The sequence below is a fragment of the Campylobacter sp. RKI_CA19_01121 genome, assembly GCF_025771295.1.
Classification (GTDB): domain Bacteria; phylum Campylobacterota; class Campylobacteria; order Campylobacterales; family Campylobacteraceae; genus Campylobacter_D.
Genome location: NZ_JAKMQA010000002.1, coordinates 57,672 through 115,342 on the forward strand (window position 1 = coordinate 57,672; position 57,671 = coordinate 115,342).

62 protein-coding genes, 1 tRNA gene and 1 pseudogene (2 of these 64 cut by a window edge) are annotated in these 57,671 nt (G+C 29.8%); 40 read left to right on the forward strand and 24 right to left on the reverse strand.

Annotation, left to right across the window (positions count from 1 at the left end):
- From L8T90_RS01265 to L8T90_RS01385, 25 genes are all read left to right on the forward strand, one after another.
- Window positions 1-1,367: the 3' end of a formate dehydrogenase subunit alpha gene (locus L8T90_RS01265; RefSeq protein ID WP_263678542.1), read on the forward strand. Its footprint begins 1,456 nt before the window's first position; 1,367 of the gene's 2,823 nt are visible here — the last part of the coding sequence; its start codon lies off the left edge, out of view; it ends in the stop codon at window positions 1,365-1,367.
- A 10-nt stretch (window positions 1,368-1,377) separates the two neighbouring features.
- Entirely contained in the window at window positions 1,378-1,947 is a 570-nt protein-coding gene (fdh3B, locus tag L8T90_RS01270; protein ID WP_039662920.1) for a formate dehydrogenase FDH3 subunit beta, read from the forward strand.
- A 55-nt stretch (window positions 1,948-2,002) separates the two neighbouring features.
- Window positions 2,003-2,731: a winged helix-turn-helix domain-containing protein gene (locus tag L8T90_RS01275; protein ID WP_263678544.1), complete on the forward strand. Its 729-nt coding sequence runs from the start codon at window positions 2,003-2,005 to the stop codon at window positions 2,729-2,731.
- Window positions 2,732-2,779: 48 nt separating this feature from the next.
- On the forward strand, window positions 2,780-3,358 hold the full coding sequence (gene yedF, locus L8T90_RS01280; protein ID WP_263682718.1) for a sulfurtransferase-like selenium metabolism protein YedF: 579 nt from the start codon (window positions 2,780-2,782) through the stop codon (window positions 3,356-3,358).
- Window positions 3,355-4,386, forward strand: a complete 1,032-nt coding sequence (gene selD / locus L8T90_RS01285; RefSeq protein WP_263736491.1) for a selenide, water dikinase SelD — start codon at window positions 3,355-3,357, stop codon at window positions 4,384-4,386. The genes yedF and selD overlap by 4 nt, the downstream gene beginning before the upstream one ends.
- A gap of 140 nt (window positions 4,387-4,526) precedes the next feature.
- The gene (locus L8T90_RS01290) at window positions 4,527-8,024 is read left to right on the forward strand and encodes a bifunctional proline dehydrogenase/L-glutamate gamma-semialdehyde dehydrogenase (protein ID WP_263736492.1); all 3,498 of its coding nucleotides are present in this window, start codon (window positions 4,527-4,529) and stop codon (window positions 8,022-8,024) included.
- 17 nt (window positions 8,025-8,041) lie between these two features.
- Window positions 8,042-9,523, forward strand: coding sequence for a sodium/proline symporter PutP (gene putP / locus L8T90_RS01295; protein ID WP_263678549.1), 1,482 nt, complete (start codon window positions 8,042-8,044; stop codon window positions 9,521-9,523).
- A 133-nt stretch (window positions 9,524-9,656) separates the two neighbouring features.
- The gene (locus L8T90_RS01300) at window positions 9,657-10,550 is read left to right on the forward strand and encodes a PhzF family phenazine biosynthesis isomerase (protein ID WP_263736493.1); all 894 of its coding nucleotides are present in this window, start codon (window positions 9,657-9,659) and stop codon (window positions 10,548-10,550) included.
- A 41-nt stretch (window positions 10,551-10,591) separates the two neighbouring features.
- Window positions 10,592-10,689: transfer RNA gene (locus L8T90_RS01305), tRNA-Sec, on the forward strand.
- Between the two features lie 24 nt (window positions 10,690-10,713).
- The gene (locus L8T90_RS01310; RefSeq protein ID WP_012661109.1) at window positions 10,714-11,964 is read left to right on the forward strand and encodes an adenylosuccinate synthase; all 1,251 of its coding nucleotides are present in this window, start codon (window positions 10,714-10,716) and stop codon (window positions 11,962-11,964) included.
- Window positions 11,961-12,380, forward strand: coding sequence for a flagellar FliJ family protein (locus tag L8T90_RS01315; protein WP_263736494.1), 420 nt, complete (start codon window positions 11,961-11,963; stop codon window positions 12,378-12,380). Before L8T90_RS01310 ends, L8T90_RS01315 begins: the two co-directional genes overlap by 4 nt.
- On the forward strand, window positions 12,380-12,895 hold the full coding sequence (locus L8T90_RS01320; protein WP_412174992.1) for a MotE family protein: 516 nt from the start codon (window positions 12,380-12,382) through the stop codon (window positions 12,893-12,895). Before L8T90_RS01315 ends, L8T90_RS01320 begins: the two co-directional genes overlap by 1 nt.
- A gap of 61 nt (window positions 12,896-12,956) precedes the next feature.
- Window positions 12,957-13,508, forward strand: coding sequence for a DUF507 family protein (locus L8T90_RS01325; RefSeq protein ID WP_039617626.1), 552 nt, complete (start codon window positions 12,957-12,959; stop codon window positions 13,506-13,508).
- On the forward strand, window positions 13,505-14,623 hold the full coding sequence (carA, locus tag L8T90_RS01330) for a glutamine-hydrolyzing carbamoyl-phosphate synthase small subunit (RefSeq protein ID WP_263736495.1): 1,119 nt from the start codon (window positions 13,505-13,507) through the stop codon (window positions 14,621-14,623). Before L8T90_RS01325 ends, carA begins: the two co-directional genes overlap by 4 nt.
- Window positions 14,620-15,282, forward strand: coding sequence for a sulfite exporter TauE/SafE family protein (locus L8T90_RS01335; protein WP_263736496.1), 663 nt, complete (start codon window positions 14,620-14,622; stop codon window positions 15,280-15,282). Before carA ends, L8T90_RS01335 begins: the two co-directional genes overlap by 4 nt.
- Before the next feature lie 123 nt (window positions 15,283-15,405).
- A complete protein-coding gene (gene ccoN / locus L8T90_RS01340; protein ID WP_263663810.1) occupies window positions 15,406-16,872 on the forward strand; it encodes a cytochrome-c oxidase, cbb3-type subunit I in 1,467 nt (488 codons plus the stop codon).
- Window positions 16,873-16,883: 11 nt separating this feature from the next.
- Entirely contained in the window at window positions 16,884-17,549 is a 666-nt protein-coding gene (gene ccoO / locus L8T90_RS01345) for a cytochrome-c oxidase, cbb3-type subunit II (protein WP_263736497.1), read from the forward strand.
- Window positions 17,550-17,557: 8 nt separating this feature from the next.
- The gene (locus L8T90_RS01350) at window positions 17,558-17,761 is read left to right on the forward strand and encodes a cytochrome c oxidase, cbb3-type, CcoQ subunit (RefSeq protein WP_039617636.1); all 204 of its coding nucleotides are present in this window, start codon (window positions 17,558-17,560) and stop codon (window positions 17,759-17,761) included.
- Complete coding sequence (gene ccoP / locus L8T90_RS01355) at window positions 17,761-18,639, forward strand: cytochrome-c oxidase, cbb3-type subunit III (protein ID WP_220516176.1); 879 nt, start codon at window positions 17,761-17,763, stop codon at window positions 18,637-18,639. Before L8T90_RS01350 ends, ccoP begins: the two co-directional genes overlap by 1 nt.
- Window positions 18,639-18,851, forward strand: a complete 213-nt coding sequence (locus L8T90_RS01360; RefSeq protein ID WP_039617641.1) for a DUF4006 family protein — start codon at window positions 18,639-18,641, stop codon at window positions 18,849-18,851. The genes ccoP and L8T90_RS01360 overlap by 1 nt, the downstream gene beginning before the upstream one ends.
- Window positions 18,852-18,853: 2 nt before the next feature.
- Window positions 18,854-18,955, forward strand: coding sequence for a hypothetical protein (locus tag L8T90_RS01365; protein WP_149062088.1), 102 nt, complete (start codon window positions 18,854-18,856; stop codon window positions 18,953-18,955).
- Entirely contained in the window at window positions 18,952-19,527 is a 576-nt protein-coding gene (locus L8T90_RS01370) for a hypothetical protein (protein WP_149062089.1), read from the forward strand. Before L8T90_RS01365 ends, L8T90_RS01370 begins: the two co-directional genes overlap by 4 nt.
- Entirely contained in the window at window positions 19,528-20,040 is a 513-nt protein-coding gene (locus L8T90_RS01375; protein WP_263736498.1) for a FixH family protein, read from the forward strand. It begins immediately after the preceding gene.
- Complete coding sequence (locus L8T90_RS01380; RefSeq protein ID WP_263736499.1) at window positions 20,040-22,430, forward strand: PD-(D/E)XK nuclease family protein; 2,391 nt, start codon at window positions 20,040-20,042, stop codon at window positions 22,428-22,430. Before L8T90_RS01375 ends, L8T90_RS01380 begins: the two co-directional genes overlap by 1 nt.
- The gene (locus L8T90_RS01385) at window positions 22,427-25,174 is read left to right on the forward strand and encodes a RecB-like helicase (RefSeq protein WP_263736500.1); all 2,748 of its coding nucleotides are present in this window, start codon (window positions 22,427-22,429) and stop codon (window positions 25,172-25,174) included. The genes L8T90_RS01380 and L8T90_RS01385 overlap by 4 nt, the downstream gene beginning before the upstream one ends.
- A gap of 19 nt (window positions 25,175-25,193) precedes the next feature.
- On the opposite strand, the gene L8T90_RS01390 is transcribed toward L8T90_RS01385, so the two are convergent.
- Genes L8T90_RS01390 through L8T90_RS01405 form a run of 4 tightly spaced genes read right to left on the reverse strand, consistent with a single transcriptional unit; the run spans window position 25,194 to window position 27,596 of the window.
- A complete protein-coding gene (locus tag L8T90_RS01390) occupies window positions 25,194-25,715 on the reverse strand; it encodes a WG repeat-containing protein (protein ID WP_263736501.1) in 522 nt (173 codons plus the stop codon).
- Between the two features lie 32 nt (window positions 25,716-25,747).
- Window positions 25,748-26,218, reverse strand: coding sequence for a WG repeat-containing protein (locus L8T90_RS01395; protein WP_263736502.1), 471 nt, complete (start codon window positions 26,216-26,218; stop codon window positions 25,748-25,750).
- Window positions 26,188-26,793, reverse strand: a complete 606-nt coding sequence (locus tag L8T90_RS01400; protein ID WP_263736503.1) for a WG repeat-containing protein — start codon at window positions 26,791-26,793, stop codon at window positions 26,188-26,190. Before L8T90_RS01400 ends, L8T90_RS01395 begins: the two co-directional genes overlap by 31 nt.
- Window positions 26,793-27,596, reverse strand: a complete 804-nt coding sequence (locus L8T90_RS01405; RefSeq protein WP_263736504.1) for a DnaJ domain-containing protein — start codon at window positions 27,594-27,596, stop codon at window positions 26,793-26,795. The genes L8T90_RS01400 and L8T90_RS01405 overlap by 1 nt, the downstream gene beginning before the upstream one ends.
- Before the next feature lie 187 nt (window positions 27,597-27,783).
- On the opposite strand from L8T90_RS01405, the gene rplM reads away from it, so the two are divergent.
- The 10 genes from rplM to L8T90_RS01455 all read left to right on the forward strand — a co-directional run bounded on the left by rplM (window position 27,784) and on the right by L8T90_RS01455 (window position 38,823).
- Window positions 27,784-28,209 (forward strand): 50S ribosomal protein L13, encoded by a 426-nt coding sequence (gene rplM / locus L8T90_RS01410; RefSeq protein WP_039617653.1) that lies wholly within the window; start codon window positions 27,784-27,786, stop codon window positions 28,207-28,209.
- A 2-nt stretch (window positions 28,210-28,211) separates the two neighbouring features.
- Window positions 28,212-28,601 (forward strand): 30S ribosomal protein S9, encoded by a 390-nt coding sequence (gene rpsI / locus L8T90_RS01415; RefSeq protein WP_039617655.1) that lies wholly within the window; start codon window positions 28,212-28,214, stop codon window positions 28,599-28,601.
- 251 nt (window positions 28,602-28,852) lie between these two features.
- Entirely contained in the window at window positions 28,853-29,839 is a 987-nt protein-coding gene (locus L8T90_RS01420; protein ID WP_263736505.1) for an OmpA family protein, read from the forward strand.
- 3 nt (window positions 29,840-29,842) lie between these two features.
- Entirely contained in the window at window positions 29,843-30,487 is a 645-nt protein-coding gene (locus L8T90_RS01425; RefSeq protein WP_263736506.1) for an HAD family hydrolase, read from the forward strand.
- A gap of 117 nt (window positions 30,488-30,604) precedes the next feature.
- Window positions 30,605-34,159, forward strand: coding sequence for a pyruvate:ferredoxin (flavodoxin) oxidoreductase (gene nifJ, locus L8T90_RS01430; RefSeq protein WP_263736507.1), 3,555 nt, complete (start codon window positions 30,605-30,607; stop codon window positions 34,157-34,159).
- A 3-nt stretch (window positions 34,160-34,162) separates the two neighbouring features.
- The gene (locus L8T90_RS01435; RefSeq protein WP_263678564.1) at window positions 34,163-34,486 is read left to right on the forward strand and encodes a hypothetical protein; all 324 of its coding nucleotides are present in this window, start codon (window positions 34,163-34,165) and stop codon (window positions 34,484-34,486) included.
- Complete coding sequence (gene mshL, locus L8T90_RS01440) at window positions 34,458-35,849, forward strand: pilus (MSHA type) biogenesis protein MshL (protein ID WP_263706625.1); 1,392 nt, start codon at window positions 34,458-34,460, stop codon at window positions 35,847-35,849. Before L8T90_RS01435 ends, mshL begins: the two co-directional genes overlap by 29 nt.
- The gene (locus L8T90_RS01445) at window positions 35,830-36,159 is read left to right on the forward strand and encodes a hypothetical protein (RefSeq protein ID WP_263682753.1); all 330 of its coding nucleotides are present in this window, start codon (window positions 35,830-35,832) and stop codon (window positions 36,157-36,159) included. Before mshL ends, L8T90_RS01445 begins: the two co-directional genes overlap by 20 nt.
- On the forward strand, window positions 36,152-37,666 hold the full coding sequence (locus L8T90_RS01450) for a GspE/PulE family protein (protein WP_263736508.1): 1,515 nt from the start codon (window positions 36,152-36,154) through the stop codon (window positions 37,664-37,666). The genes L8T90_RS01445 and L8T90_RS01450 overlap by 8 nt, the downstream gene beginning before the upstream one ends.
- A complete protein-coding gene (locus L8T90_RS01455) occupies window positions 37,663-38,823 on the forward strand; it encodes a type II secretion system F family protein (protein ID WP_263736509.1) in 1,161 nt (386 codons plus the stop codon). The genes L8T90_RS01450 and L8T90_RS01455 overlap by 4 nt, the downstream gene beginning before the upstream one ends.
- Here the strand turns inward: L8T90_RS01455 and L8T90_RS01460 are convergent.
- Genes L8T90_RS01460 through L8T90_RS01510 form a run of 11 tightly spaced genes read right to left on the reverse strand, consistent with a single transcriptional unit; the run spans window position 38,820 to window position 46,740 of the window.
- Window positions 38,820-39,572: a TSUP family transporter gene (locus tag L8T90_RS01460; RefSeq protein ID WP_263736510.1), complete on the reverse strand. Its 753-nt coding sequence runs from the start codon at window positions 39,570-39,572 to the stop codon at window positions 38,820-38,822. The two genes, L8T90_RS01455 and L8T90_RS01460, sit on opposite strands and share 4 nt — an antisense overlap.
- Window positions 39,557-40,306, reverse strand: a complete 750-nt coding sequence (locus L8T90_RS01465) for a TIGR02757 family protein (RefSeq protein WP_263736511.1) — start codon at window positions 40,304-40,306, stop codon at window positions 39,557-39,559. Before L8T90_RS01465 ends, L8T90_RS01460 begins: the two co-directional genes overlap by 16 nt.
- On the reverse strand, window positions 40,306-42,135 hold the full coding sequence (gene flgK, locus L8T90_RS01470; protein ID WP_263678571.1) for a flagellar hook-associated protein FlgK: 1,830 nt from the start codon (window positions 42,133-42,135) through the stop codon (window positions 40,306-40,308). The genes L8T90_RS01465 and flgK overlap by 1 nt, the downstream gene beginning before the upstream one ends.
- 10 nt (window positions 42,136-42,145) lie before the next feature.
- Window positions 42,146-42,580 carry a flagellar protein FlgN gene (locus L8T90_RS01475; protein ID WP_263663826.1) on the reverse strand — a complete coding sequence of 145 codons (435 nt, stop codon included), beginning with the start codon at window positions 42,578-42,580 and terminating at the stop codon, window positions 42,146-42,148.
- Window positions 42,581-42,622: 42 nt separating this feature from the next.
- Window positions 42,623-42,829, reverse strand: a complete 207-nt coding sequence (locus L8T90_RS01480; protein WP_012661139.1) for a hypothetical protein — start codon at window positions 42,827-42,829, stop codon at window positions 42,623-42,625.
- Window positions 42,830-42,889: 60 nt separating this feature from the next.
- Window positions 42,890-43,255, reverse strand: coding sequence for a rod-binding protein (locus tag L8T90_RS01485; protein WP_039617679.1), 366 nt, complete (start codon window positions 43,253-43,255; stop codon window positions 42,890-42,892).
- Window positions 43,255-44,301, reverse strand: coding sequence for a flagellar basal body P-ring protein FlgI (locus L8T90_RS01490; protein WP_039617681.1), 1,047 nt, complete (start codon window positions 44,299-44,301; stop codon window positions 43,255-43,257). The genes L8T90_RS01485 and L8T90_RS01490 overlap by 1 nt, the downstream gene beginning before the upstream one ends.
- A gap of 57 nt (window positions 44,302-44,358) precedes the next feature.
- On the reverse strand, window positions 44,359-45,015 hold the full coding sequence (locus L8T90_RS01495) for an RsmD family RNA methyltransferase (protein WP_263724589.1): 657 nt from the start codon (window positions 45,013-45,015) through the stop codon (window positions 44,359-44,361).
- Complete coding sequence (locus L8T90_RS01500; RefSeq protein WP_263663828.1) at window positions 45,008-45,403, reverse strand: hypothetical protein; 396 nt, start codon at window positions 45,401-45,403, stop codon at window positions 45,008-45,010. The genes L8T90_RS01495 and L8T90_RS01500 overlap by 8 nt, the downstream gene beginning before the upstream one ends.
- A complete protein-coding gene (locus L8T90_RS01505) occupies window positions 45,387-46,091 on the reverse strand; it encodes a hypothetical protein (protein ID WP_263736512.1) in 705 nt (234 codons plus the stop codon). Before L8T90_RS01505 ends, L8T90_RS01500 begins: the two co-directional genes overlap by 17 nt.
- Before the next feature lie 10 nt (window positions 46,092-46,101).
- Entirely contained in the window at window positions 46,102-46,740 is a 639-nt protein-coding gene (locus L8T90_RS01510; protein ID WP_257396275.1) for a DUF5644 domain-containing protein, read from the reverse strand.
- A 97-nt stretch (window positions 46,741-46,837) separates the two neighbouring features.
- Between L8T90_RS01510 and L8T90_RS01515 the strand changes: the two genes are divergently transcribed.
- The 5 genes from L8T90_RS01515 (at window position 46,838) to fldA (ending at window position 50,354) form a co-directional block, all read left to right on the forward strand.
- The gene (locus tag L8T90_RS01515; protein ID WP_263736513.1) at window positions 46,838-47,659 is read left to right on the forward strand and encodes a thiamine-phosphate kinase; all 822 of its coding nucleotides are present in this window, start codon (window positions 46,838-46,840) and stop codon (window positions 47,657-47,659) included.
- Window positions 47,628-48,761, forward strand: a complete 1,134-nt coding sequence (gene truD / locus L8T90_RS01520) for a tRNA pseudouridine(13) synthase TruD (RefSeq protein ID WP_263736536.1) — start codon at window positions 47,628-47,630, stop codon at window positions 48,759-48,761. The genes L8T90_RS01515 and truD overlap by 32 nt, the downstream gene beginning before the upstream one ends.
- 87 nt (window positions 48,762-48,848) lie before the next feature.
- Window positions 48,849-49,166, forward strand: coding sequence for a DUF2325 domain-containing protein (locus L8T90_RS01525; protein WP_012661148.1), 318 nt, complete (start codon window positions 48,849-48,851; stop codon window positions 49,164-49,166).
- Between the two features lie 3 nt (window positions 49,167-49,169).
- Window positions 49,170-49,862 (forward strand): hypothetical protein, encoded by a 693-nt coding sequence (locus L8T90_RS01530; protein WP_263736514.1) that lies wholly within the window; start codon window positions 49,170-49,172, stop codon window positions 49,860-49,862.
- On the forward strand, window positions 49,863-50,354 hold the full coding sequence (fldA, locus tag L8T90_RS01535; protein WP_240388293.1) for a flavodoxin FldA: 492 nt from the start codon (window positions 49,863-49,865) through the stop codon (window positions 50,352-50,354).
- Window positions 50,355-50,384: 30 nt separating this feature from the next.
- Here fldA and L8T90_RS07910 read toward each other — a convergent pair whose 3' ends face one another.
- From L8T90_RS07910 to L8T90_RS01575, 9 genes and pseudogenes are all read right to left on the reverse strand, one after another.
- Window positions 50,385-51,500 (reverse strand): methyl-accepting chemotaxis protein, encoded by a 1,116-nt coding sequence (locus L8T90_RS07910; RefSeq protein ID WP_412174993.1) that lies wholly within the window; start codon window positions 51,498-51,500, stop codon window positions 50,385-50,387.
- Window positions 51,501-51,731: 231 nt separating this feature from the next.
- Window positions 51,732-52,382: pseudogene (locus L8T90_RS07915) on the reverse strand (cache domain-containing protein); the annotation flags it as partial.
- Window positions 52,383-52,515: 133 nt separating this feature from the next.
- A complete protein-coding gene (locus L8T90_RS01545) occupies window positions 52,516-52,923 on the reverse strand; it encodes a pyridoxamine 5'-phosphate oxidase family protein (RefSeq protein WP_263663833.1) in 408 nt (135 codons plus the stop codon).
- A complete protein-coding gene (locus L8T90_RS01550) occupies window positions 52,916-53,626 on the reverse strand; it encodes an EI24 domain-containing protein (protein ID WP_263663834.1) in 711 nt (236 codons plus the stop codon). The genes L8T90_RS01545 and L8T90_RS01550 overlap by 8 nt, the downstream gene beginning before the upstream one ends.
- Window positions 53,623-54,315: a dUTP diphosphatase gene (locus L8T90_RS01555; RefSeq protein ID WP_263736516.1), complete on the reverse strand. Its 693-nt coding sequence runs from the start codon at window positions 54,313-54,315 to the stop codon at window positions 53,623-53,625. Before L8T90_RS01555 ends, L8T90_RS01550 begins: the two co-directional genes overlap by 4 nt.
- Before the next feature lie 13 nt (window positions 54,316-54,328).
- On the reverse strand, window positions 54,329-54,874 hold the full coding sequence (locus L8T90_RS01560) for an ATP-binding protein (protein ID WP_263708581.1): 546 nt from the start codon (window positions 54,872-54,874) through the stop codon (window positions 54,329-54,331).
- A 127-nt stretch (window positions 54,875-55,001) separates the two neighbouring features.
- The gene (locus L8T90_RS01565) at window positions 55,002-56,636 is read right to left on the reverse strand and encodes a hydrogenase small subunit (RefSeq protein WP_263736517.1); all 1,635 of its coding nucleotides are present in this window, start codon (window positions 56,634-56,636) and stop codon (window positions 55,002-55,004) included.
- Between the two features lie 3 nt (window positions 56,637-56,639).
- Complete coding sequence (locus L8T90_RS01570) at window positions 56,640-57,320, reverse strand: triose-phosphate isomerase (protein WP_263736518.1); 681 nt, start codon at window positions 57,318-57,320, stop codon at window positions 56,640-56,642.
- A protein-coding gene (locus L8T90_RS01575) for a phosphoglycerate kinase (RefSeq protein WP_263736519.1) crosses the window boundary here: on the reverse strand, window positions 57,317-57,671 show its end. 848 nt of this gene lie beyond the right edge of the window; the window shows 355 of its 1,203 coding nt (coding positions 849-1,203); the start codon falls outside the window, past its right edge; the stop codon is at window positions 57,317-57,319. Before L8T90_RS01575 ends, L8T90_RS01570 begins: the two co-directional genes overlap by 4 nt.

Genomic DNA, 57,671 nt, shown 5'->3' on the forward strand with positions numbered 1-57,671 from the left:
TAAATGAAGTAGCAGTTTTAGCAGATCGTCCAGATGGTATTTATATCATCCCAGCTTGTACTCAATTTGAAACAGAAGGTTATGTAACAGCGACTAATCGTGCTATGCAATGGCGTTCTCAAGTAGTAAAACCAATTTATGAAAGTAAAGAAGACCAAGAGATTATGTTTGCTTTTGCTAAAAAATTTGGTTTTTATAAAGAATACACTCGTGGTATGAAAATGGAATTAAAAGATCATAAACTTGTACAAACAAGAGATGATAGTGATGATAATTTCATATGGCCTGATGATGCTACAAGAGAAATGAGTAATGGTCTTTTAAGTATAGGCTTAAGAGGTATTTCAGCTGAACGTCTAAGAAAACACCAACAAAATTGGGAACATTTTGATCCTGATACTCAAAGAGGTATTGGTGGTGAAGTTAAAGGTGAATATTATGGCTTACCTTGGCCTTGTTGGGATAAACAACACCCAGGTACTTCTATCATGTGGAACACGGATATTCCTTATGAAGAAGGTGGTATGGGCTTTAGAAATCGCTTTGGTTTAGAGCATGATGGGCATTCTCAATTAGCAGATGAGGCCTTTACTCCAAAAGGATGTAAAGTTAAAGGTGGCTACCCGCAAATCACTAAAGAAAATATCGAAAAAGTGTTTAATATCAAACTAAGTGATAAAGAAAAAGAATTAATGGGTGCTAGCTGGAGCACAGATATTTCAGGTATAATCTTAGAAAAATGTAGAGAAAAAAGTGCTTGTTGTTTAGGTAATGCAAGAGCGAGAATGAAAGTTTGGGAATTTGCTGATCCTATTCCACTACATAGAGAGCCTATTCACTCACCTCGCTGGGATTTGGTTAAAAAATATCCTACTTGGGGTGATCAAGAGAAAAACTTCAGAGTTGAGAGTAAATTTATTAGCGAGCAACAAAAAACAGATTGGAGTAAAGAGTTTCCAACTATTATTTCAAGTATGCGCTTAGTAAATTTAAGTGGCGCGGGTATGCTTGAGAGAACTAGTAAATATCTTGCTGCAATCACACCTGAGATGTTTGCTAATGTACACCCTGAACTTGCTTTAAAATATGGTATAAATGATGGTGATATGATGTGGATTCACTCGCCACAAGGTACTAAGATTAAAGTAAAATGTGTACATAATCATTCAGTTACACCAGATAGAATTTGCTTGCCTTATAATTTTGCAGGTATTATGCAAGGAGTGGATTTAAGTTATAATTATCCTGAAGGTACTAAACCTTATACTATAGGGGAAAGTTCTAACACGGTTACTAACTATGGTTTTGATATAAATACGCAAATTTCTGAGTTTAACGCAGGACTTTGCAGACTTGAAAAGGCTTAAGGGGTAAGTTATGGCTAGAATGAAATTTTATGTAGATAATAATCGCTGTATTTCTTGCTTTGCTTGTCAAGTAGCTTGTTCAAGTGCGCATGAAGTACCAGTGGGAATTAATAGAAGAAAAGTAATCACTCTAAATGAAGGTATAGAAGGCAAAGAGTTTTCAACAACTCTTGCTTGCCAACACTGTACAGATGCTCCGTGTGAGCAAGTTTGTCCTGTAAAATGCTTTTATATTAGAGCTGATGGTATTGTTTTACATGATAAAAAAACTTGTATAGGTTGTGGATATTGTCTTTATGCATGTCCTTTTGGCGCTCCACAATTTCCAAGAGATGGTGCTTTTGGTATTAAGGGTGAAATGGATAAATGTACTATGTGTGCAGGTGGTCCTGAGCCTACTAACTCTCATGAAGAAAGAGAGCTTTATGGACAAAATCGTATTGCAGAAGGTAAAGTACCTATGTGCGCTGCGGTTTGTTCTACAAATGCACTTTTGGTTGGTGATGCAGCTGAAGTTAGTGCAATGTATAGAAAAAGAGTTTTACTCAAGGGTCAAAACTTAGGACTTGATGCAAAATAACTCAAAGGGTGTTTACAAGCACCCTTTTTTACTACTTATAATCCAAGGTTAATTCATGGAAGAGCTAATTTTACAAATTCAAAAAAATCTTGATGAAAATAATAAACTTACTTGTAAAAAAGCACTAGAACTTTTAAAACAATACTCTAAAGAAGATTTTCAAGCCATTATAAAAGAATTAGGCGTAAAAATTTCAGATTGTGAGCTAGGTCAATTTGGCAAGTTAAATAAAAATATAGCAAAAAGTGAAATTTTGGAAAAATTAGAAACAAAATTAGATTCTAAGCGTCGCATATCATGTAAAGATGCTTTAGAATGTGCTAAAGACTTTAACATGGCTGATATGAGAGCTACGCTTAAAACTTATAAAATTGATGTTAAATACTGTGAACTTGGTTGTTTTGAAGAAAAAAAGGGTAAAAAATTTCATGTAAAAAGTAAAATTTGGGTAGAAAATTCTGATGGTGAGTTACTTTTTGGTAAAGGTAAAACAGATATTTTAGAATTAGTAGGAGAATGTGGAAGTATTTCTCAAGCAGCTAAACAACTAGGGATTAATTATAAAAAAGCATGGCTTTATATACAAGATTTAGAAAAAAATATGAAAGAAGAATTACTTATTGCTAAAAAAGGAAGAGGAAGTGAGTCAGGTAGCAAACTTACTCCAAGAGCTTATGAGTTAATTCAAAATTTTAAAATTTTACAACAAGATGTAGAAGAATACACCAATAAACGCTTTAAAGAATTATTTTTCAAGAAAAATCAAGAAAAAGATAAAACTTAATTTGAATACAAGTTATAACAATATATCATTAAATAAAAAAGGTAAAAGATGAAAATTGATTGTAGAGATTTAGCTTGTCCACGTCCTGTGATAGAAACAAAAAAAGCTTTAGAAGAGTTAAAAGAAAATGAAAATTTAGAAATTCTTTTAAATTCTCAAGCTTCTAAAGAAAATGTAATGAGATTTTTAAAATCTTTAAATTTGGAATTTAATGTTAAAGATTTAGATGATGAGAGTATTATTAGCATTGTAAAAGATGGCAATATAGCTCATAATCAAGAACAAAATTTACAAGAATACAATGTGTTATTTTTAAAAAGCGATAGGGTAGGCGAGGGAGAACTTGGAAAAAATTTAATGCTAGGCTTTTTAAAAACTTTAAAAGATTTACCTAATAAACCTGCAAAAATCCTTTGTGTTAATGATAGTGTTTTGATGAATACTGATTGCTCTCATATGGCATTTGAAGCCATGAAAGAACTTGAAAATTTAGGAGTTGAAATTTATAGTTGCGGGGCGTGTTTGGAATTTTTTGGCAAAAGCAAAGAGCTTAAAATAGGTAAAATAGGTAATGCTTATGAAATTTTAAATGAACTTTTTGGAAAGGCAAAGATTATCTCTTTATGATATATAAAGATCAAAAACTAACCCAATATGTAAAAGCTGCGGGTTGAGCTGCCAAATTAGACTCGGTGGGTCTTGACAAAATTCTTGGCATTTTAAAACCGCATGAAAACATTTTAAGTGGTATTGATAATAATGAAGATGCAAGTGTTTATAAGCTAAATGAAGATTTAGCTTTAGTGCAAACTCTTGATTTTATCACACCTGTGGTTGATAGCGCGTATCATTTTGGCGCTATAGCTGCTGCAAATGCCTTAAGTGATGTATTTGCTATGGGTGCTGAGGTGATTAATGCTTTAAATATTGTAGGCTTTGATACTTGTCATTTTAATAATGAAATTTTACTTGAAGTGTTAGAAGGTGCTAAAGTTAAGGTTGAAGAAGCTGGCGCTGTGCTAGTAGGTGGGCATACTATAGAAAATGATGAATTTATTTTTGGGCTTAGTGTAACAGGCGTAGTTCATCCTAAGAAATTTATAGCTAATAATAGCGCAAAAGATGGTGATGTGATTTTACTTACCAAGCCTATAGGTAGTGGTATTATTAGTACTGCTATCAAGGCTGGTTTGCTAGAAAAAGCAAAGATTTTAAAAGCAGTAGAACAAATGAGTTTTTTAAATCTTTATGCAAGTCGTATTTTGAGGGAATTTAAAAGTCTTAGTGCTTTAAGCGATGTTACCGGTTTTGGCCTTTTGGGGCATTTAAAAGAAATGTTAAATAAAGAGCTTATGATAGAAGTATATAAAAATGAAATTCCTTTAATGGATGGAGTTTTGTCAATGGCTAATATAGGGATTATCCCAGCCGGAGCTTATAAAAATAAAGATAGTCTAAAAATTTGGGTTGATAATTTAAATGAAAAAGATGAGGATATAGTGTATTTTGATCCTCAAACTTCAGGTGGGCTTTTAGCTAGTATGAGTGAAAATGAAGCAATTGAAGCTTTAAAAATCTTAAAGGATCATAATATTGAAGCAAAGATTATTGCTAGATGTGTAAGAAATACTCATAATTATTTATTATTGCGCTAATATTTTATTTACAATCAAAAATATATGTTTATATTTGTTACTTTTTTACATAAAAAAATAAATTACAAATAAATATATGTTGATTTTCGTTGCAATTTTTGTATCATAAATACATATTAACTATTAAAGTGGAGGAAAAAATGATACAAAAAGCTTTGCAATTAGCTGAAGAATTACAAAGAAAGATAGAAAGTAATATCTCTCAAAGCGAAAAAGAATTTCATGCCAAAATGCAAAAACTTTTAAACAATCCTAAAAATAAAGTAATGCTAATTGAGCTTTTAGATCGCTCTTTTAGATGTAAAGATAAAAGTGCGAGTTTTGAGCTTATAGAACATACTTTAAACAAATATGGTATAGCTGATTTTTTTAGTGCTTTTGAAAAATTTTTACTTTTTTCATTTTTAAATTTTGGAAAATTTGCACCAACTCTTAGTGTGCCATTTTTCATTAAGCATTTAAGAGAAGATACTAAAGCTATGGTTTTAGATGCAAATCCTAGTGTTTTAGAGCCTCATATGCGTAAAAGAAAAGATGAAGATAAAATCACTTTAAATGTAAATTTAATTGGTGAAGAGGTTTTGGGTGAAGCTGAGAGTGCTTATAGGATGAAAAAATACGAAGAAGCATTAAAAACAAGCTATATTACTTATATTTCTATTAAAATTACTACCATTTTTTCCCAAATCAATATCATTGATTTTGAATACTCTAAAGATGAGGTGGTAAAAAGATTGGATAAATTATATGCTCTTGCTTTAGAGGAAGAAAAAAAGCAAGGTGTGTCTAAATTTATCAATCTTGACATGGAAGAATTTAGAGATTTAGAATTAACCGTTGAAGCTTTTATGGAGAGTGTTGCAAAATACGATATTAAAGCAGGTATTGTTTTGCAAGCTTATTTGCCTGATTCTTATGAGTATTTGAAAAAACTTTTTGCCTTTTCTAAAGAAAGAGTTTTAAAAGGTATGAAGCCTATAAAAATTCGTTTTGTTAAAGGAGCGAATATGGAAAGTGAAGAAACTATAGCTTCACAAAGAGGTTGGGCTCTGCCTACTTTTTATAAAAAAATTGACACCGATAGTAATTATAAAAAAATGCTTGATTTTGTCTTAGATGGAGATAATCATAAATATATTAATGTAGGTATTGCAAGTCATAATTTATTTGAAATTGCTTATGCTTATACTAGAATTTCACAAGCTGGAGCTTTATCGTCTTTTACTTTTGAAATGCTTGAGGGTATGAGTTTACAATGCTCTTATGAGCTTTCTAAAATGCATGATCTTATACTTTATGCACCAGTTTGTGATGAAGCACATTTTAACAATGCTATTGCATACTTAGTAAGAAGACTTGATGAAAATACTAGTGAAGATAATTTCATGAGATATTTTTTCAATCTTAAAATTAATGATAAAAATTGGCAAATACAAAAAGAATTATTTCTAAAATCTTTAGAAGGTGTTGCTAGTTTGGATAATTCTACTCATAGAACTCAAGATAGAAATAATGAAACAAAGGCTATTAGTTCTTATGAGAGTAAAGAATTTAAAAACGAACCTGACACAGATTTTATCTTAAAAGCAAATAGAGAATGGGCTAAGGGTATAAGAGCTAAGTATGAAAATTTAGAAAATTATGATGTCTATCCGGTTGCAAAAGAAGAAATTAAAAACGAAAATTTACAAGTAGTAGAAGTTAAAGATAAAATCAAAAATCGTACTATAGGTAAAGCACATTTAGCAGGCCAAGCAGAGATCAAATACGCTTTAGATGTAGCTAAGAGCTCAAATTTTAGTGATTTAAGTCATGATGAAATTTATAAAATTTTAGCAAAAACTGCTCAACTTGTTAGAGAGCGTAGAGGAGATTTAATAGGTATAGCAGCTTTAGAAGTAGGAAAAACTTTCTTAGAAATTGATCCTGAAGTTAGTGAGGCTATAGACTTTTTAGAATTTTACCCACATTCTTTGGAAAAACTAAAAGAGCAAAATCCAAATACTACTTTTAAAGCAAAAGGCATAGGCGTGGTGATTGCACCATGGAATTTCCCAGTAGGCATTTCAGTAGGAACCATAGCAGCACCTTTGGCCGCAGGAAATAAAGTGATATATAAACCATCATCTTTATCGATGTTAACAGGTTATATGCTTTGTAAATGCTTTTGGGATGCAGGAATTCCTAAGGATGCTTTGATTTTCTTACCTGCTAAAGGTAGTGATATATCAAAATACTTACTTGTTGATCAAAGTGTGAAATTTTCAGTATTAACCGGTGGAGAAGAAACTGCTTATGCAATGCTCAAAGCTAATCCAACCTTGCTTTTAAGTGCCGAAACAGGCGGTAAAAATGCAACTATTGTTTCTAAATTTGCCGATTGTGATAGTGCGATTAAAAATATCATTCATTCAGCTTTTTCAAATTCAGGTCAAAAATGCTCTGCTACTTCTTTACTAGTTTTAGAAGAAGAAGTTTATAATGATGAAGAGTTCAAAAAGACTTTGGTAGATGCTGCTAGTTCTATGGCGGTTGGAAATCCATTTGCGTTTAAAAATAAACTTGGAGCTTTAGCAGATAAACCAGATGTGAAATTACAAAAAGCTTTAGATGAATTAGCTCCGTATGAAAGTTGGGCTTTAAAACCTAAATTTATAGATGATAATCCTTATCTTTTAACTCCAGGGATTAAATATGGTACTAAAAAAGGTGATTTTACACACATGAATGAGCTTTTTGCACCAATTTTAACTGTAATGAAAGCAAAAGATTTAAAAGAAGCTATTGATATAGTAAATTCTACAGGTTATGGACTTACAGCAGGATTTGAAAGTTTAGATGAGAGAGAATGGGAGTATTTTCATACTCACATAGAGGCAGGAAATATTTATATTAATAAACCAACAACGGGAGCTATAGTTCTAAGACAACCTTTTGGTGGTATTAAAAAATCAGCCATTGGTTTTGGTAGAAAAGTTGGAATTTATAATTACATTACCCAATTTTTAGACATAGAGCAAAGTCAAGCTGATCAAAATGTTTTAGACAATGAATTAGTATCAAATTTAAACGCTTTAAGCTTGGATTTAAATGAAAAAGATAAAGCTGATTTTGAAGTCATTAAAGCTATGGCAAGAAGCTATGCTTATCATGCAAAACATGAATTTGCAAGTGCGAAAGATTATGTCAATATAAGAGGTGAGGATAATCTTTTCTCTTATACAAAGGTTAAAAATATCGCCTATAGAGTGCATAAAGATGATAGCTTAAAAGATATTTTAGGAGTTATTTTAGCAGCTAGTGTGCTAAATATTGATCTTATTTTAAGTTATGATGAACATGAAAAAATAGATCTTGTGCAAAAGATTAATCAAAAAATTAGTTCAAAAACTTTATTCCTTAAAGAAAGTAAGGAAAATTTCATTAGCAAAATAGCTGATTATGAAAGAATTCGTTATTTTGCTCCATTAGATGTTAATGATGAAATTTTCATAAAGGCAGCAAGTTGCGCAAAAATCATCGCTAATGCTAAGCCTTTAATGAATGGACGTTTTGAGTTGCTTTTATATCACAATGAAAAAGCTTTAAGTATATCCTTCCATCGTTATGGAAATCTAGGCATTCGTGCTTTAAAATAATATAAAAAGGAGATAAAATGGAGGTTGTTCAAATTAATACTCAAATTGCGATAATGTTTGTCGCATATTCAGCATTAATGCTTTTTATCGGATTTTATTTTTATAAACAAAATAAAAATTCAGAGGACTATTTTTTAGGTGGTCGTTCTATGGGGCCGGTAGTTTCAGCACTTAGTGCAGGAGCTTCTGATATGAGCGGTTGGCTTTTGATGGGTTTGCCAGGAGCTTTATATGTAAGTGGTTTAGCTGAAAGTTATATTGCAATAGGTCTTAGTATAGGAGCGTTTTTAAACTGGGCTTTTATAGCAAAAAGACTTAGAATTTACACTAGCGTGATTGCAAATTCTATTACCATTCCAGATTATTTTGAAACAAGGTTTGATGATGATAAGCATATATTAAGAGTGGTTTGTGCTATTGTTATTTTAATTTTCTTTACTTTTTATGTTTCTTCAGGACTTGTAGGTGGAGCAAAACTTTTTGAAGCAACTTTTGGAATTCAATATGATTATGCTTTAACCACAGGAACTGTGATTATAGTTGCTTATACATTTTTGGGTGGATATAAGGCAGTTTGTTGGACGGATTTGATTCAGGGTTTATTAATGATGAGTGCCTTGATTATCGTGCCTATAGTGATGATTTATCATTTGGGTGGCTTTAGTGAAGCTGTTAATATAGTCAAAGAAATTAAGCCAAATACTTTTTCTATGGGAGAAGGATTAAGCTTTTTAGGTATAGTTTCAGCTCTTTCTTGGGGGCTTGGGTATTTTGGTCAGCCACATATTTTGGTGCGTTTTATGTCTATACGCTCAACTAAAGACATCCCAACTGCTACTTTTGTAGGAATTTCTTGGATGGTTATATCTTTAATTGGTGCTTGTTTGATAGGTGTTTTAGGTATAGCTTATGTGAGTAAATTTGAACTTAGTTTACAAGATCCTGAAAAGATTTTTATCGTAATGTCACAATTACTTTTCAATCCTTGGATAGCAGGTATTTTATTAAGCGCTATTTTGGCAGCTATTATGAGTACAGCAAGTTCACAATTGCTTGTTTCAAGTTCAACTATAGCAGAAGATTTTTATAAAAGAATTTTCAATAAAGAAGCGTCTAATAAAATGGTAATGACTTTAGGTAGATTTGGTGTTTTAGCAGTGGCCGTGATAGCTTTTGTTATTTCTACTGATAAAAACTCAAGCGTATTAAGCATAGTAGCTTATGCTTGGGCAGGGTTTGGAGCAAGTTTTGGTTCTGTAATGCTCTTTTCATTATTTTGGTCAAAAATGACTAGATATGCTGCCATTGCAGGTATGATTACAGGTGCAGTTGTAGTTGTAGCATATAAAAATTTCTTGGCTGAGTGGCTTAATTTTCCTATTTATGAAATCATTCCAGGATTTTTAGCTGCATCTATTGTGATTGTTTTAGTGAGCTTGGTAACTAAAGTTCGCCCAGGAACTAAAGCAGCTTATGAAACAATGTTAAAACATCTTTAAGTTTTTATGCTTCTTTAAAATAAAGAAGCATAAAATTAGCTTATTCTAATATAAAATAAAATTTATAAATCTCATAATAAAAATTTAATATTTAATATTTTAAAATTATCTCACTTGGTGTTTGGAGGTAATTTTGAAAGAATATATTGTATATCAAATTGACGCTTTTACAAGAGAAAAATTTCATGCAAATCCTGCTGGAGTTGTAGTAAATGCAGATGGTTTGAGTGATGATTTAATGCAAAAAATTGCAAGAGAACTTAATAATTCAGAAACAGCTTTTGTTTTTAAAAATTCAAGTAATAATTATTCGCATGAGGTGAGATTTTTCACTCCAAGTGCTGAAGTTCCTGTATGTTCACATGCTACTATTGCGACACATTATGCTTTAGCTTTAGAAAAAAATATTAAGCAAAACACTAATTTTGAACAAAAATGCAAGGCAGGTGTTTTTGAAGTCGAGATAAAAGTTAAAAATAATGATTATTTTGTGACTATGGCTTATGACGAGATTGAATTTTTAAATAAATTAAATCCAAAAGAGATAGAAATTCTATCCAAAGCGCTAGGTTTAAAAGAAGAGGATTTGATTAAGGAATTACCAATACAAGTGGTTTCTACAGGACATTCTAAAGTTTTAGTAGCTATAAAAGACTATCAAACTTTAGATGCTTTAAAGCCTAATATGCAAGAGTTAGCAAAACTTAGTGAATGTATTGATTGCAATGGATATTTTGTTTTTACTTTTGATACTAAAGAAGAAAATATTTTAACACAAGGAAGGATGTTTGCGCCAGCTATTGGTATAAATGAAGATCCAGTTACTGGAAATGCACATGCCCCTTTGGCTCCCTTTTTGCACAAATATAAATTTTCAAACATAAAAGATACTTTTTCTTTTTATGCTAAACAAGGAAAGACTATAGGTCGTGAGGGAAAGGTTTTTGTGGAATTTTTCCCTAGAGAAAATAAAGTTAAAATTACAGGTGAAGCAGTTGTTGTTTTTAAAACAAAGTTGCTTGTTTAGTTTTTGTTTTAATTAAAAATATTAAGATATAATATCTTTTTGGAAGGTTAGCTTATCTGGTGATGGCCACTGACTTCAAATCAGATGAAAGGGTAGTTGACTACTTTTTGGGGAGTTCGATTCTCTCACCTTCTCGCCAAATTTAAGTCAAAATGGAGTTTTCATGAGTAAAGCAGATATTGTCGTTGGTATCCAATGGGGTGATGAGGGTAAAGGTAAGATAGTTGATAAACTATGTGAAAATTATGATTATGTTTGCAGGAGTGCAGGCGGACATAATGCAGGTCACACTATATGGGTTGATGGTATAAGATACGCTTTACATTTAATGCCATCAGGTGTTTTGAATAAGCAATGTATTAATGTTATAGGAAATGGAGTTGTAGTTAATCCTGATGTATTAATTAGCGAAATGGCTCAATTTGAAAATTTAGAAGGAAGATTATTTATAAGTGATAGAGCTCATTTAAATTTAAATCATCATGCTTTGATTGATCAAGCAAGAGAAAGACTTAAAGGCGATAAAGCTATAGGAACAACAGGCAAAGGCATAGGGCCAAGCTATGAAGATAAAATAAGTCGTAATGGACATAGAGTGGGGGAATTGCTAGAGCCTGAAAAACTTTGTGAAAATTTAATGAAAGATTTTGAACTTAAAAAAACTTATTTTGATGTTTTAGGTATTGCAATGCCTAGTTATGATGAAATTTTAAAAGATTTAAAACGCTTTAAAGAAGTGCTAGCGCCATATATTACAGATACCACGAGAATGCTTTGGAAAGCTTTGGATGAGGATAAAAAAGTATTGTTAGAAGGTGCACAAGGGTCAATGCTTGATATTGATCATGGAACTTATCCTTATGTTACTAGTTCAACGACTATTTCAGCTGGGGCTTTAAGTGGTTTGGGATTAAATCCAAAAGAAATTGGAAAAGTTATAGGTATAGTAAAAGCTTATACAACAAGAGTGGGAAATGGAGCTTTTCCAAGTGAAGATTTAGGTGAAGATGGTGAAAAAATAGGACTTATTGGTAAAGAAATTGGTGTAAGTACAGGTAGAAAAAGAAGATGTGGTTGGTTTGATGCGGTTGCGGTAAGATATACTGCAAGATTAAATGGCTTAGATACTTTATCATTGATGAAGCTTGATGTGTTGGATGGTTTTGAAAGTGTTAAAATTTGTAAAGCTTATGAGTATAAGGGGCAAGAAATAGACTATGTGCCTTGTGATTTAGAAAATGCTAAACCTATTTATGAAGTAATGGAAGGTTGGGATAAAGTTGCAGGGATTAGGGATTATGATTTGTTACCTGAAAATGCTAAAAAATACATTAAACGTTTAGAAGAATTAAGTGGTGTTAAAGTAGGTTATATCTCTACAAGCCCTGAAAGAGAAGATACTATCATTTTATGAAAAGCAAATATTCTTCTGTGATTAAGCTTAGAAAACAACAGCTTGATAAAGCAGAAGCAAATTTAACCAAAACAAGACAAAAGCTTTTGCAGTGTGAAGAAGAGCTTAAAGAAGCTTCAAAAACTTGCGAAAGCTTAACTTTAGCCGATAAGGGTTCGATAGCTTTGTTAAGATCGTCTTTAAAATTGCAAGAAATTGCAAGAGAAGGCAAGCAAAGGGTTAAACAAAAATTGGATTTAACCAAAAAAGAATTAGCGCATCATCAGCATTTATATAAAAAAGCTTATTTGGAATTTGAAAAAATCAAAGTTTTAGAAAATGAAGAATTAAAAAAGATTCAAAAAGCCTTACAAAAAGAAGAAGAAAAATTTATAGACGAACTTGCTATAACAAGGCATTTTAATAAGGATAAATAATGAAAAAAATAATATTTTTATTAATTTTTTTAAATTTTGTAAATGCGCAACAAAATTGTGAGCAATATTTTGAAGCAAGAAAAGAACAAATGCAAGAGCAAATTAGAGAATATGATGAGGCAAGACAAAGTTTAGAGGCTTATAGAGCTTCTTTTGAAGCTTTACAAAAAGAAAAAATGCAAGCTTTGGTACAAAAAGAAGCTGATATTAATGCAAGTTTAGAACAAATCAAAAGCTTAAAAGAACAAAATGAACGTATATTGAAAGCAACTAGAGAAAATCTCCAAGCGATTAATGATAAAACTATGGGGCGTATTACAGAAATCTATGCAAAAATGAAAGATGTGGCTGTTGCAGGTATATTAAGTGAAATGGAACCTGATGAAGCTTCAAAAATTCTACTTTCGCTTGATCCTAGAAAAATTTCATCCATTATGGCAAAAATGGAACCTAAGAAAGCTTCAGATTTAACATTACTTTTAAAAAATTTAGATCAAAATGCAAGTTCGCAGTAAGTTTTAAGCAGTTTTTACCTTTTTTTTAGTATTATTTCAATAAAAATAAAAAGGTGAATAAATGCGTATCAAACCAGCTCACATACCTTATATAGCAAATAAAATAATACTTGATTTAATGCATTCTTCTTTTGTTAAAATTAAAGATGATAGTCAAAAACTTTTAAAAATAGCAAAAGAGATTATAGAAATAGATGTTTTAAACGAGCGTAAGCTTGATGAAAAAGCAAAAGAGCTTTTAGAAAGCCAGGAAGATGAAATCGAGTTTATGCAAATAGATAGAAAAAGTATGTTTTGGATGATTAAGAAAAAATTAGCAAATGAGTTTAAATTTATGCTTGATAGTGAAGATAGATACAATAATCTTTCTCATAAAATTTTAGAAAATTTAGTAGAAGAGGATTTGATAAACTATAATGTATCAGAAAATCGTGTGAAAAATCTCATTTTCTCAAGTATTATGTCTTATTTAAAAGAGTATGAAAATTTAGAAGATTTGGTTTATGAAAAAATTTCAAATTATAAAAGAAAGCTTATCCCAGGTTCTGAAGAATATGAATTGGTGTTTGAAAAGCTTTACCAAGAAGAGCTTAGAAAAAAGGGACTTTTATGAAAGCATATATTTATATAGAAAATGATGTTTTTTTAAGTGCAAAGGCTTTTGGAGAAAGTGGAACTTTTTTTGGTGAGCTTGTTTTTAATACTTCTTTAACGGGCTATCAAGAGATTATTTCTGATCCTTCATATGCGGGTCAATTTGTGGTTTTTTCAATGCCAGAAATTGGTATAGTTGGCGTTAATGATGAAGATAATGAAAGCAAAGAAGTTTTTGCTAGCGGTATGATCATAAGGGAATTAAATGAAGATTATTCTAATTTTAGAGCCAATGATTCTTTAAGTGCTTATTTGAAAAACCATGGCAAAATAGGACTTTGCGAAATTGATACTAGATTTTTAGTTAAAATGATTAGAGATCAAGGAAATTTAAGAGCTGTAATATCTACTGAAATTAAAGACAAAGAAGAGCTTAAGAAAATGCTTCTTTCTAGCGCTAAAATCGATGAGGTAAATTATGTAGCACAAGTTAGCACTAAAAGCTCTTATAAGCATAATAAAGGTGCTTGGGATCATAGCAACAAAACTTATGAGAATGTAAAAGCAAATGGTAAAAAAGTAGCTGTGATTGATTATGGTGTAAAAGAAAATATTTTAAATGAACTTGTGAGTGTAGGACTTGAAGTAGAGGTTTTTCCTTATAATACCAAGGCAAAAGATTTGATTGATTTATACCAAAAAGGTGCAATTCATGGGGTATTTTTATCCAATGGACCAGGTGAGCCAAAAATTTTAAAAGATGAAATTGCAGAGATTAAAAAATTAGCAGAAGCAAAAATTCCTATGCTAGGTATTTGTTTAGGGCACCAGCTTTTAAGTAATGCATTTGGTTATGAAACTTATAAGATGAAATTTGGTCAACATGGAGCAAATCATCCAGTAATTAATCTTATAAATAATACAGTAGAAATTACAGCGCAAAATCACAACTATAATGTTCCTGAAGAAATAGCAGAGGTTGCAACAATTACTCATAGAAATTTATTTGGTGATAATGTAGAGGGTGTAAAATACAAAAATTATCCTATCATTTCAGTGCAACATCACCCAGAAAGCTCCTCGGGACCACATGAGAGCAAATACATCTTTAAAGAATTTTTAGAGCTTTTGTGAATTTAGATTTTATTGCTTTAGCGAGTATAGCTTTTCTTTCTAGCTTTGGACATTGTTATGGAATGTGTGGAGGTTTTATTTTAGCTTATACTCAGCTTTCAAAGCAGATCAAACTCCCTTTTTCTCTTTTGATTTTCTCTTATCATTTATCTAGAATTTTTGCCTATGTTTGTTTGGGCGTATTTTTTGGATTTTTCGGAAATTTATTTTCTTTTAGCGAATTTGCAAAAGGCATAATGCTTTTTACTATCGGGATTTTTATGGTGGTTTTAGCTTTTGCTTTAATTTTTAAAGGAAAATTGTTAGCTTTTTTTGAAAGCTCTTTAATTTTTGACTGTGTCATTAAAAAAAATATTTCAAGATTAATTCAAAATAAGTCTTTAAAAAGTACTATTTTTTTAGGCTTTTTAAATGGTTTTGTACCTTGTGGCTTGGTGTATTTTTATATAGCTTTTGGAATGAGTGTACAAAATGTATACTTATCAGCGTTAATTATGCTTGTTTTTGGACTTTCAACACTGCCTGCTTTGGTATTTTTTGCTTATTTTTCTAAAACACTGAGTGAAAAATTTCAAAAAACAGCTAGTTTTATTTCTTATATTTTAATATTTTTTTATGGCTTGTATTTTTCTTATATAGGTTTTTCTTTAACTCGATAAAATTTATTATTTACTTATAATTCTTAATAGATGATTAATCATTGTGATTTTAAGCTAAAAAAGATGATAATTATCATATAATATAGTGATTGCATATTGCAGAAAAAAACTTAAGGAGAGGAAATGCACCCAGGAAATGCATTAAACTATGACTATACGGTTGCTAAATATTTTATGTTTGCTACCTTATTGTTTGGTGTTATTGGTATGGCTATTGGAACGCTTATTGCCTTTCAAATGGCTTATCCGGATTTAAACTATTTAGCTGGTGAATATGGCACTTTTTCAAGACTTAGACCATTGCACACTTCAGGTGTAATTTTTGGTTTTATGCTCTCAGGAATTTGGGCTACTTGGTATTATATTGGTCAGCGTGTACTAAAAGTTAGTATGGCAGAATCAAGCTTTTTAATGTTTGTTGGTAAACTACATTTTTGGCTTTATATGATCACTATGATTATAGCTGTTATTACCTTGTTTGCAGGTATTAGTACTTCAAAAGAATACGCAGAGCTTGAATGGCCACTTGATATATTGGTAGTTTTAGTTTGGGTTTTATGGGGTGTAAGTATTTTTGGACTTATTGGAATTCGCCGTGAAAAAACTTTATACGTTTCGCTTTGGTATTATATAGCTACTTTCCTAGGTATAGCAATGCTTTATTTGTTTAATAATATGGCTGTACCAACATACTTTGTAAGTGGAATGGGCGATTGGTGGCATAGTGTTTCTATGTATGCAGGAACTAATGATGCGTTAGTCCAATGGTGGTATGGACACAATGCTGTTGCATTTGTATTTACTGTTGGTATTATTGCTCAAATTTATTATTTCTTACCAAAAGAAAGTGGTCAGCCAATTTTCTCATATAAGTTATCTTTATTTGCGTTTTGGGGCTTAATGTTTGTTTATCTATGGGCAGGTGGACACCACTTGATTTATTCTACTGTGCCTGATTGGATGCAAACTATGGGTTCAGTTTTTTCAATTGTACTTATTTTACCTTCTTGGGGTTCAGCAATTAATATCTTGCTTACTATGAAAGGTGAGTGGAGTCAATTAAGAGAAAGTCCGTTGATTAAATTTATGATTTTAGCTTCAACTTTCTATATGTTCTCAACTTTAGAAGGTCCTATTCTTTCTATTAAATCAGTTAATGCATTGGCACACTTTACAGATTGGATTCCAGGACATGTTCATGATGGTACTTTAGGTTGGGTTGGCTTTATGACTATGGCTGCACTTTATCATATGGTGCCTAGAATGTTTAAAAGAGAACTATATAGCAAATCATTAATGGAAGCTCAATTTTGGATTCAAACTACAGGTATAGTATTGTACTTTAGTTCTATGTGGATAGCAGGTATTACTCAAGGTATGATGTGGAGAGCTACTGATGAGTATGGTAACTTACTTTATACTTTCATTGATACTGTTGAAGCTATTGTTCCTTATTATTGGATTAGAGCTGTGGGTGGCTTGTTATACTTAGTAGGATTTTTCATGTTTGTTTATAATATTTATAAATCAATTTCAGTGGGTAGAGTGCTTGATAAAGAGCCAAAAAGTGCTTCACCTATGGCAGCATAAGGAGGAAAAATATGTTTAGTTGGTTAGAAAAAAATCCATTCTTTTTTGCTGTGGCAGTATTTATAGTGATTGCATATGCAGGTATTGTAGAAGTTTTACCTGATTTTGCTCAGAATGCAAGACCAATTGAAGGTAAAAAGCCTTATACAGTTTTACAACTTGCAGGACGTCATGCTTATATTAAAGAAAGTTGTAATGCATGTCATTCACAACTTATTCGTCCTTTTAAATCAGAAACAGATCGTTATGGCATGTATTCAGTTAGTGGCGAATATGCTTATGATAGACCATTTTTATGGGGCTCAAAAAGAACAGGACCTGATTTATTACGTATAGGTAATTTTAGAACAACAGATTGGCATGAAAATCACATGTGGGATCCAGTTTCAGTTGTCCCTGGTTCTATTATGCCAGCTTATAAACATATGTTTAGCAATAATGCAAATATAGAAACAGCTTATGCAGAAGCATTAACTGTAAAAAAAGTTTTCAATGTGCCTTATGATACTGAAAATGGTACAAAACTAGGTACTTGGGAAGAGGTTCAAGCAGAAGTTAAAGCAGAAGCTCAAGCTATAGTAGATCAAATGAAAAATCAAGATGTTAAAGATGCGTTTGCTAGAGGTGAAATTAGAGAGATTGTAGCTTTGATTGCGTATCTTAACAGCTTAAAATAGGAAAAACTATGGATTTAGAACTAATAAGAGAGCTACAAGCTTATGGTTTTTTTGCTCTTGTAGTATTTTTAGTGGTAGTTTTGTATTCTTATTGGTTTCATTTGTATAGATCTGAAAAAACAGGTAGAAGAAACTATGAAAAATACGCTGATTTGGCATTGCATGATGAAATCAGCGATCGTGTTTTAGAGCAAAATAAAAGGAGTGCTTAATGCAATGGTTGAATTTACAAGATAATGTTAATTTATTATCTTTTATTGGAGCAATTCTTATCATACTAATTACGCTTGTTGTGGTAGGAAAATTGTTTAAAAGTATGAAAGAAGAAAAGAGCCAAGGTGAACTAAGCGAGCATAGTTGGGATGGTATAGGTGAGTTTAAAAATCCTATACCACTTGGTTGGGCTGTAGTGTTTTTCTTAGCTATAGTATGGTGTATATGGTATTTTCTTTGGGGATATCCTTTAAATAGTTATTCTCAAATTGGTGAGTATAATAAAGAAGTACAAGCACATAATGAAAAATTTGCACAAAAATTTGCAAATTTAAGTGCACAAGATAAACAAGAAATGGGTAAGAATATTTTCTTGGTTCAATGTTCTTCTTGTCATGGTATTACAGGTGATGGTATTAATGGAAAAGCACAAAATCTTAACATTTGGGGTTCAGAAGAAGGGCTTATAGAGGTAATTACTAAAGGTTCTAAGGGTATGAATTATCCTATGGGTGAAATGTTAAGTGCAGCTGATAATGGCATAGATGAGGCTGATATCCCTGCAATTGCTGCCTATGTTGCTTCTGAAATTTCAGCAATTAAAAAAACTGAAAATCCTCAACTTGTAGCAAAAGGAAAAGAACTTTTTGCAACTTGTACGGTGTGCCATGGTGAAGATGGAAAAGGAACGATTGATGGACAATTGGTTGCTCCGGATTTGACAAAATATGGCAGTGCTGAGTTTGTAGTAGATGTTTTAAATCGTGGTAAAGCAGGTAGCATAGGTGTAATGCCTCATTTTAATAATGGTTTATTAAATGAGCTTCAAAAAGAAGCAGTTAGCGAATATGCAATTTCTCTTTCAAGGGGTGAATAATGGAAAATTCAAATAGATGTGTATTTTCACTTTCGGGTGTTAGTGGAATGTTAATAGCAACTGTTTTATTGCTATCAATTCTAGCTGGACTTACTGTTTGGGGTCTTAAAACACAGCAAGATGTTATGCAAAAACCTTATAAAATAGAAAATGCAGAGCAAATTAAAATGTTTGACTCTAAAAGAGAAGAACATATCATCATAAAGGAATGATTATGGCAAAAGTTCTTGAATACTTAATCATAGCTGGCTTAGTTGTAGCAGCAGGAGTTACTGCTTGGTCAGTTTTAACTGTAAATCACCTTTTTATAGGATGAAAAATATATTTAAAGGCGGTTTTTTAACCGCCGTTTTTATTTGCTTTGCTAATTTCTTACATGCTGAAATACTATTAAATGACAATATCTTAAATACTGCAATAGAACAAAATATTACTTCAAGCTCTAAGCAAATTCGTGAGTTAACTGGAGTAAATATCGCTTTGGCATTAAGTGATAAAAAAGATTTTGAAAGTTTAAAGAGCTATGAAGCTAATTTAAGTAAACCATATATTTTACTTGTATTTTCTAAAGCTTCACATAAGGTGGATATACTTGCAAGTGATGATGCTTTAGCTTTTTTTGATAAAGAAGGTGTTTTGAGTCCTTACCCTGAAAAAGGAACGATTTTGCCTATACTTGCAAATCCTAAACAAAAAGACATTTACAATGCTGCTATTTTAAATGGTTATGCAGATATTGCTGATCAAGTGGCAAATCATTTTAATATAAAACCTTTTTATGGAAATTCAAATCGTGATACTTTAAATATCATGAGAATTTTAATTTATGGCTTTTTATGTGTCGCAATTTTGATGCTAGTTCAAAGAAAAATCAAAAGGAGAAGATAAATGCAAAATCAGAAAACATTTTGGCCTTATGGTATTTTGATTTCTTTAGGGCTTATTGTTATAGCTTGTATTGTAACGATTTTTATCGCAAGTAAAGCACCTGTATATGAAGATAATTTTTATTTTGATTCTTATCAAAATGTAGAATTAAATTATAATGAAATTCAAAACAGACAAAAGACTTTTGATGAAAATTTTAAATTAAGCGTTAAAGATAAAGAAAGCTTTATACATAAGAAAAATCAAGTTTATTATATTAATGAAGGGCAAAATGAACTTAGGATTGCGATTGAAAATTTAAAAGATTATGACTTAAATAAACTTCAAATTCAAACTTTACTTTCACGCCCACATACAAATGTAAATGATGAAAATTTACAAGCAAGGTTAGAAGGAAGTGATTTGGTGTTTTATTTTAATATCAAAGAAAAAGGTGTTTGGCAAATACTTTTAAAAATCACTCAAGATGAAAATAGCGTAGGATTTTTTAAATTCTTTTTACAGACTAAATAATGAAGCTTTTTGTTTTTAGCTCACTAAGAGCTTTAAGAAAATATTATGAGAAAAAACTACAAATAGACACTTTAGTAGATCCGGCTATGAGTATAACGGAATTTATACAAAAATTAGTTTTTTCTCCACATTTTCAAGCAACTCATTATGAGTGTTTGCTTTTGATGAAAAAGGCTTGTGAACAAACTAAAAATTTAGAACAAAGTTTGAAAATACCGAGTAATTTTTTTGCATTTTTAAAAAGCAATGCTTATTTATTTAGTTTTTTTAAAGAACTTAGCTTGGAGAAAAAGGACATTAGTACTTTAAAAAATTATGACGCTTATGCTCAGTATGATGAACATTTACAAATTTTGGAAGAGCTTTTTAAAAATTATCTTACTTTATTAAAAGAGCAAAATTTATATGATGATATTTCTTTAGTATTAGATTATGAAATTAATAATGATTTTTTAAAAAATTACGATGAGATTATTTTTGATTTTCAAGGTTTTTTGAATGCTTTTGAAGTAGAGCTTTTGTTAAAAGTTAAGGAAATACTTCCTCTTAAAGTGCAATTTAATTGTACTAAGTTTAATAAAGATTTTTTAAGTTCTCTTAGCTTTTTGCAAGGGCTTTCTCTTAAGGAAAATCATGCGTATTTATATGATGTAAACCAAGCGCAAATATTACAAGAGTGTCCTTTTGTGCAAGAAAATAAAATCACTTATAAAAGTTTTAATTTACGGTCTTTGCAAGCTGCTTTTGTTTTTGAAAAAATTAACAGCTTTTTAAAAGCTGGTATTAGTGCAAAAGATATTGTAGTGATTACTCCTGATGAGAACTTTGTAGATATTTTAAGACTTTATGATAAAAACAATGTATTAAACTATGCCAATGGGGAAAGTATCAAACATACGCTTTTTTATCATAGATTAAAGACTTTATATGAAAGTGCTAAAGATGATGAGTTTGAGTATGAGCTTAGTGAAGATTTTTTTGATAGGCAAAAGCTAAACAAGCACTTATGTAATTTGCATTTTTATCCTTCTGGTGTTGATTTTATAGAGTTTAAAAAGTTTTTTGATGAAAATATCTCTTTTGATTTTTTTGAAAACTTCATCCATAATTTGCTAGAAGATATTAACAATCAAGAATTGCAAGATTATATCTATCAAGAGCTTGCATTCATTAAAGAACTTATAAAAACACATACTTTAAGTTTTAAGCAAATTTTAGAGTTATTTTTCATGCAAATTGACACTAAAAAACTAAGCAGTGTTGGCGGTGGTGAAGTTACTGTAATGGGTCTTTTAGAAAGTAGGGGGCTCAGCTTTGATGGGGTGGTTATAGTTGATTTTAATGATGAGTTTATCCCTAAAAGAGTTTCAAGTGAGTTATTTTTAAATAATGAAATTCGAAAAAAAGCAGGACTTATTACTCATGCTCAAAGAGAAAATTTACAAAGACATTATTATTATACCCTAATAGCCAAGGCAAAATTAGTAGGAATTTCTTATGTGGAAAATGAAGAAAAAATCAAGTCAAGATTTTTAAGTGAGCTTGATTTTTTACTCATAGAGGATAAAACATACAGTGACAATGCCTATATCAAATACTTTCAAACACACAAGTGTGATTTTAACCTTGAGCCAATTACACATATAATGGCTAAGCATGATTATTTTAGTAAAGAGCTTACTTTTACGAGATTCCACCTTTTGATAAATTATGGCTTAGATTATTATTATAAATATGTCTTAGGATTAAAAGAACCAAAAGAATTAGAAGATACTCTTAGGGCGAATGAGCTAGGAAGTTTTATTCATAAAGCTTTAGAAAAATACTATAAACAAAACAAAAAAGCAAAATATTTTGACTATGAAAAATTTATTGATATTGTAAAAAATTTGAAAGATTACAAAATCGATGCTTTAAATTTAGCTTTAATACAAGCAATGTTTAAAGAATTTCAAGTGCTTGAAAATGAGCATTTTAAACAAGATTTTATGGTAAGAGATTGTGAATTTTCACAAAAAAAAGATTTTATTGCTCAAAATGGAGTTAAAATTACTATTTTTGGTCGTTTAGATAGATTAGATGAAAATGAAAATGAAAAATTAGTCATAGATTATAAAACTGGGAAAATAGATGAAAAAACTTACCAGCTTGCTTTTTATAAGTTTTTATTAGAGGGTGTATACCCTTTAGAAAATATAAATGCTTGTTTTTATGATTTAAAAAATATGAAAATCGTTTATGAAAATACTGAAAGTGAAAAGGTGCAAGAGCTTAAAGACATGCTTAATGAGCTTGCAAAAGATCCTTTAGAAAAAGAATTTACTAATCAAAGAAATGATAATACCTATAGTCCTTATACCATGCTTTATAAAAAGGAGTTTAAGCTTTGAGTTGTAATTTTGAGCCTTTTTTGGCCTTAGAAGCTAGTGCAGGAAGTGGAAAAACCTTTGCATTAAGCGTGCGTTTTGTAGCCTTGGTGTTAATGGGAGCTAAGATTAATGAAATTTTAGCTCTTACTTTTACCAATAAAACCACAAGTGAGATGAAAGAAAGGATTTTTAAAACCTTTTTAGAATTTGATGTGCTTGAAAATGGAGAAAATAAAGCAGAATGCAATGAGCTTATGAGAATGCTGGGCAAAAGCAAAGAAGAGCTTGTAGATTTAAGACAAAAGCGTAAAAACGAATTTTTAAGATCTAAACTCAATATCTATACCTTTGATAGTTTTTTTTCGCAAATCATTCGTTCTTTTGCTTTAAATTTAGGTTTTATGAGTGATTTTGAGATCATAGAAAGTCAAGATAGTTATAAAAATTTCATTGCTAAATTAAACGAAGAAGAGCTAAAAAGTCTAGCGTATTACATTATCCAAACAAAAAGCAAAAGTGATTTTTTAAAAAACCTTGAAAATTTATATATAAAGCATTGTGATGTTAAGCCAAATCCAAAAGCTTACTTTCCAAGTAAGGCTGCTTTAGAAAAAAATATTGATGAGTTTATAGCTTATGCAAAAAATTTAAGCACAAATAAAAATTATCTTTCAAATTTTAATTTTGAAAGAATGGAAGATTTTTTCGCTAAGCCTATTATTAGTAATTTAAAAAAAGATTATTTTACCAAAGTCATTGATAATGAATTTTTACAAAAAAGAGCAGAACTTATACAAAATGCAAAAGAATATTTTAATCAAATGGAAAATTACCGCATAAGTATGCTTGCAAAGCTTTTGGCGCATTTTAAAGAAGCAAGAAATGAAAATAATACCAAGCAAAATGCATTAACTTTTTCAGATATAGCCTTAAAAACTTATGAATTAATTAGTGATGAGGCTAATAAAGATTTGATTTATTTTAGACTTGATGGTTATATTTCTCATTTATTAATCGATGAATTTCAAGATACTAATGTCTTGCAGTATCAAATTTTAAAGCCTATTATCGCTGAGCTTGTTTCAGGTGAGGGTGTGAAAAAAAACAGAAGTTTTTTTTATGTAGGCGATAAAAAGCAGAGTATATATGGTTTTAGAGGGGGTAAAAAAGAACTTTTTGATAAGCTTTTAAAAGACTTTCCACAAATTAAGCTAGAGCATTTGGATACTAATTATCGTAGTAAAAAGATCATTGTTGATTATGTCAATGACACCTTTAAAGATAAATTTTTTGATAGCTTTTTAAATCCTAGCTTTACTTTGCAAAAAAGCGTTAAAGAAGGCGGGTATGTAGAAATTTTGCAAAATCACATCCCTAGTAAAGATGGTTCTGTTTATGAAGCAAGTGCTAAAGAAGCTTTAAAAATCATCCATAGACTTTTAGAAAAAGGCATTAAGCTTGATGATATTTGCATTTTAGTATGGGTCAATAAAGACGCCACTTTGATTCAAGAATTTCTTGAAGAAAATGGCGTTAAAGCTTATACGCAAAGCAATGTTCCTTTGTTCGATTGTATTAGCGTAAGAGTGCTTTTTGAGTATGCAAAGGCTTGTGTGCTTAAAGATGAGTTTAGTTTGTATTTTGTAAATGATATTTTAAAAAAAGAACTTAGCTATCTTGAGCTTGATCTAAACCGTAGTGTAGGTGAAATTTTAAAATACTTGATTGATTATTTAAAGCTTGATCTAAGTGATGTTAATCTTATCGCTTATTTAGAACATGCAAGTACTTTTGATAATTTTTTTGATTTTTTATTTAGTCCTTGTAAATTAAGTTCTTTACAAGCGCAAAATGATGGAGTTAGCATTATGACCGTGCATAAGTCTAAGGGGCTTGAATTTGAAAATTTAATCGTGCTTGATAGACTTAGTAAAAAAGCTCCAGACACTGATACTTTAATGTTTGAGTATGATTTAGAGCAGGGCTGGGAAATAAAATACAGACATAGTGCTAGAGAATACCTTGAAGATGATAGCTATAATGCCTTTTTAGACAAAAGAAAAAAACTCCAAACAGAAGATGAGATAAATTGTTTGTATGTAGCACTTACTAGAGCTAAAAATTCTCTTTTTGTTATAAAAAATGATGAAAATTATAAGGGTTTTAAAGGATATTTTAAAGATTATGAAGAAAAGCAAATAGGCATTTTAGAAGAACAACTTTCAAAAACAAATGAACCTTTGGAAAAATTAGAGCAAATAGAAAGCTTTGAAGAATTTCAAAAGGTAAATTTACAAGAAGTTAAAGTTAAAAACTATTTTACAAGTGAGCAAATACATTTTGGCTTGGCTTTGCATGAATTTTTACAATATTTTGATTTTAACACTAAAAATAATTTTGAATTTTGTAAGCAAATGGTGTATAAAAAATATCGTTTTTACTTAGATGATGAAGCTTTTAATGAGCTTTTTAAAAGACTTGCTATGCTTTTAAAAGATGAGAGTTTTAACACGCTTTTAGCGGGTAAAAAGCTACTTAAAGAGCAAATCATCACTTATAAAGGCGAGCAAAAACAGCTTGATATGCTTGCATTTGATGATAATGAAGCTATCATTATAGACTATAAAACAGGTTTAAATTTAAACGAGCACAAAAAGCAAGTTTTGCTTTACAAAGAAGCCATAGAAAAAATCTTAACCAAGACTTCCACTAAGGCTTTTTTGGTATATGTTTTAAAGGATAAAGTGGAGATAGTGGAGGTTTAATAATCTATTTTATTAAATATTAGGTTCTATTAGAAAAATTTCCATTTCTATCTAAAAGCCCATATTCTCCATTTAGTTTAACTTCAGCTAAACCTTTGTTAAAACTCCAAGCATAATCAAATTTAGGCTCTACTAATCGATTTCCATTTTCATCTATAAAGCCATACTTTTCATTTAGTATGATTATTGCAAACCCCTCACTAAAGTCATCAATCCAATCATAGATTAATTTTACAACAACTTCATCATTAGTGTTTATTAAACCACATTTGTTATTTAATACAACTCTTGATAAACCTCGATTAAAATTGCTGACTACATCATATTTTGCTTCTATTAATTGATTTCCGTTTTTATCTATAAAACCCCATCTTCCATTCAGTTTAAAACCAGCAAGATTTTCACTAAATTCTAAAACTTCTTCATATATAGGTTTTATTACAATCTCTTCATTTTCATTCATAAAACCATAATTATTTCCCGTTCTAATTATTATCAAACCTTCCTTAAAATCACCTAGCTTAATAATTTCAGGGTTCATTATTTATCCTTTCAATAAATCTATAAAGTTATTTAATCTTTAGATACAATATTACCTTTTTTGTCAATATATACCCATTTTCCGTTTAGCTTAACTCTTGCTTTTCCACCACTAAAATACCATACATCATCAAATTTAGGTTTTATTACAAATTCCCCATTTGTATTTATAAATCCCCAAGTATTATATAGCTTAACAGCTGCCATTTTTTCATAAAAATTTCCGATAAAATCAAATTTAGGCTCTAAAACTATCTCTCCCTCTTTATTTATTAAGCCAACTTTTTCGTTTGATTTGATTATTGCAAAATTTTCTTTAAAATTACCAATATCATCAAGAGTAGGTTTTATTGTGATTTTTCCATTGTTATTAACAAGCCCTAATTTTCTGTTTAAGACAATAAATATTAGATCTTCATTAAAATATATATAGTTAAATTTTGGTTCGATTATAACGCTTCCATTTTTGTCTATTATTCCCCATTTATGATTAAATTTAACCAACGTAAATTCTTTCTTAAATAAAAATCATCAAATACATTTTCAACTAAAATTTTATTATTTTCATCGACCAAATTCCATTGATCATTATCTTTGATAGCTCTTAGATCCTTATGTTTGTGTATATAAGCACTTATGCAAGCTTTACTATCTCCCTTGTCGCATTTTTCTTTGTAGATAGCTTGGAGTATTTTACAACTTGCTTCATCATTGAGGCATTTGCTTTCAAGTTCGCTTATGTAAATTCGGCTATATTTTCCACCGTAAAAATACTGATACACGCTAACTAAAGCTATCAAAAACAAAATCATCACACTAGCTATGATTTTACTTTTGTGTTTTACGATGAATTCTTTTCTATGTTTGAGTTTCTTTTCTCTTTCTTCTTGGGCTGTTTTTATCTCTTCTTCGATTTTTCTTTTTCTTTCTTCTTCTAATCTTTTTAATTCTTCTTGTCTTTGTCTTTCTTTTTCTAGTTTTTCTTTTGCTTGTGGATCGTATAGTTCATTACTTCCACATTCTTTACAAAATTTAGCTACATCTAAATTTTTCATATTGCAACGTTTGCAAATAAGCATCATTCACCCCTTGCTTGTTTTATGATTTCATAGGCTAGATTGATCTTTTTCATCATCTCTTGGGCTATCTTTAAAAGTTCAGGTGGAAGCTCTTTAGAATGAAGATTATCATAGTGGTATTCTTTAGCTAGTTTTCTATAATTTTTCTTAACACTTTCAAAATCATCATTTGGATGAGAATTTAAAATTTCATAGGCTTGTTCTAGGGTGATTTTTATTTCATCTTGGTGTTTTTCTTGTTTTTGCTGAGTGTTTTCATGTGTGAAATTATAAATTTGCTCATATCTTATTTTTATTTCCCTAAAGCTTATGAGGTTTAATCCAAGTCCTATGATGATATTTTCCATTAAGGTGTTTTCATTTGCACTCATTTGTTTATTATAATATATTAGATCAAGCAATAAACATACAAGAAAATCCGCTTCTTCTTTGCTTATGCGTATGTTAGAGCAAAGCTCACCAATGCTTCTAGCTTGATTTTTCTCATACTCAAAAATACTTGCATAAGTATTTCTAAAGCCACTATACTCTTTAGTATAAAACATTTCTATCTTATCAAGTAAAGAAGATATAAATTTAGATAAATCTTGAGTAATGATTTTATTATCTACTTTGGCAACTTTTGCTAAAAAAGCAACCATGATAGCAGGATTTTTACTATAAATATAATCAAATTTTTGTCTTGCAACATGGTATAATTCTTTTCCGCAAAATATACAAAATTTAGCGTCTTTATCAGGATTAAATTCTGAGCAATGCTTACAAATTCTATATTCTTGAGTTTTAAATTTTAAAGAAAACAAAATAAAACCTTATTTTTAATATAATAAAAAGTTATTTTATAAAGAACTTACTTAAAATGTGCTATTTTACTTTTATCTGCAAGAATTAATCAAAATATTTAAGCTTTAAATATTCTTAAATTAAGTATTAATTAAGTTAAAATAATTATAATCTCATTTTAAAAAAATTTTTGGCAAAGGTAAGATGATGACAAAGATAACAAAGCCAAACGAAGTAAAACGCGAATGGATCGTTTTAGACGCTGAAGGAAAGCGTTTTGGTCGTCTTTTAACAGAAGTAGCGACTATTTTAAGAGGTAAAAATAAACCTTGCTATACTCCAAATGTTGATTGTGGAGATTATGTAATCATTATCAATGCTTCTAAAGCAGTTTTCACAGGTGCAAATAAAGCAGAAGATAAACTATACCACAGACATTCAGGGTATTTTGGAAGTGTAAAAAGTGAAAAATTTGGTGATTTATTAGAAAAAAATCCAGTTAAATTATATAAATTAGCAGTTCGTGGTATGCTACCTAAAACAAACCTAGGTAGAGCTATGCTAAAAAAATTAAAAATTTATGCAGGTAGCGAACACCCTCATACTGCTCAAATTGCTAATAAAGGAAAATAATCATGGCAACAACATACGCAACAGGTAAAAGAAAAACCGCTGTAGCTAAAGTTTGGGTAAAAGCTGGTAGTGGTAAAATCATCGTTAATGGTATGGATTTAAACACTTGGCTTGGCGGACATGAAGCTATAAAATTAAAAGTAGTTCAGCCTTTATTAGTAACTAAGCAAGAAACTTCTATGGATATTAAAGCAACAACTTTAGGCGGTGGATACAGCGCTCAAGCTGAAGCTTTAAGACATGGTATTTCAAGAGCTTTAGCTGCTATGGATGCAGATTTTAGAGCATTATTAAAACCAAAAGGACTTCTTACTAGAGATAGTAGAACTGTTGAGCGTAAAAAATACGGTCGCAGAAAAGCAAGAAGAAGCCCACAATTCTCTAAACGTTAATCTTTTTTTGGATCCATTTTTGGATCCATTTTTTCTTTCATTTTTTAAAAAAATCATATTTTTTCATATATTTTAGTTTTGTTTAAAATTATAGGATTTTTTATTTATAATAAACTTTTATAATTTCAAAGTCCGATCAGGGAAACCTCCTTTTTGTAGTAAATTTAAGCCCCTTACCCAAAAGGGGCTTATTTTATTTTAATCTTCATTTTATATAATACCCCATTTATTTTCATTTTTAAGGATAGACGATGAAAAAAATCATAGGATTAGTTAGTTTAGTTAGTGCTTTGTTTGCTTTTGATACTAGCAAAATAGAAATCACTCCAACCTTTAACTACACAACTCCAGAAGGAAATTTAGATCTTAAAAATTATGGTGGAGTGGGATTGAGATTTGGTTATCATTATGATGATTTATGGCTAGATCAGGCTGAACTTGGCTTAGAGTATTATGATAATGCAAAATATAATAATCCAAACGATAATACACATACAGATACTAGTGTTTCAAGATTTTATGTAAATGCTATTAAAGGAATTGATCTGGCTAATCATGTATATTTATATGGTTTGTTGGGAACAGGTTATGAGTATTTGAGTCATGGAGCTTATGAAAATAAAAGTGGTATGTTTGCTCAATATGGTGCAGGTTTTAAATTTGCACTTGGAGAAGATTTGGCTTTAAGACTTGAAGCAAGAGATCAAATTAAATTCAATAATGGTGAACATAATTTGATTTCTAGTGTTGGCTTGAGTTTTTATTTTGGTAATAAAGCTCCAAAAACTCCTCAAACTGCAACTAAACAAATCGAAGAAAAACCGCAATCAAAACAAATCGATAAATCATGTCCAGAACCAAGAAAAGGTGCTTTACTTGATCATATAGGTTGTGAAAAAACAATAGCGCTTGAAGGACATTTTGGTTTTGATCAAATCACTATAAACCCTGAATTTGCACAAAAAATCCAAGAAGTAGGTAAGGTTTTAGAAGAAAACCCACAATATTATACTATTTTAGAGGGTCACACAGATAGTACAGGAACTAAAGCTTATAATCAAAAATTATCATTAGAGCGTGCAAAGGCAGTTGCGAAAGAACTTGAAAAATCAGGCGTAGCTAAAGAAAAAATTGCAACTAAAGGCTATGGTTTTGATAAGCCAAAAGTAAGCAATGATACTAAAGAAGGCCGTGCGCAAAATAGACGCGTGGAAGCAAAATTTTTCATTAAAGAATAAACTTTGTTAAAAAAGACAATTTTGTTTGACTTAGATGGCACTTTGATAGACTCTACAAGTGCCATTTTAGATGGTTTTGATGCTGCTTTTAAAGCTTTTGGCGAGCCTTTAAGAGATCATGGAGCCATTAAAGCTTTAATAGGTTTTCCTTTAGATGTAGCTTTTGAAAAACTTGGAGTGCCAAAAGAAAAAACAAGTGAGTATATTAATGCTTATAGAAGCGTATATCAAAAAATCTATATAGAGCAAACTTCTTTGCTTTCTTTGGCAAAAGAAAGTGTATATGAGGCTAGTTTGTTTGCTGATTTAGCTGTTGTAACGACTAAAAGTTCTAAATTTTCCAAACCTTTGCTAGATCATTTAGGGATAGGAAAATACTTTAAAGTCATTATAGGTAGAGATGATGTAACTCACCCAAAACCAAATGCTGAACCTATTTTATTAGCTTTAGAAAAATTATCTAAAGGTAAAGAAAATGCATTTATGATTGGAGATACTCATTTAGATATCCAAGCAGCTTGTAATACGGGTATTAAACCCATAGCAGTAAGTAGTGGTTATGAAAGCAAAGAAAGTTTAGCTAAATTTAAAATTCCACTTTTTAAAAATACTTATGAGGCAATAGAGCACATAAAAAATATCCGATAATTTCACACTCAAACCCCATACTCATAAATAATAAAAATTTTTTATCATTGTTTAAGACAATTCAAGATAAAGTAGCTATTGATTTTAAGTAATTATTTTAATTATAAGGATAATTAGATGAGTAAAATAATGAAAACAATGGATGGTAATGAAGCAGCAGCTTATGCAGCTTATGCATTTACAGAAGTTGCCGGAATTTATCCTATTACCCCAAGTTCACCAATGGCAGATTATACTGATATATGGGCTTCTCAAGGTAAAAAAAACCTTTTTGGAGTACCGGTTAAAGTTGTAGAGATGCAAAGTGAAGCAGGAGCGGCAGGGACGGTTCATGGTTCTTTGCAAGCTGGCGCTTTAACTACTACTTATACTGCCTCTCAAGGACTTTTATTAAAAATACCAAATATGTATAAAATCGCAGGTCAGCTTTTACCTGGGGTTATCCATGTGGCAGCTAGGGCTTTAGCTTCTCAAGCATTATCTATTTTTGGAGATCATCAAGATGTTTATGCTGCAAGACAAACAGGCTTTGCTATGCTTTGCTCACACTCTGTGCAAGAAAGTATGGATTTAGCAGGTGTTGCACACTTAGCAGCTATTAAAGGTAGAGTACCTTTTATGCATTTTTTTGATGGTTTTAGAACAAGCCATGAAATCCAAAAAATTGAAGTAATGGATTATGCGCATTTTGATCGTTTGCTTGACCGTGAAGCTTTGATGGAGTTTAGAAATTCCTGTCTAAATCCAGAAAATCCAAAAACAAGAGGTACAGCTCAAAATGATGATATTTATTTTCAAACAAGAGAGTTGGCAAATAAATATTATGAAGCTATTCCTGATATTGTTAATGAATATATGCAAGAAATTTCAAAAATTACAGGAAGAGAATACAAGCCTTTTGTATATTATGGGGATAAAAATGCAACACGCATTGTAGTAGCAATGGGTTCAGTGACTGAAGCTTTAAAAGAGGTTGTAGATCATCTAAACAGCAAAGGCGAAAAAGTAGGGGTTTTAAAAGTTCATTTATATAGACCATTTAGTTTAAAATATTTATTTGATGTAATGCCTCAAAGTGTTGAAAAAATTGCTGTATTAGATAGAACTAAAGAGCCAGGAAGTTTAGGCGAGCCACTTTATTTGGATTTAAAAAGTGCATATTATGGAAAAGAAAAAGCACCTTTAATCGTTGGTGGTAGATATGGACTTTCTTCAAAAGATGTTGATCCTGCTCAACTTCTAGCGGTTTTTGAAAACCTAAATCAAGCAAATCCAAAAGATGGTTTTACCATAGGAATTAATGATGATGTGACCTTTACTTCATTGCCTGTGGGAGAAAAAATTTCTTTGGGTGATGAGAGTACTATAGAGTGCCTATTCTATGGACTTGGTGCTGATGGTACTGTAGGGGCGAATAAAAACTCTATTAAAATTATAGGAGATAAAACAGACTTTTATGCGCAAGCTTATTTTGCTTATGATTCTAAAAAATCAGGTGGTTATACAAGAAGCCATTTAAGATTTTCTAAAAAACCTATCACTTCAACTTATCTAGTTTCTACACCGCATTTTGTAGCGTGTTCAGTGGCTGCTTATTTAGAAATTTATGATGTTTTAGCAGGCATTAGAAAAGGTGGAACTTTCCTTCTAAATAGTATTTGGAGTGCGCAAGAGACTATTAAGAAGATTCCAAATGCAGTAAAAAGGGTTTTAGCGCAAAAAGAAATTAATTTTTATATTATTAATGCTACAAAACTTGCTAGAGAAATAGGACTAGGTAGTAGAACAAATACAATTATGCAATCAGCGTTTTTCAAGCTTGCTAATATCATTCCTTTTGAAGATGCGCAAAAATATATGAAAGAATTAGCTTATAAATCATATAGCAAAAAAGGTGATGCTATAGTTGAGATGAATTACAAAGCTATTGATGTGGGTGCAGATGGACTTGTAAAAGTTGATATTGATCCTTCTTGGGCAAATTTAGCTGATGAAGCAAAAGAAGAAACTATAGCCTATAAAGGCACTGAGTTTGTTGAAAAAATCGCAAAACCTATGAATGCAGCTAAGGGAGATGATTTACCAGTTTCAGCATTTTTGGGTTATGAAGATGGTAGTTTTGAGCATGGTACTACTGAGTATGAAAAAAGAGGCGTTGGTGTTATGGTGCCAAGATGGATAGAAACTAATTGTATTCAGTGTAATCAATGTGCTTCAGTGTGTCCGCATGCGGTTATTAGACCTTTCTTGATTGATGAAGAAGAATTAAACAATGCTCCAGCAGGTGTAAAAGAACATAGTTTAAATGCAAAAGGCGTAAAAGAGCAAAAATTAAATTTCAAAATTCAAGTTTCGCCACTTGATTGTACAGGTTGTGAGCTTTGTGTGCATGAGTGTCCAACTAAAGAAAAATCTTTAGTAATGGTTCCACTAGGTGAAGAGCTTGATCATGGTGAGCAAGAAAATGCAGATTATTTATTCAAAAAAGTAAGCTATAAAGATAATATCTTAAATAGAGAAAATGCAAAAGGTATTCAATTTGCTCAACCTTTATTTGAATTCCATGGAGCATGTCCAGGATGTGGAGAAACTCCTTATATCACTTTAATCACTAGATTGTTTGGTGAAAGAATGATTATTGCTAATGCGACAGGTTGTAGTTCTATTTATGGTGGTTCAGCTCCTTCAACTCCATATAGAAAAAGTAATAAAAATGGTCATGGACCAGCTTGGGGTAATTCTTTATTTGAAGATAATGCTGAATTTGGTCTTGGTATGAAAATAGCAACTGAAACAACAAGACATAAAATTGAGCAAATCATGAATGAAAGTATGCAAGAAGTTCCTAATGCGCTTTCTGCATTATATAAAGAATGGATTGCAAATAAAGAAGATTCTAAAGCTTCTTTAGAGCTAAGAGATAAGTTAGTGCCATTGCTAGAAGAAAATAAACAGATTAAAACTGTAAATGATATTTTAGAACTGAAAAGCTATTTAAGTAAAAAATCACATTGGATTTTTGGTGGTGATGGTTGGGCTTATGATATAGGTTATGGTGGGCTTGATCATGTTTTAGCAAGTGGTGAAAATGTAAATATTTTAGTGCTTGATACTGAAGTGTATTCTAATACTGGAGGCCAAAGCTCAAAATCTTCAAGAACAGGTTCAGTAGCTCAATTTGCTGCAGCAGGTAAGCCAGTGCAGAAAAAAGATCTGGGTCAAATTGCTATGACTTATGGTTATATTTTTGTAGCTCAAGTAAATTCTAATGCAAATTATGCGCAATTGTTAAAAGCAATAATAGCAGCAGAAGCTTATGATGGACCTTCTTTGATTATTGCTTATTCTCCTTGTATAGCTCATGGTATTAAAGGTGGGCTTGGAAATTCAGGAAATCAAGCAGAACTTGCCACAAAATGTGGATATTGGCCAACTTATATTTACGATCCACGTTTAGAAGCAGAAGGTAAAAATCCTTTAACAATTTCTTCTAAAGAGCCTGATTGGGATTTGTATGAAAGCTTTTTAATGAATGAAGTGCGTTATAATTCTTTGAAAAAATCAAATCCTGAGCAAGCAAAAGAATTATTTGAAAAAAATAAAGCAGAAGCACAACGCCGTTATAGACAACTTAAACGTCTAGCAAGTGCTGATTTTAGTAATGAAAATTAAAATTTGCTTCGATTTTTACTTGTGAGTTTATGGGTGCTTAGTGCTTTTGGTGCTAAGTACCCATTTTTGAATCAAGATTGCAGTAATATTGATTTTTCTTTGATTCAAGATCCTTTTTTTCAAAAGACTACAAATATAAAATCTGATTTTTCTTTGCAAGCTATCATTTCTAATAAAGTTAAGATTAATGATAAATGGTATGCTTTAAATGATGATATTGAAGGTTTTAAGATTGTTGAGATTAAAAATTCTCAAGTTGTATTGATAAAGGAAGAAAAAATCATGGTTTTAAAATTGTATGAAAAAAATAATATTTTTATTTATTAGCATCTTAACTTTTACAAACGTTTTTGCTTCACAGTGTCATCAACGCTTTTTTGATATAAGTGTAGAAAATAAAACTTCTTTGATTGAAATTTTAAATGAACTTGGTAGAGAATGTGGTTTTAGCATTATAATAAAAGATTCATTAGCCAGAGAAAAGTTAAATCATACTCAAAACTATCTGCACATAAGAAAAATGTCTTTAAGAGAAATTTTTAAACTTTTATTGATGGAAAATAATCTTGCTTATGAATATGAAAAAAATATTTTAAAAATTTATGGAAGACAAGTTAAAACTTTTAAAGTGCATTATATAAGCTCTATTAGAGAAGGGCAAAGCATTACTAAAGCTTCAGTGGATTCAAGACCTAAACAGGGCGATTATGATAGTACTAAAGAAGCGGATAATTTGGTCATTAGCACGGATAAATTTGATTTTTGGGAAAAAATTTCAGAAGAAATACAAGCTTTATTAGATGAAAATACAACTAAACCTATTATTAATACTAATGCAGGGATTATCACTTTAAATGCTACTTTGTATGAGCTTACAAGGGTTGAAAAATATTTAAAAGATTTAAATAAAAGACTTAAAAAACAAGTTTTAATTGATGTAAGTATAGTTGCAGTACATTTAAATAAAAGTCATTCAAGTGGAATTAATTGGCAAGAGCTTGCTTTTAAACTTAATGGAGATGATAATGATTTTATAATCAATAAAGGCGGTGTTAAAAATATTAATCTTAAAGCTAATGTTGAAACTAAGGCTATTTTAAATTTATTACAAGAAAATGGTAAAACTACTGTACTTTCTAACCCAAAACTTATGGCACTTAATAATCAGCAAGCTATTATTTCCATAGGTGATACGATTAATTATCAAGTAAAAGAAAGCTCTAAGGGTACTGAAAATGGTACAACTATTAGTGAAACTTATAATAATTATTCTATTTTTGTAGGAATTTTACTAAATATTTTGCCAGAAATTTCAGATGATCATAAAATCATGCTTAGGATTAATCCTAGTTTGAGTGATTTTAAATATAGTGTTGATAATCATAGACAAAATAAACCAAGAAATATAGCACCAGATACTATACAAAAAAAGCTTTCTACTGTAGTTGAAGTTGATGATGGACAAACTTTAATTTTGGGTGGATTGATTAGTAAAAATACGATTAGTAACCATAATGAAGTAAGTGCTTTATCTAAGATACCACTTTTTGGTGCTTTATTTCAAGGAAAGCAAAATTTAGAAGATATTAGTGAAATAGTTTTTATCATCAAGCCAAGTTTAATAAGAGCTGATAAAAAAGTATTAAGTTTGAAAGAATTAGGTTTTGAACATGAAGATGATATGTTTTAATTTTTTAATTTGTTTGTCTTTTTTAAATGCAATGAATATTCAAAATGAAAGTTTTGAGCAAAATACATTCTATGAAAAATTTATTAATCACCCAAGTTATGAAAATGCTTTAAATTTGGCTAAATATTTTTATCAAATAAAAGATTATCAAAAGGCCGTTTTTTGGGCTATTGAGGCAAATGAATTTGAGTTGTTGGAAAAAGAAGCATGGCTAGTTTTTATCAATGCTAAATTAAAACTTGGAAAGCATGAAGATGCTTTAAGAGCTAAAGAAGAGTATGAAAAACTTTTAGGAAATTATTTTGAATGACGCAAAAACAATAAAAGCTTTAAATGAACTTTCTTTGCAAGAATTGGCTTTAGAGTATAAATTGGAAATTTTAGACTTAAATCAAACTCTTAAAATAGAAAAATATCTCCATGTTCTGCCTTTTTCTTTAATAGAACAATATAATATTTTTTGTTTTTATGAAGATGATGAAAATATTCATATAGCTTCTTTAAAACCTTTAGATGAGAGTATTTTAGAAAAAATACAAAATTTATACCGCTTAAAGGTTATTAAAATTTTTCTTTGTGATTTTACACAATTTAAATTCTTACTAGAAAGGATTAAATTTTTAATTTGCTTTCAAAACTATCTTGATAAATTAGAGCTTAATTTAAAAAGTGATGAAAATAAAGATGAGTTTTTATTAGAGCAGTTTTTGAATTTAATTTTAACTCATGCTTGTTTTTTAAGAGCAAGTGATATTCACTTGGAGCCTTTGGAAAATGAAGTTTTGATAAGATTTAGAATAGATGGAGAATTAAAATATATCCATAGTCTTGATGTGGATTCTTATCAGGCTTTATTAATGCATATAAAAATCATTGCCTTGCTTAATGTAGCCGAACAAAGACAAGCTCAAGATGGGAGTTTTTCTAAGATAATTTTAGAGCAAAAGTATGACTTTAGAATTTCAATTATGCCTTTGTTATTTGGGCAAAGTGTGGTGGTTAGGATTTTAAAACAAGATGAGCATGTTTTAAAACTTGATAGACTTTTTATTAAAGAAGAAAATTTAATCTATTTGAAAAAATACATGAACGCACCTTATGGTTTGATTTTATTTTGCGGGCCAACGGGGAGTGGTAAAAGCACTTTTATGCATGCTATTTTAAACGAGCTTGATCAAAATAAAAAAATCATTACTCTAGAAGATCCTATAGAATATAAACTTAAACATGCTCAGCAAATTTTGTTAAATTCTAAAACTGGTTTTGATTTTCACAAGGCTTTAAGAGCGGTTTTAAGGCAAGATCCTGATGTGATTATGGTGGGTGAAATCAGAGACGAGGAGAGTTTGGATATAGTTTTAAAAGCTTCTTTAAGTGGACATTTAGTTTTAAGCACCTTGCATACTAATGGTGCTATAGAAGCTATTTTTAGAATGAAACACATGGGTACAAAAGAATATTTAATAGCCTATGCGCTTAATTTGATCATAGCCCAACGTTTGGTAAGAAAATTATGTGAATGTAAAGTAGCTAACGATGAAAAATTTCATTTTCAAAATCAAGTTTTTGAAGGAAAATTTTATAAAGCAAAGGGTTGTGCTAAGTGTATGTATAGTGGATATAAAGGGCGTTTAATGGTGGCTGAGTTTTTATTTTTAGACCATAATTTAAAAAGTATGATAGAAAATAATGCAAATTATGAAAATATTTTAACATATGCTTTAAAAAAAGGCTTTTTAACTTTAGGTATGGATGCTTTGGAAAAAGTTAAGCTTGGTTTAACAAGTGTAGATGAGCTAAGAAAGATTGGTTTTTGAAAAAATTTATTATTTTTTATACCTTAAATAAAGAGCAAAAACAAAGTATAATTAAAGCCAAAAATCTATATGAAGCCAGAAATCTTGCACAAAAATCATTTGAAAATATTATTAGTGTTGAAGAATACCTTGGAACAACAAAACATAAAATTAAAGAAGAAGAGCTTATTTTTATCCTTAAAGATTTAAGTATGATTTTAAAAGCAGGATTAAGCTTACAAGAGGCTATTTTAGAATTTGCAAGATCAAATCATGATGCGCATATAGCTACAATATTTAGTATGATTTATAATAAACTCAAAAATGGAAGCTCTTATAATGAAGCTTTTAGAGGTGTTTTAAATTCTAGAGAATGTGCTGTTTTAAAAATTTGTGACGGTAAGGAGGATTTATATAAGGCTTTTGAGATTATCATTAATCTAAAAGAGAAAAACCTTCATAGTTTTAAGCAGTTTAAAAAGTCTATAACTTATCCACTTTTTGTTTTTACATGTATTATTTTAGCTTTTTTTGTACTGATGATTTTGGTTTTGCCTGAATTTAAAACTTTATTTTTGCAACTTGAACTAGATTTGCCAAAAATCACTCAAATTCTTTTTGTTTTAGGAGATTTTTTTAAACATTTTTATGTATTTATTTTATTAGGTATGGGATTTTTTATAATGCTTGCTTACTCTTTTAGAAAGTCTTTGTTTTTTCATAAAATTCTTTTTTATTCTCCCATTTTTGGAAAGATAATATTTTATCAAGATAAATTTTGTTTTTTCTTGATTTTTTCTTATTTATTGAAAGCAGGGGTGGATATAAAAAGAGCTTTTGAGCTTGCTTGTGAAGGTATAGAAAATCAATTTTTTAAAAACAAAATGTTTATTATAAAGACTTCATTTGAATCAGGACTTGATTTAGATCAAGCTTTTTTCAAAATAAAGCTTTTTGAATCTTTTGCGATAAGAATGTTAAATTTAGCTTTAAAAAGTTCTAAACTAGATGAGAGTACTTATGAGCTTGCTTTATTTTATGAACATAAAAAAGAAAATTACACTCAAAGACTTTTAAGTGTTTTAGAGCCTTTGATGACAATTTTTATGGCGAGTTTGATTTTAGTTTTAGCCTTGGGTGTATTTTTACCTATGTGGCAAATTAGTCAAGGAATTTAAGCAAGATAATCATAAGCAACCTTAGCTATAGTTAAAGCAACCATAGTTAAAAAGAGTTTTTTGATAAAAGTTCCTTGTGTTTTTAAGACTAGTTTTGAGCCTACAAAGGCACCTAAGACTTGGCCTATACCCATTAAAATACCAACTTTCCAAAGTACTTCATAAGAGTATAAAAACACCCCTAAAGCCACTACATTGCTAGTGAAATTTAAGATTTTAGTATTAATGCTTGCATTTTTCATACTAAAACCAAGAAATATTACACAAGCAAAAATCCAAAAAGACCCAGTTCCAGGCCCTAAAAAGCCATCATAAAAGCCAAGCAATAAACCAAAAGTGACTTGAAAGCTTGTGGCGCTCATTTTTGCTTCATTATGAACATTTCCTAAATTAGGTTTAAAAATAGTATAAAGAAAAACTAAAGCTAGGCATATTAGCACAATGATTTTAACAGCGTTTTGATCTATTAGTAAAACTGCATAAGTACCAACAACAGCTCCAATTGCGGTAAATAAAATACCTAAGGCAATTTTTTCTATATTCATATGTTTTCTATAAGATAAAACCGCAGTAAGTGAGCCAAAAGTGCTTTGAAGTTTATTGGTGGCTAGGGCTAAATGAGGAGGGATCCCGCAAGCAAATAAAGCAGGTATAGTAATAAGTCCACCACCACCTACAATCGCATCAACACAGCCTGCAAAAGCAGCAACAAAAAATAAAATCACATAATAAGTTAATTCAAGCTCCATAAGCTTTCCTTGTTTTGTCCGATTCTATATAGAGCAAAATCATATTTTATAGGATCTTGTGGATCAAATTTTTTAAGACTTTGAGTAAGCTCTAAAACACTTTTAAAATCATAAATCTTACGCTTTAAAAGCTTAAGTTTTAATGAAACTTTATGAGTATGGGTGTCTAAGGGTATGAGTAAATCTTTTTTATCGATATTTTTAAACAAACCCAAATCAAGCTCATCTTTTCTTACCATCCACCTAAGATACATATTGTATCTTTTTAAAGGACCTTTTGGAATGTTAAATTCTTTTGAAAAGAAAAACTCATAACCATAGCTTTTATAAGGATTAAGTTTATAAATTGTTTCTATAAAAGCTTTTATTGCATGTGTGATATTTTGTTCTTTTTGATAAGCCTTGGTAAAAATATTTTCTATGCCATCTTCATTTTTTAAGCGTTTAAGTGTGATAAAAATTTGAGCTATGTCTTGAGAGTTTTGAAAGCGGTATTTTAGATCTTTGCATTCTTTTTTAATAATCTCATCATTTCTTTCAAACAAGGAAAAATCAAGTTTTTTTAAAAAATTTACAATATTTTTAGCATTTCCATAAGCAAATAAAGCGCAAAGCAAAGCTATGGTTTCATCTTTATAAACACTTGCAATTTGCAAAGGATCAGGATGAGAGAAAAGCTCTTTTTGAGTATTTTTACTTAAAATAGCCTCATCTAAAAGAGCTTTAATTTGCATTAAGATTTTAAACCAAGTAAGGTTTCAAGCATTTGATCAACAGTAGTTACGATTTTAGCTGCAGCGCCATAACTTGCTTGATATTGTATAAGCGCTGCTAATTCTTCATTAGTATTTACACCACTTTTTGATTGATATTCTGCATAGGCTGTATTAAATACCGTCATATTAGTTGCATGCGCAAAACCATTGCTTTCAGCATCTGAAGCAATTTGACCTGTAAATTTTCTATAATATCCATCTAAAGACATAGTATCAACTGTACCATCTTTATTATAAAAATTTACTTTTTGATTTTGAAGTTGCAACATAGCATTAGCTACATCATTGTTTCCATCAACTCCATTTGAGCTTGCTTTTAAGCTATTTGGATCATTTCTAATGCTTGAATTTACATTGATATTGCTTGCATCTTGACCATTAAAAAACGAAGATACATTTAAAGCACCTGGGAAATTTGTACCATTGTCTTTAAAAGCTATTTTATAACCCTTTTTTAAGCCATTGATTTGGAAATTTCCACTATCACTTTGTCCATCATAATGATAAAAGGCTTGAAAAAAATCATTTAAATCATCACCACCTTGACCATTCTTGTTATCATCAATATCTGCATTGATTTGCTTAACAACATCTTCTATGGTGGTATTAACATCAATTTTTATAGTTCTAGTAGCAACAGGCTCACCTTTTTCGTTGTAAACTGTAATATCAAAGCTTCCTGCTTGGATATTTTTATCATAACTCATTAAAGAAGTATCAGGTTTTAAGCCTTTTAAATCATCCGAATTTACTTTATCAGTTGCTGCTTGAGCATAGACATTATTAGTTTGAGTTATAAGTGTTTTTGTAAAGGTATTGAGCATATCTTTATACTCTTGCAATTTTCCATCGCTGTAAGTATCGTGATTGCCATCATAGTTTCTACCTCTAAGGTCAAGCTGAGCTCCAAGTTGTCCACCTGAAATTTTACTAGTTAAATCATAGCGGTTTTCATCATTTACTTCATAATAAATTTGATAAAATCCATTAGGATTATTATCATCTAATTTTAAAGGATGAAAGCTAGAGCCATTGACTATGCTAAAACCTTGAATACTTAAATCATAATATCTTCCAGAATCAGTCATAGTAGATTCTAGGGTACTATCTTGAGAGCTTTTCCCTTTCCAAGCTACTGCATCAACTAATTTTGAAAGTCTAAGTTCAAGTTCATCTCTTCTATCTCTTAATTGATTAGCATTATCAGTAGGTAAAACTTCTTCATTTTCAAGTTGTTTGTTGATATTTGCAATTTCTTGACCAATATTATTGATCTCATCTACAGTTTGTCTGATTTGCTCGTTGACAGTTTGTTGCATTTTGCTAAGATCTTGTAGGGTTTTTTGTATGTTTTGAGTTAATGTATTTGCACTATTAACAAGATCTATTTTACTTGCTCCATCACTTGGATTAGAAGCAAAATTATTCCATGCATCATAATAATTTTTATAATCTTGTAAAATACCAGTTCCTTGCATATCAGGAAATCTTTGGCTTGCTTCTTGTAAAATTTGTCCTAAATAATTTGTATAATTTTGTTGAGTAGTGGCATTTTTTAACTCATAATAAGAGTGCTCATCGTGCAATCGTTTTATGGTATCAATTTGTGTACCTGTTCCTAAGTGTAAACCACCTCTATCAAGAGACATACCTGAGCTTTGCACAGCTCTTTGTCTTGTGTAAAACACTGCGTCTGCATTGGCAATATTATTACCTGTTGTGTTAATTTGAAGCTCAGCAGCTCTTATGCCACTAACTCCGGTATATAAGCTATCAAAAATTCCCATGACTTAGCCTTTAAACATTAATCTTAAATAATGAATCTGGAATTGTTTTATTGTCTCCATAAGCATTATTTGTTCCATTTTGTTCAAACATTGCATTTAAAAGATTGTCGTAAAAATTTTTAATAATAAGAGCTAGTTTGGCATATTCTTTATTTTTTTGGTGTAAGGTATTTAAATTTTGCTTTAAAAGAGCAAGTTTTTCTTTATCTTCGTCATCCAAAAGCTCATCTAAGCCTTTGTTGTTTCCTTGGTTACTAAGTTCTACCAAAGCCTTGTCAAGATTTTTTTTAGCAATTTGGAAGTCATTTACAAGTTTAGTTTTATCTTCAACACTTTTACTTACATGTTTATGATTAGCAGCTTGAATTTGTGCTATATCTTCTAAAGTAAGATTGATGAGTTTTTCTAAAATAGAATTTGTTTCATCTAAATATTGTTTAACCATTTTTTATCCTTTCTTAGGCAGCAACCCAAAAAAGGATAAAAATTATAATAAAGAATCTGCTATTGCTTTAGAAGTGGCTTGTAGATTGATTTTGTACTCGCCATTTTTAATTTGAGAAGCAATTAAAGATGCTTTACTTTCTTCTGCCTTTTGAGTTTCTTTTGCCTTGTTGTTTTCTTTGTTTTCTGTTTTATTTATATCATTAGTAGCAACCTGAGCTACATAACTTTGATGTATAGGGTTTATCATTTTAAGCCTCCAGTTCTATTGAAAAACTCTAAGAACTATATCGACACTTAAAAAAATAACTTAACCCCTTTCTTTTAAATAATCAAATAATAATTTTGAAAAACCTAACCCCCCGCTTAATGCTTTACTCATAGTATCATTGTACATAGATGAATAAATTTCATCACTTGCATCTTTTCCAAATAAAGAATTTTCTTGTTTTAAAGAAATATCTAAAACACTTTTGATTAAAAAAGCTTCAAAAGCATCAGTTTGTTCTTTTAAAGCTTTATCTTCATCATTTAATGCTTGTATATGAGTTAAATCATTTTTAAAAGCACTATCTGCATAGTTTTTAGCAGCCTTGTAGCTATTGTTGTGCTTAGTAATACTTTCATAAAGTTCACTACTATAGTTTTTGCTCGCTAAATAATTATCAACTCTCATCATATCACCTCTAATTCAGCACTAATTGCACCAGCTCTTTTTAAATTTTGCATAATAGCTATGATATCATTTGGCGCTGCTCCAAGTTTATTTAGCATTCTAGCTATGTTTGCTACTGTTGTTTTATTGTTTGTGATTTTTAAAGTATTAGATACTGGATCTAAAATACCACCATCTTTCATATCGATTTCATTTTGTCCTAAAGCTACGGTATTGTTTGGATCGATTTTTATAGTGATATCTTTATGGGTAATTAATATAGGCTCAACTTCTATATTTACTCCCGCTACTATAGTTCCTGTTCTTTCATCGATGATCACTTTACTTTCTGGAGTGTAAGCTATATCTTGTTCTAATACTCTTGCCATAAATTCAACATGAGAAAATTCTTCAGGTTTTGTTAATTTTATAGTTCTAGAATCTAAAGCTTTTGCTATATCTGTATCAAAAATAGTATTTAAAACTCTTTCTATATTGTTAGCTGTTTTAAAATCTGCTTCTTTTAAACTTAAAATCAAATCTTCACTTTGGCTAAAGTTTTGTGGAATTTCTCTTTCTACGACTGCACCATTAATAACATTTGCTGAGGTTGAGTGTGTTCCTGCTGCGCCTGGTCTTGGACTAAGTCCACCTATAGCTAAAGAGCCTTGAGCTACTGCATAAATTTCTCCATCAACCCCTTTTAGAGCTGTCATAAGTAAGGTTCCACCTTGTAAAGATTTGGCATCACCTAAAGAAGCTACGCTTACATCAAGCTTATCCCCACTTCTTGCAAAAGCAGGAAGTTTTGCTGTAACCATTACTGCTGCTGTATTTTTTGATTTTATATCACCTGGGCTAACTTTTACATTCATACCCTGAAGCATATTTGAAATAGATTGTAGAGTAAATTCGCTACTTGTACCATCTCCACTTCCATTTAAACCAACAACCAAACCATATCCTATAAGTTGGTTATCTCTAACACCTACTACATTGGTAAGTTCTTTAATAGTAGCTGCAAAAACGCTTAGACTTAGCACCAAGCTTAAAAATAATATTCTCATCGATTCTTCCTTTAATCTATGCTATTTTCATAAATTAAAGCAAAAAAAGTTCCAAATTTATGCAAAGGAGTAAAAACTTAGAGTGGTTGAACCAAATTTTTTTTCTTTTGTTTTTTCGTAATTTTGTATTTTCGCTGGAGTTTTAAAAGTACTGTGATGTTCTATGATGATGATTTTAACATTTGAATTTTTTATATTTTCTATCAATTTTAAAGTTTTTTCATAAATATCAAAAAAACCTTCTCTAATATCAAAGGGCGGATCAAGATATAAAATAACATCTTCTTTAGAATTTTGAATAATTTGAGGGGTTTTTTTAAAGGTATCATCATTGAAGCAAATGGTGTTTTGATCAATGTTAGAAGCATTTTTTAAAGCGATTTCATAAGCATTTTTATCTTTTTCTATAGCATAACTTTTTAAGCAGCCATTACTTCTTGCCTCTAATGCCATTAAAGCACTTCCTCCAAAGGCCTCTATGAAAACCTTATCTTGTAAAGAGAAACGCAAAACATTAAAAACACAAGATTTTACTATGCTTTTGGTGCTTCTTGTGGTGTCTAGACTAGGAAGTAAAATTTTTTTACCTTTATAGATTCCACTTTCTATGGTGGTGTAAATTTTTTGAGTTTGTTTTTTTGAGTTTGTTTTTTTATCTTCTTTGTAATTTTTTAAAAAATCTTTTACGCTTTGATATTCTTGTATTTTATGCATTATTATTTTCTTCTTTGATAAGATTTTTTAACTCTGTTTTGTAAAGATCAAATATCGCATCGATTTTTTCATGACTTTCTTGACGTAATTGCTCTAAAATGGCTTCACATTTTTGATTCATAAGTTTTTTTTCACGCATGGCTATTTTATAAGCAATACTTTGCAAACTTGCATTGAAATCATTTAAAGCATTAAGTAATTCCTCTATATTAAAAGGATGAGATAAAAAATTTGATTTTTTATTGATGATAAATTGTGGTTTTTGCGTGTTAACTTTTTCATCGCAGACTAAAAAATCACAATCTTTTTTTAAAACTAAAAAATCCCTCAAAGCGATTTCTAAAGTTTTTTCTAAAATTAAATCCTTACATTCAAGAGCGATTTTCATTGATTAAACTCACTTTTAATTTGTGTTTTTTTAAAGTGTATGGTACTATACCTAGAGCTAAATTTGCAAGCTCTGCAAAAGTTAAAATATAAAAATCTTCAAAATTTCTATTTGAAATAGCTTGTAATTCTTTATAACATTTATCAAACATATAAAAAGAATAAAAATCCTCAACTACTAAAAAATCACAACCATTATCATAAGCATCTAATACAACAGAAGCTGCACATTTGTATGCTAATTGGGTGTTTAAATTTAAAAAACTATAGCCACAACTTTTGTATTTTCTTTCAAAATCTATTACATTTGCTTTAAGCACTTTGGCGAGTTCTAAAGAGCAGCTTGCGTCTGAAAATCCTTGATATACACCTATATTAAATTGTTCAAAAAAATGCTTAATGTGTTCTTGTTTAAGATGATCTAAAAAAATCTTTGGAGCATATTGGATTTTTTCAATTTTACTCATAATTTCATAAGAGCTACATTCGCAAGCTAAAATATTATCCTCATCCATCATTCTAGAATATTCATCTAAGATATCTTTTGGATCATAATCAATAATAAAATAATTTTTACCCAAAGGCTTTTCGCATAATGTGCTTTGAACTCCAACTTTATCTAAAGCATCTTTGATAATATCAAAATAACAAAATAAATCATTATTGCTATTGGTGTAGATTTTGTACATTACTCATTCCTTAAAAAATACTTCTTGCAAGGCCTGATTTTACAAGCATAACTTTTAATTCTTTAATATAAGATTCATAATCAAGCTCATTTGAAGAAATAAAATTTTTAAATTTTGTGTGATAATAAATTCCTTTTTCTTCATCTGCGACTAATTTTAAAAATTGGGGTGCTTTTTCTGGGTATTTAAGTAGCATTTTATAAGCAAATACAAAAAAGCTATCGCCAAGATATTCAGGTAAAAATTCCCTAACTTCACTTGTATAATATAAAAAATCATATTGTTTATAAAGTTCTATATCGTGTATATCAATAAGTCCTTTAAAAAGTTCGAGCTTTTCTAAAAAATCACTTTTATCCATGATTAAATCTTTGGTTGCTCTTTTGGTATCAAGTGGTTCTATGGTAAGTTCTTTGCCAAATCTTTCTATGATATTATTCAAATCTCTTCTTTGTCTGATTGTAACTTGATTGACTTTAATACAACTTTCTGGATTTTCTTCAAAATCAAAATATATGTCATCTTTTTTAATTTGACTTAAAACATCATAAACACTTTTAAAATTTTTACTATCATAAACATAAGGTTTATAATAAGCTAAATAATCACTATCTTTATCAAAACGAAAAATTCTTAAAGTTATTTGCATATTTTATCCTTGGTATTATTTTTCATTATATACATTTTAAACTTATAAAAATTTGATTATTATATAAAATTAAAAGCTTTTTGTATAAAATATTCACATGGATAAAGAAAAATTTATTATCAACGCCTTTGCTAATTCTATCAATGGAGACGATGGGGCAATAATCGATGGATATTGTTATTCTAAAGATTTATTTTGTGAAGATGTGCATTTTAAGCGCTCTTGGATGAGTTTAGAACAAATTGGAGCAAAGGCTATGCTTGTTAATATTTCTGATGCAATTGCTATGAATGCTACACCAAAATACGCTCTTTTAGGACTTTCTTTGCCAAAATGTTTAGATATGAAACAAGTTAAAGCCTTGCAAAAAGGCTTGCTAGATAGTGCAAAAGAATTTGGAGTACAAATTATAGGCGGAGATACCATAGCGGATAATAAAATCAATATTAGTATAACTATTATTTCTAAGGTAAATAAAAGGGCTATTTTTAGAAAAGGTTTGAAAAAAGGAGATTTACTTGCTTTTAGTGGGAAATTAGGTGAGAGTTTAAAAGGTTTAAATATATTATTTCGCGGTGGAAAATTGCATTCTAAACATCGTTTTATAAAACCTAGTTTAAGACAAAATTTTTTTTATGATATAGCAAAAAAAGTTAGAGTAAGTATGGATATTTCAGATGGTTTGAATAAAGACTTATCAAGAATGTTATTTCAAAACCAACTTAGTATAAAATTCCTTAAAAAATTAGATAAATTTAGCTTAAATAGTGCAGAAGAATATGAAATTTTATTTGCTTTTGATAAAAAACATAAAGCATTTATACAAAATATGGCAAAAAAGCATAGAATTAAACTAAATATTTTTGCAAAAACAACAACAGGAAGGTATAAATTTTATGGAAGAGAACATCATTTTTAAGCCCTTATATACTTTAAAACACAGCCCGATAAATGTGTATTTTTCAAAAAATAGTAATGATTTTGTAGTAAGAGAAAAGCCTTTGTATGAATTTAGTGGTAAAGGTGAACATTTAATTTTACATATACAAAAAAAAGATCTAAGCACTAGCGAGGCTTTGAGAATTTTAAGTAAGCAAAGCGGTGTTAAAATGAGAGATTTTGGTTATAGTGGTTTAAAAGATAAACAAGGCTTAACTTTTCAATATATTTCTATGCCTAAAAAATTTGAAGAGAGTCTAAAAAATTTTAAACATGATAAGATGAAAATTTTAGAAAGTTTTTATCATGATAATAAACTTAGAATAGGGCATTTAAAAGGAAATTCATTTTTTATAAGATTAAAAAAAGTATCAAAGGTAGATGCTTTAAAAATAGAACAAGCTTTTAAAAATATCCAAGAACAAGGTTTTGCTAATTATTTTGGATATCAGCGTTTTGGCAAATTTCAAGATAATTTTTCACAAGGACTAGAAATTTTAAAAGGCAAAAAAATCAAAAATAAAAAAATGCAAGAATTTTTGATTTCTGCTTTTCAAAGCGAGCTTTTTAATAGATATTTGAGCAAAAGAGTGGAATTGTCACATTTTATTAATGACTTTAGTGAAAAAGAAATAAAACAAATTTATGGTTTAGAAAAAGAAGAAATCAAAAGTTTAAAAAATCAAAAGCAGTTTTTTAAACTTTTAAAGGGCGAAGTTTTAGGACATTATCCTTTTGGTAAATGTTTTATATGTGAAGATTTATCAAGTGAAGTAGAAAGATTTAATCAAAAAGATATTAGCGCGATGGGTCTTTTAATAGGCTCTAAAGCTTATGAAGCAAACGAAGGTTTAGCTAAAAAATTAGAAGATGAGATTTTTTCTTTTGCATATGAGTTTAAAAATAAAATGCAAGGTTCAAGGCGCTTTATGTGGTCTTATTTGCAAGATTGCAAAGGTTATTATGATGAAGAAAAATCTCATTTTACTTTGGAGTTTTTCTTGCAAAAAGGCTCGTATGCCACAGTGATTTTAGAAGAAATTTTACACACAGATATCTTTGAACAAACTCATAATATATAATTTAAAAAATTGATATTGAGTATCAGTAAAAATTTATCTTTTATAAATTATAATAACAATTATCATTTTTATAAAAAGGAAAACTCAATGTCAGTTTTGGTTATCGGAGCGGATGAAATAACCCCAATAAAAGCAGTTTTGACAAACCTAGGTGCAAAAAGCATAGAGCATTGGGATGCTAGAAATGAAAATAGGGTAAATAGAAAACCCATTCCACAAAATACTGAATGTATAGTTATGCTTACTAGTTTTTTAAATCATAATACTATGAAAAAAATCAAAACAGAGGCAAAAAAACGCAATATACCTTTAGTTTGTGCTAAACGCAGTGTGAGTTGTGTGTATTGTGAATATTGTAAGGTTTTTGGACTTGATCAAACCTATGAGTGCGCAAAGAAGGCTTAGTGTATGTTTGGATTTAATGAAAAAGAGGATTTTATACCTAAAATATTTAGAGATTTAGAACAAAAAAGTATTAATCATATTTTTTTAAATTTATATAATTCTTTAGTTGAAGATGATCTAAAAATACCTTATATCTATGCAAAAAAAGCTGACTGTTTAAGAAATATTTTTGAGTTAAAAATTCAAAATATGAGCATAGAAAGGACTTTGAGATTTAGCAAAATAAAACAATTTTGTCCATATTCTCATAAAATCATCAAAGCTTATAAAGAAGGAAATTTAAATCAAATACAACTTGAAGCAAAGATGCCAAAATATACTTTAGCAAAATTAATACAAAATGTGTTCTTATCACCTAGTTTTACTTTGCCTTTACAAGTTGCTTTTGAGGCTTTTGTATATGATAAAATTTGCAAAAGTAATACCAAATCCAAAGTAAAGATTTATAAAAATATCATTATCATTAATGAAAAAATGGCAGTCATGCCTTTATTTTGTAAAGATAGTGATAAAGATATAGAGCTTGCTTTGCAATTTATAAAAGAAAATTCTTTTGAAAGATTTTATATTGTGTATCCAAGAAATAAAAATTTCACTCAATATGAAGAAATAAGACATTTTTTATGCGAAAATAATAAAACTTTGCTAAAATTAGTTCCCTATACTATTAATAATCAAATTTTAAGGAGATGTTAAATGTCAATAGCAGTAATTTATGGTAGTTCAATGGGTAATACCGAAGGTGCGGCAAACATGATCGCTCAAAAATTAGGAATTTCAGATGTATTAAATATCGCAGATATTGATGCAGAGAAAATTAATTCTTATGATAAATTAATTTGCGGAACTTCTACTTGGGGAAGTGGTGATTTTCAAGATGATTGGGATGGTTTTGATTTTTCAGCTTTAAATCTTAGTGGTAAAACTGTTGCGGTTTTTGGTATGGGAGATAGTGAAAGCTATTCAGATACATATTGCAGTGCTATGGGAAAACTTGCTCAAGCTTTAAAAGCAGCGGGTGCAAATTTGGTAGGTGCTGTTTCTACGGGTGGTTATACTTTTGAATCAAGTGAAGCTGTAGAAGGTGATAAGTTTGTAGGACTAGCATTAGATAATGATAATCATGAGGATTTAACAGAAAGTAGAATTGATGCTTGGTTAGAGCAAATTAAACCTTCTTTTTCTTAAAAATTAGATGCCTTTTAGGCATCTTTATGTTTAAAATTTTCTTTTTTTAGTTTCACTTAGCATATCTTGTGCTAAAGAATCTACTTCATTTGCAATAGCATTAGTCTGCATAGCTGTTTGAGAGTTTTGTTGTGTGAGTTTTTCTATAGTAGCTACTGATTCATTGATTTGACTAATATCATCTGCTTCTTCTTTTATGGCTTCACCCATATCATTTATTGACTGGGCTAAGATATTAGTATTAGCTTCAATCTCACCTAAAGACTTTTGAGTTCTTTCAGCTAGATTTCTAACTTCATCAGCAACAACAGCAAAGCCACGTCCATGTTCACCAGCACGTGCTGCTTCAATAGCTGCATTTAATGCAAGTAGGTTAATTTGATCAGCAATATCTGAAATTACTGTAGTTACATTTTTGATATCATTGCTTTGTTTTACTACATCTTGTGTTTTAATGGAAATTTCACTCATAGCTGAGTTCATTTGCTCTAAAGCTCTTGCGCTTTCTTGCAGTGATGAGGTTTGATGTGTAGCATCATTTGTAAGTTCTTGCATGCTTTGTTTGAGTGCTTCGGCCTTTTGGTTGAGTAATTCTCCTTGGTGAAGTGATTGTGTAAGCATGTTTTTTATTTCATCTCCAAGAGAATTTATAGCCTTTTCAATATCGCCTTTTGGTGCATTAATGGTTGCTGTGAAATCTAAGCGTTTGTAGCTATCAAATACAGCTAAAATTTCGTTTAAATTACTGCCAATTTTTCTTTGTAAAGTTGTAAGCATACTATTTAACACTTTCATTAATTCTTGAATTTGAGGGTTGTTAGCATGAGAGCTAATATGCAAATCAAGCTCACCTGTTTCTATTTTTTTAGCAATATTGACAGATTCTTCAATGGCTTTTGCATCTTTGTTTAGAGCTTCTTTAATGATCTCAATGTTTTCATTAATTTCTTCTGCCATTTTTCCAAATTCATCTTGAGTTTTAAGCTTAATAGGATGAGAGTGAGAATCTTTGTGATTTAAATAATTAAAGAAATTATGTAATCCTGATGAAATGATCGCAATTGGTTTAAGATTGTAAGAAATAATCATTCTAATAAAAATCAAAGTGAAAAAAATAGCAATCAAGGAAATAATAATTTGTTCCATTAGTGTTTGTTTAGCTGCATCATTGTAAAAATCATAATCAGCTATAGAACAGATAACATATTTTGGATTAATTCCACCATTACAAATTAAAGCTCTAGTTTCATTTTCTTTTGTTTGAATTTTAAAAATATCTTTTGAAAGACTTCTATTTGCACCTTCTGGTGTTTTAAGATAATATGCAACAATATCTTTACTTGTATTGGTTGAGGTTAAAATTTTAGAAGGATCAGTGTGAAAAAGATAGGTTCCATCGTGGGCTAAAACAGCAGCATGTGAATAAGGTGTTTTACCTATAGCTAAAACTTCTTCTGAGAATTTTTTTAAATCATAATCAGCCGCAACTACACCTATAACTTCACCATTTTCTATAATAGGATTGGCATAAGAAATAGTAGGTTTTTTCATGCTAGAAGATATGTATGGTTCTGTGACAATTAACTCTTTTTTTTCTTTGGCTTCTTTATACCATCCTCTAGTTCTAGGATCATATCCACTTTCTGGAGTTTGGTTGTTACCATTTGATCTAAACATAGAGCCATCTTCAAATCCTACATAAGTTAAGTCAAAACCTAAAGAATCTCCTATGGATTTTAACAAGCTAGTGTATTGTTTTGAATTAAGATTATGCTTGTTTTCTTTGATATATTTTGTTAAAGAATTAATTATATTACGTCTATCACTTGCATATAAATCAAATCTTTTACTTACATCAAAAGCAACTTTTTGTTGAAATTGAACTAACAAAGTATGGCTATTAGATTTTGATTTAATATAATTAAAAACACCTAAAACACATAATAAAACTATAACAAAAATACAAACCAAAAAGGCAATTTTGTTGGAAAAATTACCTAGTAAATATTTTTTGGTAGATGAGAACATTTTTTCTCCTTGAAAAGTTAAAAATTTAAAGTTTTACTACTATGGTAAATTATATGATTTTATTAAAAAAATATTTAAAAATTTATAAATAATATTAGGTTTTATTAAAAATACAATATATTTTAAAAGTATTTTAAAGAGAAAATTCTAATTTTTTGGAAAGTAAAATTTTATTATCAGTGTATTTTGCCCATTGTATATTTAAAGCGAAAATACAAGCTTGTGCAAGTTTTGCAAAGGGAAATTTTTTATAGTATATTCTTTCTTGCTCTTTGGTGGCTTTTTGAAAAAGAGCTTTGATTTGCACTCCTTTGATAAGATTAATAATATCTGTATCTAGCGCTATATTAACTGCTACTTTAGGGGATTTATAGGCAAGTTGAATATGTTTAGTATGTTCTTCGCTAGCAAAAATTAAAGCTAAATTTTTATCATCAAAAGCATAATAACAGCTTGCGCAATATACTCCACCATCCTCATCAAGCATACTTAAATTTAAAAGTTTTTGTGAATGGATAAATTTTTTAATTCTTTCATCCATTGTTATTGGCTTTAAGTTTTAAAATTTTTTGATAACTTAAGTGGGTTAAGAAGATTATATAAAATACTTGTAAAAATAAACCAAGTAAAGGTATGCTTGATAAAGCAAAAAAGACTAAGGTGATAATTTTAAAATATAATGGTGATGAATTTTTATAAAAATCATCAAAATTGTTTTTATCTAAGACATTGCTTAATACATCTAGTAATAAAAGTTTGTGAAATAAATAATAAAATACTCCATAATAAATCACAATGCTAACAAAAGGTATAATTAACAAGAAAGTAGCTACTACAAATAATACGCATGAGATGAGTAAAAATTTGAATGTTTTAAGTAAAATTTCTAAAGAATTTACTTCTTTTTGCATAGAATAGTTGTAGTATTTTTGGTTGATTTTTTTGACTATATAAGGAGTTAAAAAGGAAATTATAAACATAGTAAAAAATACAGAGGCAAATACTACTATAAAAAATCCTCCTATAGCACTTAAAAATGCAAGTGAAAATTGCACTATAGAAAAACTAAAAAACCAAGCCATAAAAGAGCCACTAACCACATCTTCAATATAAGAAAAAAATACATCATAACTATAATATACTAGCAGGGCAAAAATAACCAAGCTGATTAAAAAAGGCAAAGTTGAGAATTTTAAAAAAGGCTTGCTAAGAAAATCTTGCAAGCTTAGGTATAGTATATTCATTTAATTTGATTGTAATTTTCTTGAAGTTTTTGATAGATTTCTTTATAATCTAGTGTTTCTTTTAAAATTTGATTTAAAACTTCGTTATCTTCTGTGCCATTCCAAGTTTTTTTATAAGTGCCTTCTTTGTAGCCATTTTCTTGTCTAAATTGATTTAATATATTTTTTCCAATATAGGTTTTATAAAGCTCAAAGAAATTTAAACCACATTTTCTAGCTAAAACAAAATATGCACTCAAAAGTTCACCTAAATCATAATCAAAACCACTGCATTTGTGGATAATAAGCTCAATATCATTTAAAATTCCATAGATATCTGCTTCATTGGGATTAGAAGTTTCTTTGCAAAAGTCATCAAAAAAAGTTACAGAAGAAACTTCCTCTGCTATGAAATTTTTATCATCTATTTGTTTTTCTTTGTATTCTTCTAAAATCAAACTTAAAATAAAATGCCATATATCCACTATTTCAATGCGCACATTGTCCCAGTTTGCAGGAGTGTGTATGCTTTTCCAATGTTTCCAAGCAAAAGAATCAATAAGCTCAGCACACTCCATATAAATACATCTTCTAAAACTAATCAATTTACCTTCTTTCGTATAGCCATTTTCCCATCCTATACCATTGGTATCATCATTTAGTTTTTGCTGGAGTTCTAGCATGCTTTTTAAAATATCTTTTACTTCCATGTTATTTCCTTTTTTAAGCATAAAATCCAAATTCTTTATTGTCTTCTTCTTTTTGTTCTTTTTGTTTGTTGTATTGTTCCCAAATTTCTTCTAGTAATTTAGTGCTATCTTGGAAAATTTGCTTTTTAATATCTTCAAGATCAGTTTTATTCATTTCTTTGTTTAAACTCTTATCCATGGTATTAAATAATTCATGTAAAGTAGCCTTTTTATGTTCTTCATTTTTTGGTTCAGGTAAGGCATCGCCAATTTTCATTGCAGTGGTAATGAGCTCTTTTGGTTTTAAAGTTCCAACTCTTGAGTTTTTCATAAATTCATCAATTTGAGGTTGTACTTTGGCTACTGCTTCTTTTATTTCTTCAATTTCTTCTTGTGAAAGTTTAGTTCCACTATATGAAAATGAAAAACCAAATTGATTTCTTAAACTCAAAGATGCTGAATTTTCATCTTTATCTAATTTTGCTTCTTTTTTATCATACATAGAAAAAGAAAGATGATTGCCATTTTTTGTTTTAATATCCATAGAAAAATTTTGAGAATTGTAGCTAGAAATTTGCATAGCTTTTCCTTTCAAGTAAAGATAAGGTTATATCGTCAAAATAACCAAATCTTGAATAAATTTGCAAAGTTTTCGCACTTTGCAAATTTCAAATATTTAGGGAGATAAATATTTTAGCATTAAGTCTTTAAATGCTCGTTAAATCCCAAAATAATTTTAATAATTTTTCGTTTTTTGCACATATTAAAATTTGCTCTTTGCTATGTGTCTTTTTGCATGCTTTTAAAGCTTGTTTTAAATGTTCTTTTAAAGAAAAAATCAACCCAAAGGCAATGGCTTCTTTGTCTAAGCCACCTAGAATATAAATTAAAGGCATACGCATAGATTTAGAAACATCAAGCTTTGCTTGTTCATTAATTGTGGTTTTAAAATCAAATTTGCTAGGATGTTTAAACTTATAAGCTAAAGCAAGATCTAAAAACTCATCTAAATGGTTTAATTTTTTTCCGCTAATAAATGGATATATAAAATAAAATAAGTCTAAGATATTATTGCTAGTTTTACTTTCATCATCGTAATTTTCTTGTATAAAATCATAATATGTTTTAAATTGCTCTTGGTAATTTTGCACTAAAGTCATAGCCATTTTGGTTTTTGCAAAATTATTTAAGAAAACTTTAGGATTAACTTCAAAACTAAAATCTAAAAAATTAATCTTTGTATCATTTTGATAAAAAATCCCACTAGTATCACTTTCTAAATCTAGTAAAATATTATTTGAATTAAGCTCATTGATAGAACTATTATGGACTATTTTATCATCTAATAAAATAGAAAAATCATTATAAGCAAATTCATTACTCATAGGTTTTTCATAAAAACCAAAATCATCCCAAAAATTTTCTTCACTACAAGCAATGCATCCATGTCCTGCAGCTACCGGCCAAGAGGTTTTGGAGTTAAATTTAACCTTAGGACAATTATTGTAAGCATAAGGTCCTTTGCAACCTACTTTAAAAAGACAATAACCTTGTTTTATATTTTCATCATCAAAACTTTGAGCAAAATTTCCTGCTTCAAATTTAGCTTTTCTTTCGCATAAATCATGCAAGCATTTACCATAAAAGGCTAAAGGTCTATTTTGCTCATCTAAAGCCATATCTTGCTCAAATAATATATAAAAACAAAGTGCTGCGATGATATTTACATCACTTGGGGGACAACCTGGTATATTGATTACTTTTTCTTCTAAGACTTTAGAAATTCCTATGCTTTTGGTAGGATTTGGATGTGCAGCTTGAATTCCTCCATAGCTTGAGCAAGTTCCCATAGCAAAGATTGTTTTAGCATTTTTAGCACATTTTTGTAAAATTTCATATCCATTTTCACCATGTGCTCCTATGGTTAGATAAAAAGGATCTATAGCACAAACTCCACCTTCAACAGCTAAAAGAAAATCTTTTTTTTCTAAAACTTCCTCTAAATGTGATTCTGCTTGATGTCCGCTAGCACTCATAAAGGTTTCATGATACTCTAAGGAAATAAAATCAAAAATTAAATCCAAAAAATCTGGCAATGAAGTTCTAAGTAAGCTCTCGCTACACCCTGTGCATTCACTTAAATGAAGCCATATGAGACTAGGTGGGGTGTGAAGTTGAAAATATCTATGCGCCAAAGGGCTAAATTCATTTGGTAAACCTAAAATTTTAATGATAGAATTTACAGCCTCTAATGAGATATTTTTTTCTTCTTTGCGAGAGTTTTCTAATAGAGCGATTTTATGCTCTAATATGCTTTTTAATTCTTCATTACCCAAAGACATTTTTTAACCTTTAGTTATTTGTATCATATTTAAAAAATCATTTGCATTTAATGCAGCTGAACCTATCAATACTCCATCGCAATTTTTTAAAGCGCAAATTTCTTTAATATTGCTTTGATTAACACTTCCGCCATATAAAAGCTTAGCATTAGTAAATTCTCTTAAGAAATTAAGTATAGTGTTGATATCATCAAGATTAGCACTAACTCCTGTGCCTATAGAATAAATAGGCTCATAAGCTATGATAAGTTTTTTATAAGATAAATCAATATTTTCAATTTGTTTTTTTAAAAAATCCAAGCTTTTGTTGGCATTTTTAGTTTCTAAGCTTTCGCCTATGCAATAAATGATATTAAAATCAAGATTTTTTGCAAAGTCAAATTTAGCCTTTAAAAAGCTTTCATCTTCCTTTAAAGCTCTTCTTTCAGAATGGCCTATTAAAACGCTTTTGATATTAAATTCTTCTAAGTGAATTTTACCTATTTCTCCAGTATATGCTCCATTTTCGCAAGGGTAGAAATTTTGCGCGCCTTGTTGAAATGAAAAATTGTCTTTTAAGAAAGCTATGCTAGGAGGGAAGATGAAAACTTCATCTTCTTTGTTTAAATTTTGATTTAATTCTTGAGCGTAAAGTTCAAAGCTTGATCTTGTATGATTACACTTTAAATTTGCTGCAAAAATCATTCATTATCCTTTATAGTCAAAGGTTTTACACCAGGAAGTTCTTTTCCTTCTATAAGCTCTAATGATGCTCCACCACCGGTTGAAATGAAAGTCATCTCATCAGCATCACCTGCTCTTGCTACGACATCAGCAGTATCGCCACCACCTATTACAGTTGTTGCATGAGATTCGCTAATATAATGACTCATTTTAATGCTACCTTTTGAGAATTTATCGATTTCAAAAACCCCCATAGGTCCATTCCACCATATAGTTTGAGCATCAGAAAGTGCTTCTTTAAACAACCTTACACTAGCAGGACCTATATCAAGTCCCATCCAACCCGCAGGAATTTCTTGCACAGGAGTGTAT

Excerpts from the sequence above, each read along its gene's own strand:
- L8T90_RS01350 (WP_039617636.1), top strand. The coding sequence starts at position 17,558 with ATGGATTTAGAACTAATAAGAGAGCTACAAGCTTATGGTTTTTTTGCT.
- L8T90_RS01485 (WP_039617679.1), bottom strand. The coding sequence starts at position 43,255 with ATGAGAGTTGATAATTATTTAGCGAGCAAAAACTATAGTAGTGAACTT.
- L8T90_RS01315 (WP_263736494.1), top strand. The coding sequence starts at position 11,961 with ATGAAAAGCAAATATTCTTCTGTGATTAAGCTTAGAAAACAACAGCTT.
- L8T90_RS01375 (WP_263736498.1), top strand. The coding sequence starts at position 19,528 with ATGCAAAATCAGAAAACATTTTGGCCTTATGGTATTTTGATTTCTTTA.
- yedF (WP_263682718.1), top strand. The coding sequence starts at position 2,780 with ATGAAAATTGATTGTAGAGATTTAGCTTGTCCACGTCCTGTGATAGAA.
- L8T90_RS01465 (WP_263736511.1), bottom strand. The coding sequence starts at position 40,306 with ATGCAAATTAAAGCTCTTTTAGATGAGGCTATTTTAAGTAAAAATACT.
- L8T90_RS07910 (WP_412174993.1), bottom strand. The coding sequence starts at position 51,500 with ATGGAACAAATTATTATTTCCTTGATTGCTATTTTTTTCACTTTGATT.
- ccoN (WP_263663810.1), top strand. The coding sequence starts at position 15,406 with ATGCACCCAGGAAATGCATTAAACTATGACTATACGGTTGCTAAATAT.
- L8T90_RS01380 (WP_263736499.1), top strand. The coding sequence starts at position 20,040 with ATGAAGCTTTTTGTTTTTAGCTCACTAAGAGCTTTAAGAAAATATTAT.
- L8T90_RS01360 (WP_039617641.1), top strand. The coding sequence starts at position 18,639 with ATGGAAAATTCAAATAGATGTGTATTTTCACTTTCGGGTGTTAGTGGA.
- rplM (WP_039617653.1), top strand. The coding sequence starts at position 27,784 with ATGACAAAGATAACAAAGCCAAACGAAGTAAAACGCGAATGGATCGTT.
- L8T90_RS01420 (WP_263736505.1), top strand. The coding sequence starts at position 28,853 with ATGAAAAAAATCATAGGATTAGTTAGTTTAGTTAGTGCTTTGTTTGCT.
- fldA (WP_240388293.1), top strand. The coding sequence starts at position 49,863 with ATGTCAATAGCAGTAATTTATGGTAGTTCAATGGGTAATACCGAAGGT.
- L8T90_RS01480 (WP_012661139.1), bottom strand. The coding sequence starts at position 42,829 with ATGATAAACCCTATACATCAAAGTTATGTAGCTCAGGTTGCTACTAAT.
- L8T90_RS01475 (WP_263663826.1), bottom strand. The coding sequence starts at position 42,580 with ATGGTTAAACAATATTTAGATGAAACAAATTCTATTTTAGAAAAACTC.
- L8T90_RS01500 (WP_263663828.1), bottom strand. The coding sequence starts at position 45,403 with ATGAAAATCGCTCTTGAATGTAAGGATTTAATTTTAGAAAAAACTTTA.
- L8T90_RS01370 (WP_149062089.1), top strand. The coding sequence starts at position 18,952 with ATGAAAAATATATTTAAAGGCGGTTTTTTAACCGCCGTTTTTATTTGC.
- nifJ (WP_263736507.1), top strand. The coding sequence starts at position 30,605 with ATGAGTAAAATAATGAAAACAATGGATGGTAATGAAGCAGCAGCTTAT.
- L8T90_RS01495 (WP_263724589.1), bottom strand. The coding sequence starts at position 45,015 with ATGCATAAAATACAAGAATATCAAAGCGTAAAAGATTTTTTAAAAAAT.
- L8T90_RS01565 (WP_263736517.1), bottom strand. The coding sequence starts at position 56,636 with ATGTCTTTGGGTAATGAAGAATTAAAAAGCATATTAGAGCATAAAATC.
- L8T90_RS01505 (WP_263736512.1), bottom strand. The coding sequence starts at position 46,091 with ATGTACAAAATCTACACCAATAGCAATAATGATTTATTTTGTTATTTT.
- L8T90_RS01400 (WP_263736503.1), bottom strand. The coding sequence starts at position 26,793 with ATGCTTATTTGCAAACGTTGCAATATGAAAAATTTAGATGTAGCTAAA.
- L8T90_RS01290 (WP_263736492.1), top strand. The coding sequence starts at position 4,527 with ATGATACAAAAAGCTTTGCAATTAGCTGAAGAATTACAAAGAAAGATA.
- L8T90_RS01460 (WP_263736510.1), bottom strand. The coding sequence starts at position 39,572 with ATGGAGCTTGAATTAACTTATTATGTGATTTTATTTTTTGTTGCTGCT.
- L8T90_RS01530 (WP_263736514.1), top strand. The coding sequence starts at position 49,170 with ATGTTTGGATTTAATGAAAAAGAGGATTTTATACCTAAAATATTTAGA.
- L8T90_RS01545 (WP_263663833.1), bottom strand. The coding sequence starts at position 52,923 with ATGGATGAAAGAATTAAAAAATTTATCCATTCACAAAAACTTTTAAAT.
- L8T90_RS01490 (WP_039617681.1), bottom strand. The coding sequence starts at position 44,301 with ATGAGAATATTATTTTTAAGCTTGGTGCTAAGTCTAAGCGTTTTTGCA.
- ccoO (WP_263736497.1), top strand. The coding sequence starts at position 16,884 with ATGTTTAGTTGGTTAGAAAAAAATCCATTCTTTTTTGCTGTGGCAGTA.
- fdh3B (WP_039662920.1), top strand. The coding sequence starts at position 1,378 with ATGGCTAGAATGAAATTTTATGTAGATAATAATCGCTGTATTTCTTGC.
- mshL (WP_263706625.1), top strand. The coding sequence starts at position 34,458 with ATGAAAAAAATAATATTTTTATTTATTAGCATCTTAACTTTTACAAAC.
- L8T90_RS01555 (WP_263736516.1), bottom strand. The coding sequence starts at position 54,315 with ATGGAAGTAAAAGATATTTTAAAAAGCATGCTAGAACTCCAGCAAAAA.
- putP (WP_263678549.1), top strand. The coding sequence starts at position 8,042 with ATGGAGGTTGTTCAAATTAATACTCAAATTGCGATAATGTTTGTCGCA.
- ccoP (WP_220516176.1), top strand. The coding sequence starts at position 17,761 with ATGCAATGGTTGAATTTACAAGATAATGTTAATTTATTATCTTTTATT.
- carA (WP_263736495.1), top strand. The coding sequence starts at position 13,505 with ATGAAAGCATATATTTATATAGAAAATGATGTTTTTTTAAGTGCAAAG.
- L8T90_RS01310 (WP_012661109.1), top strand. The coding sequence starts at position 10,714 with ATGAGTAAAGCAGATATTGTCGTTGGTATCCAATGGGGTGATGAGGGT.
- L8T90_RS01445 (WP_263682753.1), top strand. The coding sequence starts at position 35,830 with ATGAAGATGATATGTTTTAATTTTTTAATTTGTTTGTCTTTTTTAAAT.
- L8T90_RS01390 (WP_263736501.1), bottom strand. The coding sequence starts at position 25,715 with ATGAACCCTGAAATTATTAAGCTAGGTGATTTTAAGGAAGGTTTGATA.
- L8T90_RS01510 (WP_257396275.1), bottom strand. The coding sequence starts at position 46,740 with ATGCAAATAACTTTAAGAATTTTTCGTTTTGATAAAGATAGTGATTAT.
- L8T90_RS01525 (WP_012661148.1), top strand. The coding sequence starts at position 48,849 with ATGTCAGTTTTGGTTATCGGAGCGGATGAAATAACCCCAATAAAAGCA.
- L8T90_RS01560 (WP_263708581.1), bottom strand. The coding sequence starts at position 54,874 with ATGCAAATTTCTAGCTACAATTCTCAAAATTTTTCTATGGATATTAAA.
- L8T90_RS01325 (WP_039617626.1), top strand. The coding sequence starts at position 12,957 with ATGCGTATCAAACCAGCTCACATACCTTATATAGCAAATAAAATAATA.
- L8T90_RS01515 (WP_263736513.1), top strand. The coding sequence starts at position 46,838 with ATGGATAAAGAAAAATTTATTATCAACGCCTTTGCTAATTCTATCAAT.
- rpsI (WP_039617655.1), top strand. The coding sequence starts at position 28,212 with ATGGCAACAACATACGCAACAGGTAAAAGAAAAACCGCTGTAGCTAAA.
- flgK (WP_263678571.1), bottom strand. The coding sequence starts at position 42,135 with ATGGGAATTTTTGATAGCTTATATACCGGAGTTAGTGGCATAAGAGCT.
- L8T90_RS01570 (WP_263736518.1), bottom strand. The coding sequence starts at position 57,320 with ATGATTTTTGCAGCAAATTTAAAGTGTAATCATACAAGATCAAGCTTT.
- L8T90_RS01320 (WP_412174992.1), top strand. The coding sequence starts at position 12,380 with ATGAAAAAAATAATATTTTTATTAATTTTTTTAAATTTTGTAAATGCG.
- L8T90_RS01550 (WP_263663834.1), bottom strand. The coding sequence starts at position 53,626 with ATGAATATACTATACCTAAGCTTGCAAGATTTTCTTAGCAAGCCTTTT.
- L8T90_RS01365 (WP_149062088.1), top strand. The coding sequence starts at position 18,854 with ATGGCAAAAGTTCTTGAATACTTAATCATAGCTGGCTTAGTTGTAGCA.
- L8T90_RS01275 (WP_263678544.1), top strand. The coding sequence starts at position 2,003 with ATGGAAGAGCTAATTTTACAAATTCAAAAAAATCTTGATGAAAATAAT.